Genomic DNA, 55623 nt, shown 5'->3' with positions numbered 1-55623 from the left:
GTTCATCGCTCACAGTGACGTGAGCTTCCCAGTTTTTTTCCTGCATGAATTGAGCCAAAGCGCCCAAGTAGCTAGTGACTGGCTTACCACTGGGTTCATTTAAAGTCTGAAGCGAGCGCCAAGTCATCGGCATTCTCATTCCCAAACCAATCGCTTTTGAGAATGCCTCCTTAGCAGCAAAACGCGTAGCTAAGAACGCAATACCGCGCTTATGATTTCTGGCAAGACGATGCTTAAATACCAACATCTCATCTGGCCCCAGAATTTTTTCAGCTAAGCGGCCATTGGTACGATCGTACGCCGCTTGTAAGCGCTCAATCTGCAGAATGTCAGTACCGATGCCGATGATCATGGGATGTAAATGTTGTTGTCTATCAACTCTAAGAGCTTGCTCTACCCTGAACCATCAAGGCTTTCATGTCGATAATAGCCTTTTGCCAACCTTTGAATAATGCTTCAGCAACAATGGCATGGCCAATATTGAGCTCAGATAATTCGGCTATTGCAGCAACAGGTTTCACATTGCCTTCGTGCAAACCATGGCCAGCATTGACTCTCAGGCCGATACTTTTTCCAAATATCGCTGCCTTACGAATGCGCTCCAGCTCTGTCGCCTGCGCAGCACCAGATAAATCCGCATAACGACCAGTATGTAACTCCACTACAGCTGCGCCCACGTCTTTAGCTGCCTGAATTTGCTTTTCTTCAGGATCAATAAAGAGAGATACGCGGATGCCAGCATCAATTAATTTCTTGGTTGCCGCCTTTACCGCATCAAAGTGACCCAATACATCTAATCCACCCTCAGTCGTAACTTCTTCACGCTTTTCAGGAACCAGACACACATCGTGTGGCTTGACCTTGCATGCGATACCAATCATCTCCGGTGTTACTGCGCACTCTAAGTTCATGCGGGTTTTAATCAGTGGGCGAAGTGCCAGCAAGTCAGCATCTTTAATATGACGACGGTCTTCACGCAAATGCAAAGTAATAAGATCAGCACCAGCTTCCTCAGCCAAAGCTGCCGCTCTGAGCGGATCGGGATAGATCGTGCCACGCGCATTACGCAAAGTGGCGACGTGGTCAATATTGATACCTAGTTCAAGGGCTTGGGGATTACTCATCTCTGTAGATTACTAGATTTTCTTCAAATCAATCAAAATCTGGCGAGTCGTCAATACCTGATCCTGCAAATGCAGACCAAGCAGAAAGCGCATTAATTGCTTGCTCTCAGAAAGCGTCTCGGGATCCGAAAAATCGCCTGCTGCAATCGCCAAAAGAGATTTGCCAGCAAGAACAGGCCAATGTCCAGGGTCATCTACTTGAACAGGACGAACCCCTCGCTCCGGTTGATAGACGTACTGCTCTTGAGCTAGCGGTGCCTCATTGGTTTCAACACAATGATCCAAGGCGGCCGCATAGCCCGTCTCCTGCAAGAGCGATAACTCAAATGGTCGCAGAATTTCTTCTAAGCCTTTAGATTCAAACTCAAGGTTAGATAGCGCATTAACCGTCTCTGCATAGCGATCGTAGAGTTTTTCGTAATCATCTTCACGAGCCAAAAACTTCACAAGCAGTTCATTGAGATAGAAGCCGCAGAGCAATGCATCACCTACCAAAGAGGGCATGCCACCCACCCACTCTGACTTAGTTAGGGTGCGTAATTCTGATTTACCACTCCAAGAAACAAGCAGCGGCTGAAAGCGTTGTAATACAGGCCTAAGAGTTGAGTGCGGACGTTTAGCCCCCTTAGCAATTAAGGCCATACGACCATATTGCCGAGTAAACACATCCAGAATTAAGCTGGTCTCTTTATAGGGAATGCTGTGCAATACAAAAGCAGGCTCGTCAGCAACACGAATCGAGGCCATGAAATTTATTCCAGCCCTTGCGCCCGGAGTTCGGCACGATCATCTGCCCAGCCACGCTTGACCTTTACCCAGGTCTCTAAAAAGACTTTGCCATCAAAGAGCTTTTCCATATCAATGCGGGCATCAGTAGAAATCTTTTTCAGGCGCTCACCTTTTTGACCAATGATCATCGCTTTATGACTATCGCGATCTACTAAGATGGTCGCTGCAATACGACGCATCTTGCCATCCATCTTGAACTGATCAATCACAACGGTGCTGGTGTAAGGCAATTCTTCGCCAGTGAAGCGAAATACTTTTTCACGCAGAATTTCAGCTGCCAGGAAGCGCTCACTACGGTCGGTAATGGTATCGCCGTCGTAGACAGCTGGCGCCTCAGGTAGATAGCCCTCGAGGACATCCAATAATCTTTCAATATCGCCAGGACTTTTGGCGCTCATCGGCACGATTTCAGCAAACTCACACTTCTGATCTTCGTGACCGCCTAATTCGCACCAAGGGCGAGCCATTTCTTTGATGAAGCTCAGCAGGGCTTGATCGCGCTCCGATGGGGTCTGAAAGCGACTGTTAAATAAGTCTAATTTATTGAGCACCAAAACAACCGGCAAATCATCTGGCAATAACTTCAATACTTTCTTATCATCTTCACCAAAGTAACCAGCCTCAACCACAAAACAAGCAACATTGACATCTTGCAAGGCGGTAGTGACAGTGCGATTTAATGCTTTGTTTAATGTATTCATTAAACGCGTTTGAAAACCGGGTGTATCGATAAAAATGAACTGCGCCTCTTCGCGATTCTGGATACCCAAAATGCGATGGCGTGTAGTTTGCGCCTTGCGAGAAGTAATGCTGATCTTCTGGCCGACTAATGCATTAAGGAGTGTTGATTTACCCATATTAGGACGCCCAACAATGGCGATGGTGCCGCATCTAAACACGATTAGCCCTTCAGCTTGAGATTGAACTGCTCTTCGGTCACTTCTTTTTTAGCTGCCTTCTTTTTAGCCGATCGAGTCTTCTTAGGTTTGCGAGATTCTTGGGGCAACGCTTTGAGCATGGCAATCAAGGCCAACTTGGCGGCTGCTTGTTCAGCGGCGCGACGTGAGGCGCCCCCACCTTTGACTGCCACTTTGTGGCTAGGTATGAGGCACTCTACTTCAAACTGCTGATTATGTGCCGCGCCAGTAGTGCCAGTAACGTTATAGGTTGGCAATGGCAATTGATAGCCTTGTAGGCACTCTTGCAATAAAGTCTTATCGTCTTTACCCAAGGTTTTCGGATCTACGTTTGCCAAGATAATGGAATATAGCTTACGTAAGCTTGCCTTAGCGGCTTCAAAACCGCCATCCATAAAGATGGCGCCAGTCACTGCCTCTAAGGTATCAGCCAGAATTGAGGGACGACGAAATCCGCCACTCTTCAACTCACCCTCACCTAAACGCAGGTAATCAGATAAAGATAAAGTTTGGGCGATTTCGTATAAAGCCTGTTGCTTTACTAAGTTTGCCCTCACACGAGAGAGGTCACCCTCATCTAAATCAGAATAGCGCTCATAGAGCATCTCTGCCACTACGCAATTGAGAATAGAGTCGCCCAAGAACTCAAGTCGCTCATTATTTTTCTTGCTATGACTACGATGAGTCAAGGCTTGATTCAGTAGTTCAATCTTCTTGAAGGTATAGCCAAGGCGCTCTTGCAGCGGCCCAGTTTCGATAACGGCGCGCGCATTCATGATTTTTACTCGAATCCGCCTATACGGCCAAGATTACCTAGGTTTAACCACACAAAGAAGGCTTTGCCGACGATATTTTTATCCGGCACAAAACCCCAGTAACGTGAGTCTGCACTGTTGTCACGGTTATCACCCATGGCGAAGTAATGCCCTGGAGGTACCTTACAGGTCACGCCAGATTGTTGATACTGGCAAAACTCAGAACCCGGAAAACGCTCGGTCGGAAATACAGTTGCAGGGCGATCCGGATCATTGAGGATGTCATGACGATTACCGCCCAAGTCTGCTGGGAAGGTTTCTGTGAAACGCTTGGCATAGCGCATGTTCTCAGGATCGAGGTACGGCTCGCCACCACTGTATTGCAATGCTTGGCCATTAATAGTCAGACGCTTATTCTCATACGTGATTTCATCACCTGGCAATGCCACTACACGCTTAATGTAATCCACTGACTCATCTCGTGGGTAACGGAACACCACCACATCGCCACGCTTGGGCGAACCTAAGTCAACTACCTTTTGATTCAACACTGGAAGGCGAATACCGTAGGTAAATTTATTGACCAAAATGAAATCGCCAATTTGCAATGTCGGAATCATTGAGCCCGAAGGAATCTTGAAAGGCTCAGCAATAAAAGAGCGTAAGACAAAGACTGCGCAAATGACAGGGAAGAAGCCAGCAGTGTATTCAAGCCATAAAGGCATGCGGTCATTACCGGCCAAACGTCTTTGCGGTGCAAAATGCAATTTATCTGCAACCCAAGCGATGCCGGAAACAATCACCAAGATGAAAAGGACTAAAGCAAAGTTCATTAATCCTCCACCTGCAGAATAGCCAAGAAGGCTTCTTGCGGAATTTCCACGTTACCTACTTGCTTCATACGTTTCTTGCCTTCTTTTTGCTTCTCTAATAACTTACGCTTACGAGAGATGTCGCCGCCGTAGCATTTAGCTAAAACGTTTTTACGCAGAGCTTTGACGTTTTCACGCGCAACGATATTGCTACCAATTGCCGCCTGAATAGCTACATCAAACATTTGACGAGGAATAATGCCGCGCATCTTCGCAACTACTTCGCGCCCACGATGCTGACTATTACTGCGGTGAACAATCACAGAAAGGGCATCAACCCGCTCGCTATTAATCAGAATGTCGACTTTGACCACATCTGCCGGCCGATATTCTTTGAACTCGTAATCCATAGATGCGTAACCACGTGAGATGGATTTCATTTTGTCAAAGAAGTCCAAGACAATCTCAGCCATCGGCAGCTCATATGTGAGCTTGACCTGACGACCTAGGTAATTCATATCCATCTGAATACCGCGCTTACCAACGCACAAGGTAATCATCGCCCCTACATACTCTTGTGGCATGTATAAATTGACCGTCACGATCGGCTCAAGAATGGTATTGATCTTGCTAGCCTCTGGCATCTTCGATGGGTTATCCACCATCATGAGCGTGCCGTCAGATTGTTCTACTTGATACACCACCGTTGGAGCGGTCGTGATGAGATTCATACCGTACTGGCGCTCTAAGCGCTCTTGCACAATCTCCATGTGCAACAAACCCAAGAAGCCACAACGGAATCCAAACCCAAGAGCCTGCGATACCTCTGGCTCATACAAGAGTGAAGCATCATTTAGCTTGAGCTTTTCAAGGGACTCACGCAACTGGTCATATTCACTAGCTTCTACTGGATATAAACCAGCAAAGACTTGCGGCTTCACCTCTTTGAAACCAGGCAGTGGCTCTGAAGCAGGCACTCTGCCTTGCTGTCCAGGAGTATGTGTAACGGTGTCGCCCACTTTGGCAGCTTTTAATTCTTTAATACCAGCAATCACAAAGCCCACTTGACCTGCAGATAACTCTGGGCGATCTACTGACTTCGGACTAAACACACCTACGTGCTCAACTAAATGGCTTGAGCCATTAGCCATTAAAGTAATTTTTTCTTTTGGTTTTAAGGTGCCGTTCACAACACGCACCAACATGACAACACCTACGTAGTTGTCAAACCAAGAGTCAATGATCAAAGCTTGCAATGGATCTGTTGCATTGCCCTTTGGCGGCGGTACCCTGGCAATCATTTCTTCGATCACATCCGTAACACCCATGCCAGTTTTGGCTGAGCAGGTCACTGCTTCAGACGCATCGATACCAATCACGTCTTCAATTTCTTTTTTAGCGCGATCAGGATCCGCTTGTGGCAAGTCAATCTTATTGAGAACGGGCACAACCTCAACACCCAGCTCTAGAGCCATATAACAGTTTGCAACCGTTTGCGCCTCAACGCCTTGGCTAGCATCCACCACTAACAAGGCGCCCTCACAAGCAGACAATGAGCGACTCACCTCGTAAGAGAAGTCAACGTGCCCCGGGGTATCGATGAGGTTGATGTTGTAGATCTTGCCGTCTTTAGCTTTGTAATTTAAAGCGGCTGTTTGCGCCTTAATGGTGATGCCGCGCTCACGCTCAATATCCATTGAGTCGAGAACTTGAGCTTCCATTTCGCGATCGGAGAGGCCACCACAGAGTTGAATAATGCGATCGGCAAGCGTCGATTTGCCGTGATCGATATGGGCGATGATAGAAAAATTGCGGATTAAATCCATAGCGTCTTAATAGGTCATTCAAAAAACGCCTTGTCAGAACGCACCACGATGATGCGCTGCAAAAAGTCGTCTTAAAGTGATTGTAATGGGGTGGCGCCCAAAAGGCGCCAAACCCCATTTTTAGGCCCAAAATAGGGTTATTTAGGCCTTACAGGGACTACCAAAGTGCTGTCAGCACGGCGAATAAAGACCGGAACAGCCTTATTGGCGTCCAAACCCTTCACCAGCGCCTCAAACTGCTTAACACTCGTAATATCAGCATCTGCAACCCGAATAATGACGTCTCCAGGTCGAATTCCGACTTTAGCCAGGGGGCCATCACCTAAACCGGTAACCTCAACCCCACCCTTGATATTTAAATCCTTCTTTTTGGCATCTGAAAGTTCGCTGACGCTAACACCGAGGGTGTTCGCACTACTGCTATTTGCTGCGGGTGTATCCGGCTTCTTGATGGCCGCCTGAGTAGATTCAGTATCCGTGACAGTAACATTTAAATCGCGAGCTCCACCCTTACGCCAAACTTGCACAGGCACAGAAGTACCTGGCTTGGTTTCACCAACGACTCTAGGCAAATCGGTGGACTTAGAAATATCTTTGCCATTGAAGCTCAGAATCACATCGCCTGCTTCAATTCCACCAGCAGCCGCGGGACCACCCGGTTCAACGTTACGAACATAAGCTCCACGTGGTTTACCCAAACCCAAACTCTCAGCCACTTCCTTGGTCATCTCACCCAAGGCAACGCCAATGCGGCCACGAGTCATCTTGCCATTGGTACGCAACTGATCTGCAACACGCATTGCCTCATCAATCGGAATTGCAAATGAAATTCCCATGTAGCCGCCAGAGCGACTAAAGATTTGAGAGTTGATGCCGATCACTTGACCAGCGGTATTTAAGAGTGGGCCACCAGAGTTACCTGGATTCACCGCAACGTCTGTCTGGATAAAGGGTAAATAGTCGCCAGTGTCGCGACTCTTGGCTGAGACGATACCTGCTGTGACCGTGTTCTCAAGGCCAAATGGAGAACCAATTGCCAGAACCCATTCACCAACTCGCACCCTAGATGAATCGCCTAAGGGCAACTTTGGTAAATCACGCGCTTCAATTTTGACAACCGCTACGTCAGTACGTTTATCCATACCCAGCAACTTTGCTTTGAACTCACGCTTATCAGTTAAGGTCACATAAATAGTAGTGGCACCTTCAACGACGTGCGCGTTAGTCAAAATTAATCCATTAGATTCAATAATGAATCCAGAGCCCACGCCTCGATCTGCCTCTTGTGGCTTACCAGGATTTGGTTGCGCCTGCTTAGGTCCATTCGGCATACCAGGAATAGGCACGCCAAAGAAGCGACGAAAAAATTCAGCTTGATCTTCAGGCATTCCAGGTATCCCACCTTGAGCCTGCTGCACTACTACTTTTTCAGTAGTGCGAATATTCACAACGGCTGGACTAGCGCGTTCAACCAAATCTGCAAAGTCAGGAATGGTCACCCGCGGATTTTGAGCAGAAGCTGTTGAGATGAACGTCAGTTGCCCAAGACTAAAAATAGCCATGAGCGCAATTAAGTACTTTTTCATAATGCTATAGACCTACTTGGTAAAGACCAACAATGAAGATAATTAGAATATTAGGTCAGTTTGCCAAAAATCAAGGTACCGTTAGTACCCCCAAAGCCAAAATTGTTTTTGACTGCATGGTCAATCTTCACATCCCTAGCGGTGTTGGCGCAGTAGTCCAAGTCACACTCAGGGTCTTGATTGAAGATATTGATCGTAGGTGGCGATTTTTGGTTATGAAGAGCCAAAATCGTGAAAACGGACTCCAAACCACCAGCACCACCCAAAAGGTGACCTGTCATAGACTTGGTGGAATTGATCAAGGTCTTCTTAGCGTGGTCGCCAAGAGCGGCCTTAATAGCGCCAGTTTCATTCTTGTCACCCAACGGCGTAGAAGTACCGTGAGCATTGATATATTGAATTTGATCAGCATTCAAGCCTGCATCACGCATTGCATTGACCATGCAACGGCGTGGACCATCCATATTTGGAGCGGTCATGTGATACGCATCACCACTCATGCCAAAGCCAAGGAGTTCGCAATAGATTTTTGCGCCGCGAGCTTTAGCATGTTCGTATTCTTCAAGCACTACTACGCCAGCACCCTCACCGAGAACAAAACCATCGCGGTCTTTATCCCAAGGACGTGATGCAGTTGCGGGATCATCATTGCGAGTAGATAACGCTCTTGCAGAAGCAAAGCCGCCAACACCCAAAGCAGAGATCGTGGATTCAGCACCACCGGCAACCATTACATCCGCATCACCATACTGAATTAAACGTGCAGCCAAACCGATGCTATGTAAACCAGTTGTACAAGCAGTGACCGCAGCAACGTTTGGGCCTTTAAGGCCAAACAAGATGCTGAGGTGCCCAGAAATCATATTGATGATTGAGCCCGGAACAAAGAATGGTGAGATGCGACGTGGGCCGCGAGCCAATAACTCAGCACCTGTTTCTTCAATCATCGGCAGGCCGCCAATACCGGAGCCAACCATGACGCCAACGCGCTCAGCGTTTTGCTCTGTAATCTCTAAACCACTATCTCGAATAGCTTGCGTGCCAGCAGCGATGCCGTAATGGATAAAAGTATCCATGTGACGCGCTTCTTTGGCAGAAACATATTCTTCAACATTGAAATCTTTCACCTCTCCAGCGAAATGAACGCTAAGCGGAGTGTGGTCAAACTTAGTGATGGTAGCAATGCCAGATTTGCCCGCGAGCAAATTAGACCAAGCTACATCAACTGAATTACCAACAGGTGAGATGAGGCCAAGGCCGGTAACAACTACCCGGCGTCGGCCATTTGATACTGACACAGTAGTACCTAAGCTAGGGAATTAACCCTGAGCTTTAGATTGAGCGAAGTCGATCGCGAGCTGAACTGTAGTGATCTTTTCAGCTTCCTCATCAGGAATTTCGATGCCGAATTCATCTTCTAAAGCCATAACCAGTTCAACAGTGTCAAGAGAGTCAGCGCCCAAGTCGTTCACGAAAGAAGATTCATTCTTAATATCTCCTTCTGCGACGCCTAATTGCTCAGCGACGATTTTCTTAACGCGTTGTTCGATGTTGTCCATTAATTTCCCCAGGGGTTGTAAAAACGATGAAAGGATTTTATCAGTTTGGCGGACCGAATTAGCAAATTCGCCTAAAAATGACCAAATCCTTGCTTTGCCGTTAGGCTAAATAGAGTCCGCCATTGACGTGTAGGGTGTTACCCGTAATGTAACCAGCAGCCGGAGAGGCTAAAAATGCCACTGCCTGGGCCACATCCTCTGGGCTACCCAATCTAGCCAAAGGAATGTTCACTTTTAGGGCATTTTGCTGCTCTTCACTCAAAGCACGGGTCATATCGGTATCGATAAATCCAGGGGCCACGCAATTGACAGTGATATTTCGACTGCCAATTTCACGAGCTAAGGCACGAGTCATTCCAGAAACGCCCGCTTTTGCAGCAGCGTAATTTGCCTGTCCAGGATTGCCCATATGACCAACAATAGAAGTGATATTAATAATGCGGCCACTACGTGCTTTCATCATTGGACGCATCACCGCTTGAGACAGGCGAAAAACTGAACTGAGGTTGGTATCAATCACGTCAGTCCATTCATCAGACTTCATGCGCATTGACAAGTTATCACGCGTGATACCCGCGTTATTTACCAAAATATTAATGCCGCCATACTCTTTTACGATCAAATCAATAATTTCTTCACAAGCATTTGGCGCGGTTACGTTCAATACCTTACCGGCGCCGCCCGAAGCCTTCAAACGCTCATCAATCGCTCTAGCACCACTCTCTGAGGTAGCAGTGCCAATCACCTTAGCGCCGCACTTCACTAACTCGTCTGCAATTGCTTGACCGATTCCACGTGAGGCACCAGTTACTAAGGCAATTTGTCCGCTTAAGTCGAGATTCATATTTGTCTTCCGCTGTTTTAAATACTTCTTGTATTTTATTTATCGATTTTATTTGAAGCTTGCCAGAACTTCATTCAAGCTAGCTTCGTCAAATACTGGCACACCAGTAACTTGATCATTAATGCGCTTAGTAAGGCCCGCCAATACTTTGCCAGGACCGCACTCCACCACTTGAGTGATACCTTGAGAGGCCATGGCCTGAATAGTTTCTTGCCAGCGTACCGGCTTAGCAGCTTGACGCACCAATGCATCTTTAATTGCTGCAGGGTCATTCAAGATTTCAACATCCACGTTATTAATCACGGAAATACTGGGGACCTTAAATTCAATATTAGCCAAGTAGCCTTTGAGTTTTTCAGAGGCGGGTTGCAACAAAGAAGAATGAAATGGTGCAGATACTGGCAATGGCAATGCACGTTTAGCGCCAGCTGCTTTTAATAACTCGCATGCTTTGGTAACAGCATCACTTGCGCCCGCAATGACCACTTGACCGGGGGCATTGAAATTCACAGCTTCAACTACACCACCAGATGCTGCACTAGCTTCAGCACAAACCTGAATCACGGCTGCATCATCTAAACCTAGAATAGCCGCCATACCGCCAGTACCCACTGGCACAGCACTTTGCATCGCTTCAGCACGGAAACGCACTAAAGGCACTGCATCCTTAAAAGCAATCACGCCAGAAGCCACCAATGCAGAGTACTCGCCAAGACTATGACCAGCCATCACCTTAGGGGCGGGACCACCCGCAGCTAACCAGGCGCGATAAAAAGCCACAGCAGCAGTCAACATCACAGGCTGCGTATTGGTAGTTAATGACAAAGCCTCTGCAGGGCCTTCAGCAATGAGCTTTGCAACATTTTCACCCAGGGCTTCGGAAGCCTCTTGTAATGTTGCACGTACTTCTGGACGCTCAGAAATAGAGTTGAGCATACCGACAGATTGAGAGCCTTGACCTGGGAATACAAATGCAAATGTCATGTGATTAATTCGCTAGTGAAAGAAATTAAAGAGATGGATAAATAAGAGGTGAACTGTTCTTAATATTTAATGGCAACCGCGCCCCAAGCGAAACCACCACCAACACCCTCTAACAAAAGATGTTGACCACGCTTGATTTGTCCAGAGCGCACTCCAGAATCCAGTGCCAATGGAATAGAGGCAGCTGAGGTATTGCCATGCTCATGAACGGTAACAATTACCTTATCCATGGACATGCCCATCTTTTTGGCTGTGCCTTCCATAATGCGAATGTTGGCTTGATGCGGCACTAACCAATCGATTTGCTCAGGCTTGAGATTCGCTTTTTCAAGCACCTCATGTGCGACTTGCTCTAAGACTTTGACAGCAAGCTTAAAGACAGCGGGACCGTCCATGGTCATGAATGGTGAGCCATGCACTTCACCATTCCCAGCACGCCCAGGAACGCACAAAATATCGCGCTGACTACCATCAGCATGAAGTGCAGTAGATAAAATGCCTGCTTCTTTAGAGGCCTCGAGCACGACAGCTCCAGCACCATCGCCAAATAAGACGCAAGTTCCGCGATCTTGAAAATTGAGGATGCGTGAGAAGGTCTCAGCACCAATCACTAATACTTTTTTGTATGAACCAGAACGAATAAACGCATCTGCAATAGCAAGTGCATAAGTAAAGCCAGCACATACTGCTTGCACATCGAAAGCTGCACAAGCAGTATGTGCGCCTAATTTGTCTTGCACTACACAAGCCGTACTTGGAAAGCCACCTAAATGGTCTGGCGTAGACGTAGCCAAAATAATCAGATCTAAATCTTCAGAGGTAATGCCTGCGCTATCTAATGCAGCTTGTGAAGCCTTCACTGCTAGATCACTCGTCAACTCATTCTGAGCCGCGAAGTGACGCGCAGAAATACCACTACGTGTTTTAATCCACTCATCGCTGGTCTCTAAGCCAGTTTTGGCGAGACGCTCAACTAAATCCTGGTTGGTTAGGCGCAACTCGGGAAGATAACTACCAGTACCGGCCACTCTTGCAAAGATACTCATTCTTTTGTCTCCACCACAAACGCTGCAGCAATACGCTCTACCATGCGGTTCTTAGCTGCTTCATAGGCGCGGTCTAAAGCAAAGCCAAAGGCAAAGCGATCAGCAGAACCATGACTCTTGATTACGCAACCACGCAAACCCAACAATACCGCGCCGTTATAACGACGATGATCAACGCGCTTACGAACTCTCAGCAATGGCACCATAGCGCAAATCGCCATTAACTTGGTAAGCCATGAGCGATTAAATTCTTGGCGAATCAATCCGCTCATCATTTTTGCCAAACCTTCGCTACCTTTTAGAACAGCGTTACCAACGAAACCATCGCACACCACGATATCTGTAGTGCCTTTGAAAATATCATTGCCTTCTACATTGCCATAAAAATTTAAAGCAGTTTGACGAAGTAGTTCACCGGTTTGCTTCACTACCTGATTACCCTTGATCACTTCTTCACCAATATTAAGAAGGCCAATTGAAGGGTTTTGTTTGCCATCCACCACTTGCACCATCACATTAGCCATTTCGGCAAACTGGACTAAATGCATAGGCTCACAGTCGGCATTCGCTCCGAGATCCAACATAGTCGTGCCGAGCCCAAGTTCATTGGGGATAGCAGCAGCAATCGCAGGACGATCAACGCCATCCAGTGTTTTCAGAATATAGCGAGAAATCGCCATGAGCGCGCCAGTATTGCCAGAAGAGATCACAGCATCAGCAGCGCCCTCTTTCACTTGTTCGATGGCAACACGCATGGAAGAATCTTTTTTGCGACGTAAGGCAACCTCGATAGGATCATCCATCAAGACAACTTCACTAGCAGGAATAATTTGAATGCGCTCCATAGGAGCTTTGGGGGATTTACTCAAGGCTTGCTTGATTAAATCGGGATCGCCAACAAGGGCAATCTTCACATCAGAGTGTTTTTCTAAAAAATCACAGGCAGCTGGAACCGTCACGACGAGTCCATGATCTCCGCCCATGGCATCAATAGCGAGAGTAACGCTCATAAGCTCATTGATTGCTGCAATTGATTTATCCAAGAAAAAAGCGGCTTTTACTGGAGCCGCTTCAATCTGTTTAGACTAAAAAATTAGTCGTTTTTAGTTTTAACAACTTTACGACCACGATAGTAGCCGTTAGGTGAAATGTGGTGGCGCAAATGAGCCTCACCAGTTGTGGCTTCAACAGCCGTAGCAGGTGCGGTCAAGAAGTCGTGCGCACGGTGCATGCCACGTTTGGAAGGTGATTTTTTGTTTTGTTGAACGGCCATATTGAACTCCTAAGCAAGGCGATATTCTAGCATGGAAATACGCCTAAATGCTTGATTTATTGACAAAAGATACTTAAAACAACAGCTGAAATCAGACCTCAGATTTCAGTTTTTCTTCATATTTTTCAATATGTTAAAGGGATTTTCCCGCTCATTTGAGGCCCCCTCCTCATCCCCATCCCCAAAGGTGGATGCATGGGGCTCACAAAAACCATCGGGATGTTTTGGAATCAGCGGCAAAGACAGCAAAACCTCATCCTCAATGGTTTCCAGGAGGTTGAAGTGTTGATTTACGACCAGGGGCTCTTGCTCCTCGTCCTCAAGAGGGTATTCATCGGCCTCAGAATCTGTCAAAACCAGAATAAATCGACGTTTTTCGTCCAAATCAACCGCACAATCCTGCAAACAACGCTGGCAGATGAGGTTTAGACGCCCTTTTAGGCCTAATTCGAGAATTTGATGAGGCTCGCTTCCAGGAGAATCTTCAAAATAAGTCTCCACAGACCAATGAAAGCCATCGCCTGGACTGACGGCCGAAGCCTCTTCTGCCACTCTTGGCATGTCTAGGATGCCAAGAAATCCTGCGCCTTTGTAAGATTGAGGGGCACAAAAATCTATCCTCTTTAAAGCGCTAGGCTCAGCAGATAGTTCGACTTGAGGTAAAACTTGATTACGATTCATAGCATCAGTCTAAATGAAGCTGCACTTGAAAGCACAGAACACCATGAGTAGTTTCCAAAACCCACCCCTAATCCTGGGATCTACATCCCAATACCGCCGCGAACTATTAGAGCGTCTGCGTATTCCATTTGAAGTCATTTCACCGAAGGTCGATGAAACACCACTTACTGGCGAGAGCACCCTTGATTTAGCGCTACGCCTAGCACATGCCAAAGCAGCAGCGGTTGCTAAACAACATCCAGATACTTGGGTGATTGGCTCTGATCAAGTTGCGGATCTCTGTGGCGCAGCGATTGGCAAACCCGGAAATTTTGAAAGAGCACTAGCGCAGCTACAACTCATGCGTGGTCAAACTGTAACCTTTCAAACAGCACTGTGTTTGATGAAGGGTGAAGCGCAAACTACGTTATGCATTCCTACTGAAGTCACCTTTCGCAAACTTCCAGACAGCGCTCTCGAGGCTTACCTGATGGCTGAAGAACCTTATGATTGCGCTGGTAGTGCCAAGTCAGAAGGGCTTGGCATCAGCCTACTAGAGTCAATCAAGAGTGCTGACCCAACCGCTTTAATTGGCTTACCCCTGATTGCCTTAACAGGCTTATTACGTGATGCTGGTTTCGTAATTCCACCCAAGAAATAAGAAAAAGTTATTCATGAGCACACTCGGCACTCTGTATTTGGTTCCCAACACATTGGGCGATGATGGTCGTGTAGAACAATTACCCTGGGTGCTGCCATCTGAAACGATTTCACAATCCGCTAAGTTAAAACATTGGATTGTTGAGGATGCCAAGACAGCGCGGGCGCTATTAAAAGCAATTGACTCTGTTTCTCCATTGGTATGCACTATTCAAGAAATGCAAATGAGTGAATGGCGTGGTGCTGCACGTAACGCCAAGTATGGTGACTCCGTAAAGCCCGCAGATTTACTCAAACCATTACTTGCTGGACATGACATGGGATTGATGTCTGAAGCAGGCGTACCTGGTGTTGCAGACCCTGGGGCAGAGCTAGTATTGGCAGCACATAAGCTGGGCGCCAAAGTAAAACCACTGATTGGCCCTAGCTCTATTTTGTTAGGCCTAATGGCAAGTGGACTCAACGGTCAACGCTTTGCATTTCAGGGCTACTTGCCTCATGACACACATGAGCGCACAGCTAAGCTAAAGCAATTAGAAGTGGAGTCTCGCAAATTACAACAAACGCAAATTTGGATTGAGACGCCCTATCGCAATACTGCGATGCTGATGGCTTGCATCAACTCGCTAGCGCCACAAAGCTTGCTCTGTCTTGGAGTGGATCTTAGCCTGCCATCGGAAATGATCACAACACTATCGATTGCAGATTGGCGCAAACGCTACCCGAATGAAGCTGCCTGTGCCTCACTACAAAATAGGCCAACAGTATTTCTACTATTGGCCTAGTCGGACCTCTTATTTAGTTTGTTGCTTTATTTAAGATCCGGAGTCTTTACCAAAGCTTTACCAGCAGCAGCGCCAGCCTCAGCGCCAAAGCGCTTAGCAACCCGCTCGGCAAAGTTTTCCTTCATGGTGTAGTCCAGAATATCAGGCGCTTTAAAGATATCGCGTGCAACGGTATCCACCGTTCCATACCCATCAGCTAAACCAATCTTGACGGCCTGTTCACCATTCCAGATACGACCAGAAAATAAATCTGGAATATCTTTTAAGCGATCGCCACGACCTTCTTTCACCACCGCAATAAATTGTTGATGAATTTCATCAATCATGGTCTTCACCATCTCAGTTTGCTTTGGATTCTCTTTGCTAAAAGGATCCAACATGCCCTTATTAGAGCCTGATGTAATCATGCGACGAGTAACACCTAACTTGTCCATCAAGCCGGTGAAACCAAAACCTTCCATGATCACGCCAATAGAACCTACCAAGCTAGCTTTATCAACCAAGATTTGATCGGCAGCCACTGCAACGTAGTAGCCACCAGATGCACAAATATCTTCGACTACAACATAAAACGGCTTCTTGGGGTAAAGCTTACGCAAGCGATGAATCTCATCATTGATCATGCCCGCCTGAACTGGAGAGCCTCCAGGACTATTAATGCGTAATACAACACCGGCACTATTTTCATTCTCAAATGCAGATAACAAAGAAGAATTGATATCCATCGCATTAGCCATTGAACTCGATGAGATCTCGCCCTCTAATGTCACTAAGGCTGTGTGCTTTTCTACTCCCATACCTTTGCCTGGGAGATGAAAATCAAATATGGAAAGCAAGGCGCCCACGATGACCAATAAAGTCAGAATCCGCAAGACTACCCTCCAGCGACGTGCCTTACGAGTCTCTTTTAAGTTCTCCAAGAGGAGGTGCTCAAGCGCTTGACGCTCCCAGTTAGGGTTAGGATTATTTTCCATCTATCAATTCCTTCGTGTTACTCATTGGATTGCAAATTATTTTTAAGCCATTGTGAAAGTTGCGCGACATCATCCACATGCGCCAATGAAGGTGATTCCTTCAGAGTGCTCGGAGGATGAGCACCATAAGTCACCGCTACCGCATCGACACCAGCATTCGCTGCCATATCCAAGTCATGCGTTGTATCACCGATCATCAGCATGCGACGAGTCGGCACCTGGGTCACATCTGAGAGCTCAAGCAACATTCCTGGATGTGGCTTAGAAAAAGATTCGTCTGCAGTACGAGTCTCATGAAAGAGATGTCCAATTTGATGATGTTTGAGCGAGCGATCTAAACCCACGCGGGACTTTCCTGTAGCAACACTTAGCAGAAACTGTTGATCATGCAACTCTTGCAAAAGCTCTCGGATACCAACAAATAAATCAAGCTCATGATCTTTTGCCAGGTAGTGATATCGGAATCGCTCGGTAAGTTTTGGAAAATGAATTGGCTCTATCCAGGGGACTGCTCTACGTAGCGAATCCTGAATTCCCAAACCAATCACTGAACTCGCCAAAGTGTCGTCTGGCGCCTTAAAGCCCAAGTCACGACAAGCCTGCTGAATGCAATGCACGATTGTCGGCGTGGAATCCATGATGGTGCCATCCCAATCCCACACAATCAGGTCATAAGGGCGGTTCAATTTATTTGCTTGAGACATTTTCTTGATTCTTATTTTGGCTGCTCAAAGTTTTTCATCATGGCCGTAAATTCGGGAGGTAATGGTGATTCAATCCGCATTTTTTCACCAGTACGTGGATGAGTAAAGCCAGCTAGATGAGCGTGTAGATATAAGCGTTTAGATTTAATCTGCTTATCCAGATCCTCAAAGCCATACTTATCATCACCCAAAATCGCGTGTCCCAATTTTTGCAAGTGAACCCGAATCTGATGGGTACGCCCGGTCTTGAGCTGGGCTTCAGCCAAAGTAATGGCTGCATCTTCATGCTTGAGTATTTTGGTGACCCTTAAGGCTGTATGGCTTGGCAAGCCATCTGGATCAACCCGAACGCGCCGCTCGCCATTCGGTAAAAGATATTTATGGAGCGGATATTTAAGCTGCATTGTTTGCGCGCCCTGAATAATTTCACCATGTGCAAGCAAGTAATAGCGCTTATCGGTTTGACCCTCACGAATTTGTCGATGCAGCTCTACTAAGGCACTGCGCTTTTTGGCTAAGAGCAAAACTCCTGAAGTATCTCGATCTAGGCGATGTACCAACTCTAAAAACTTGAGTTCAGGTCTAGTAATGCGCAGCGTTTCAATTACCCCAAGTGCAATACCGGAGCCGCCATGGACGGCCAAACCGGTTGGCTTATTCACTATTAAGAGTGCTTCATCCTCAAAAAGGATGGGCATCTTGTCCGAATAGCCATGAGCCCGGGATTTAGTTTGGGCGGAATTGACTGCAGCCATTTGCGCGGGTTCAGCAATCCGGACTGGGGGAACGCGCACCACGTCGCCCTCAATCAGACGAGTGGTTGGCTCGGCCCGCTTTTTATTCACCCGGACTTCCCCGGAGCGAATAATTCGGTAAACGTGGCTTTTAGGAACCCCTTTAGCCCAGCGTAATAAGTAGTTATCCAAGCGTTGGCCAGCCTCTTCCGGACCGATGGTCTGAAGTTGAACTGCAGCGGGTGCTGAAGAAGTAGGCATTTTTACCTTTAAAGGCATGGAAATAGGTTCGGATTTCATGATTTATCTCTCTTGTGACCCCGGCGGGGGACGACAAGGGACTCAACAATACCCCATTGTCACGCAACTTGTGCCGTATAATCAACGCTCTAGCCAATTTATTGGCCCGAGACCAACCTGAAGTCAGGTTTGAATCGTGGAGCTTGGAGTCGCCCTTTAAAAGACTCCCGGGGTTGCCCCTCCCCCGTTGTAATGAGGCGCAGGGTTGGTGTGCCGTATGCCGCGACCCGCGATTAGAAGACAGTTTTCAGGCGCGCGCCTGCATTGATGACCTAAAGGAGGTCTCTGCGGCGATCGTCAAGTGTGGCACCAAATTAACCAACAGTTAAGCTGGTGAACTAGGCAAAAAATGTCTAGATTTGCATGATCCACACTCATTAACCGCCTTGGGCTTAGTCCCAAGTGGTATTTAACTTGTCCCCTAACGCAGCGCGCAACGACGCCCTCCCCCATAGGAGAGTGTTATATGAAACGCATGTTGTTTAATGCAACTCAACAAGAAGAGTTGCGAGTTGCCATCGTCGATGGTCAAAAACTCATTGATATTGATATCGAAGCTGCCGGTCGTGAACAACGCAAAGGCAACATTTACAAAGGTGTCATCACCCGCATTGAACCTTCCCTTGAGGCCTGCTTTGTCAATTACGGCGAAGAGCGTCATGGCTTCTTGCCATTCAAGGAAGTAGCCCGTAGTTACTTTAAAGAAGGTATCGATGTCCGCAATGCTTCCATCAAGGATGCTTTGCGCGAAGGTCAAGAAATCATTGTTCAAGTAGAAAAAGAAGAGCGCGGCCAAAAAGGCGCAGCCCTCACGTCCTTTATCTCCTTGGCGGGCCGTTATTTGGTCTTGATGCCAAACAACCCACGTGGAGGTGGCGTTTCCCGCCGCATTGAAGGTGAAGACCGTCAAGAACTCCGTGAAGCAATGGCTCAATTAGAAGTAGCAGATGGCATGAGCATCATTGCTCGTACCGCTGGTATTGGTCGAGACGCCACTGAATTGCAGTGGGACTTAAGTTACCTCATGCAATTGTGGAAAGCGATTGATGAAGCCGCTAAGGGCAACTCTGCTCCACTATTGATTTACCTTGAATCCAGCTTGGTGATTCGCGCTATTCGCGATTACTTCCAGCCTGATATTGGCGAGATCCTCATCGATACCGATGATATCTACGAACAAGCTGCAGCATTTATGTCTGTAGTGATGCCTGACAACTTGCCGCGCGTGAAGCGTTACCAAGATGACGTGCCTTTGTTCTCTCGTTTCCAAATTGAGCATCAAATTGAAACTGCGTACTCACGCACTGTGCCATTGCCATCTGGCGGCGCAATCGTGATCGACCACACTGAAGCCTTGGTTTCTGTGGACGTTAACTCGGCACGCGCAACTCGTGGCTCCGATATTGAAGAGACAGCGACTCGCACTAACTTAGAAGCTGCCGATGAAATCGCCCGTCAAGCACGTTTACGTGACTTGGGTGGCTTGATTGTGATCGACTTTATCGACATGGAGTCCAGCAAAGCGCAGAAGGATGTTGAGAATCGCTTGCGTGATGCCCTGCGCCATGACCGCGCCCGCGTTCAAATGGGCAAGATCTCCAAGTTTGGCTTGATGGAAATGTCTCGTCAGCGCTTGCGTCCTGCGTTGTCTGAAGGTAGCCATGTAACCTGCCCACGCTGTAACGGCACTGGCCACATTCGCGACACTGAATCTTCTGCATTGCAAGTTCTGCGCATCATCCAAGAAGAGGCAATGAAGGAAAACACAGCAGCAATTCATACTCAGGTGCCAGTCGAAGTGGCTGCCTTCCTCTTGAATGAAAAGCGTGCTGAAGTCATCAAGATTGAAACGCGCTTCAAAGTAAATGTGTTGATGGTTCCAAATAAGCACTTAGAAACTCCGCATTACAAACTAGAGCGTTTGCGTCATGACGATCCACGTCTTGATGATCAAAAAGCCAGCTATGTGATGGCGGAAGAAGCCGCTCGTGAACTCGAGACAGACACAACAGTAAGCAAAAAAGATGCTGATGTAAAAGTGCGCCCAGAAGCTGCTGTTAAAGGCATCACACCAACACAACCTGCGCCAATGAGCCAGCCACGCCCTGCTCGCACTGAAACAGTAGCGAAAGCAGAAAGCACTGGTGGTTTCTTTGGATTTATTAAGAGTCTCTTTGGTTCATCGCCAGCAGTTGAAGAGAAGCCAGCACCAAGTAACCCACGTGGTCGCAATCAAGGCCGCAATGGTAACGATCGCAATCGTGGTCGCAATCGCCGTGGCGAACGTACTGAACGCCCAGCAGCGAATGCAGCCGAAGGTACTCCAGCAGAGGGTGGCAACAATAATCGTGGTCGCAACAACCGTAACGGTAACCGCAACCAGGGCAATCAAAATGGTCCTAAGCCAGAGCGTCAAGCTAATCCAGCAGCAGTAACACCTGCAACTGAAGCAGCTCCTGGTAGCGAAACTACTCCAGCTGCGGATGGTGAAGAGCGTCGTGGTCGTGGTCGCAACCGTCGTGGTCGTGGTCGCGGTCAACGTGGCGAGCGTACTGAAGGCGGTAATGACACAACTAGTGCATCAGCAACTGCAGTGACTGCTAGTCCATTTGCAGGTCCTCCAGTTGGAATGGGCGGCGCATCTGCAAGCATGCCGATTCAGAACATCGTCAATAGTTTTGGCAATGCTAAACCTGTTGCAGAGAAACAAGAAAGACAAGAGCGCGCACCGCGTCCTCCACGTCAATCAAATCGCCCTGCGCAAAATTCTGCTCCTGCATCAACTTCTACATCTACAACGACTCCAGCACCTGTTGCTGTAGCGGCCCCGAAGTTGGAAGTGATTGCTAAACCTGCTCCAGAACTTCCTAAGGTTGCTTTCCAAGCACTTGAAGAAACTCCGTTGCATAGCGTGGTTCAATCAGCCGGCATGATTTGGGTCGCTACCGACTCTTCAAAGCATGCTGAAGCACAAAGCCAGATCCAGGCAGAGCCTGTTGCCCATAACTTGGGCAGGGCACCTAAACCTGCTGTTAGCCTTCATGATGGTCCAATGGTTCTAGTTGAAACCGGCGGCCAAGAAAAAACGGTTTAAGGCATCTAAAGCTTTTTCTCCAGACCGTCATTTATCCCACAAGGATATTTGGCGGTTTGGCAGAAACCCCGTTTCACAGCCATAATTGCGTACATGGTTGAAAAAGTAAACCCAAAGGTAATCCCGATACGAATTGATGAAGGCAAAGGCCTGACGCCATCTATTGGCGAGCAGCTTGTTGCGCCTCACAGCCATACAAAAGATATTCGGGGACGTACATTGAGAGATCTGCGCATCTCCGTAACCGATCGCTGTAACTTCCGCTGCACCTATTGCATGCCTAAGGAAGTATTCGACCAAAACTATCCTTACCTAGCCCATAAAGAATTACTGAGCTTTGAAGAAATCACTCGTCTCACTACTATCTTCTCTACCTTGGGTGTTGAAAAAATTAGATTAACTGGTGGCGAGCCCCTGCTTCGCAAAAATCTGGAAGTGCTGATTGAGATGTTGGCAAAAATTCAGACTTCTGAAGGTAAGCCACTAGATCTCACGCTCACTACCAATGGCAGTATCTTGCGCAAGAAAGCTGCTGCATTAAAAGCGGCTGGCTTACAAAGATTAACCGTCAGTCTTGATGGCTTGGATGATGCGATCTTCAAAAAAATGAATGACGTTGATTTTCCGGTAGCTGATGTGCTCGATGGCATTAAAGCGGCACAAGAGGTTGGCTTTGAAAACATCAAAGTCAATATGGTGGTGAAAAAAGGGACCAACGATCATGAGATTGTTGCAATGGCCAAACACTTCAAAGGTAGCGGTGTCATTCTGCGTTTTATTGAATTCATGGATGTAGGCAGTTCGAATGGATGGAATATGGAGCAAGTCCTCCCCTCCAAAGAAGTCATTGCCCGCATTAATGCAGCATTCCCACTGGAGCCAGTTGAGGCCAACTACGCTGGTGAAGTTGCCCAGCGCTGGCGTTATGTTGATGGTTCGGGTGAAATTGGTGTGATCTCTAGCGTTACCCAAACTTTTTGTCATGAATGCACTAGGGCACGTATTTCTACTGATGGGCAAATGTATCTCTGCCTCTTTGCCAATGAAGGATTTGATTTCAAAACCTTGCTGCGTTCAGGCAAAAGCGATTTAGAAATTGCCAATGCAGTAATGAACACCTGGTCGACCCGCGATGATCACTATTCCGAAATTCGTGGCTCCCATACCGCCAATCTATCTTCCATCAATCGCAAGGTTGAGATGTCTTATATTGGTGGTTAATGATTTCAACTAAAGACATTACCGGACTCATACTTGCTGGCGGTCGTGCACAACGTATGGGTGGCATTGATAAGGGGTTAATTCCATTCCATGGAAAGCCGCTGATTGAGTCAGCAATTGCAAAGTTAAAGCCTCAGGTACAAACCATAGTGGTCAATGCCAATCGCAATATTACAAAGTATGCGGGCTATGGCTACCCCGTCATCATGGACGAGACACCCGATTTTTCAGGGCCCTTGGCTGGGTTCTCCGTTGGCTTGAAGGCGTGCAAGACGTCTTACTTACTGACCTCACCGTGCGACTCACCCTTACTCCCAAATAATCTCGCAGAATTATTGCTTGCCGAGCTGGAGCAAGGTGATTTTCAACTGGTCTACGCCTCTAGTAGAGAATCTGATGGCAAGGTATGGGCACAACCTGTGTTTTGTTTAATGCACGCAAACCTACAAGACTCTCTTGCTAACTTTTTACTAAAGGGTGATCTCAAAATTGATCGCTGGTTTAAAGAGTTAAGAAGTGGCACTGTGGTTTTTGAAGATCCGCAAGTGTTTGCCAATGTTAATACCCCCGAAGAACTCAAGTCACTAGAAGAAGTATCGGCATGAGCCATTCCCCTAACCAGCCTATTCTCTTGACTTCATCACTGCACGTTGATGATGCACGTAAAGCAATTTCAGCATTAGTCAGTGACCTCATTGCTGAGGCGACTGCTCTTCATGATCCTACTGATATTGAAACCATTCCACTAGATCAAGCCATCAATCGCATATTGGCAGTTGACTTACTCTCACCAATCGATGTTCCAGCCGCAGATAATTCTGCAATGGACGGCTTCGCATTTAATGGTAGTTGTTTAGATACCAATAACGCAGTCATTGCTTTAACCATAGTTGGCACAGCCTATGCAGGCAAGCCTTATGAAGGCAGCATTGGCCACGGTGAATGCCTCAAAATTATGACGGGTGCAGTCATGCCAGCAGGTTGCGATACCGTTATTCCGCAAGAGTTCACAACCGCAAAAAATGAATCGACGATTGAATTCAAGCAGGATCAATTAAAGCTTGGCGAAAACCGTCGTCTTCGTGGCGAAGATCTTCAACAAGGTAAGCCTGCTATTGCAGCCGGTCGCTTATTGCGTCCGTCTGATTTAGGTCTAGCAGCTTCCTTAGGCATTGCCTCACTTTCAGTAAAGCGAAAATTGAAGGTGGCCATTTTGTCATCTGGTGATGAGCTGCGCTCCTTAGGCCAAACATTGGATGCCGGCAGTATTTATGACAGTAATCGCTATAGCCTGACTGGTTTACTCAATCGTCTAAATCTAGAGATCATTGACTGTGGAATTGTGCGCGATGATCCCGCCTCTTTGAAGCAAGCATTTATTGAAGCAGCGAGCAAAGCGGATGTATTGATTTCCTCTGGAGGCGTATCTGTTGGTGAGGCAGATTTCACTAAACAGATTATGCAAGAGTTGGGCGATGTCGGTTTTTGGAAGATCGCGATGCGTCCAGGTCGCCCCATGGCCTTTGGAGTCCTAAAGCCAGTTGCTGGGAAATCGCCTGCCCGTAAAACCCTTTTCTTCGGCTTGCCAGGAAACCCAGTAGCAGTCATGGTGACCTTTTACCAATTTGTCCGTGCAGCCCTTCTACAGCTCAATGGCGCCAATGAAACTGCACCGCCACTGATGCAGGCTATTGCCGAAGCGCCCATCCGGAAAAAGCCAGGTCGCACTGAATTTCAGCGTGCCATTCTGGGGCGCAGCTCCGATGGCAAACCAACCGTTCGACTAACGGGCAGCCAAGGCGCCGGGATTTTGCGCTCGATGAGTGAAGCTAATTGCTTTGTCATCCTAGGTCACGAGCAGAGCAATGTTGCCGCTGGAGACTGGGTAGATATAGCGCTTTTTGATGGACTGCTTTAAGATTGCGTCATCATGAAACTTAGCAAAAAAGAACTCGTCTTTCTCGACCCAATGCATACCGCCAAAACCTTGGTTTTGGTTTACCTCTGCTTCTCCGTTCCAATCGTATTGTTGGCACTATTTGTAGCCTTCATTCGCGACGGCGCTATCCCTGGATTTACTGTGCTTTCCGCACTCATTCTCAATGCCCTGCTTGGTTTTGGATTGCTGTGGATTGCATGCAAAGTGTATAACTGGGTTGCAGGTAAGTTCGGTGGTATTGAATTAGCCTTACGCGAACTTCCAGAAGAAATTGATGCTGAATAAATAAATTCATTTTCGGAGTAATCTCCAAGTAATAAAGCCGAGTAATACTCGGCTTTATTTTTTACTGACTAAGCCTTATAGGCTTCTGCATTAATCAGACTAGGCGGCTTCTTTCCATTTAGTGCGGCGCGTAAATTTTCTACCGCTAGATCAACCATAGCTCTACGTGTTTTTTCAGTCGCACTTGCAATGTGTGGAGCAAGTACCACATTACTCAACTTTAATAAGTCAGGATGGACTTTAGGCTCACCTTCAAATACATCGAGGCCAGCAGCAAAGATCTTCTTATCCTTCAGAGCTTGCGCTAGTGCAGCATCGTCCACAATGCCACCACGGGCAATGTTTATCAGGGTCGCCGTCGGTTTCATCAGGGCAATTTCTTTTGCGCCTATGGTGTGATGACTCTCGGCGCTATAAGGCAATACCAAGACCACATGATCAGCAGTGCGTAGCAATTCTTCTTTAGAGACATACTTTGCACCGCACGCTTTTTCATCAGCATCCGATAGATGGCTACGGTTGTGATAAATCACATTCATACCAAAACCTAAGGCACGTTTAGCAATGCCCTGGCCAATACGTCCCATACCAATAATGCCTACAGTACTGTGATGCAAATCCATACCTAGTGGATTGTTCACAATTGACCACTTATCCCATTGGCCTGCACGCACCCAATGCTCGGATTCAGTAATCCGTCTTGCAGTTGCCATGAGCAAGGCAAAACCAAAGTCAGCCGTTGTATCGGTCAAAACATCTGGGGTATTCGTTGCCATCACTCCAGCAGCGGTGATTGCTAGAACATCAAAATTGTTGTATCCCACAGAAATATTGGCAACTACTTTTAAGTCTTTAGCATTCGCTAAAGCATTCGCATCAATTCTTTCGCTCCCTGCAACCAAAGCCCCTACAACTCCAGAGAGTTCTTTTTGCAACTCTTCAGGACTAAAAATTCGATCCTCTTGATTGGATCGAACCTCAAAGGATTCCTCCAGTTTGGCTAAAGCCTCTGGAAAAATGGCTCTTGCCACCAAAATTCTGGGTTTTTGCATCCCTGCCTGGGTATTGGACTGTGTATTCATAGTGGGAACTTTACCTTAAGTAAATAGAGGGCTTTGCCTGAAAAATAGGCTATTTCGGCTAAAATTGAGCTTTTATAACTTAGCACCCGTCTTTTTGGGGCTCTTGAAACAAAACCACCATGACTTACGTTGTTACCGAAGCTTGTATCCGCTGTAAATACACTGACTGCGTTGATGTTTGCCCAGTCGACTGTTTCCGCGAAGGCCCTAATTTTCTGGTGATCGATCCAGACGAGTGCATTGACTGTGCGGTTTGTGTTCCAGAGTGCCCAGTGAATGCCATTTACGCTGAAGACGACGTACCAGGTGATCAACAAGCATTCATCAAATTGAATGCCGATCTTTCCCCCTCATGGACTTCCATTACAAAGTCTAAAGAAGCGCTTCCAGATGCTGAAGAGTGGAAAGATGTTAAAAATAAACTGGATCAGCTAGTAAAGTAATTTTCTAGCCCAAGCAATTCGTGTCACACTCACCCATAGAAACCGATGCCGTCATCATTGGCGCCGGTCCAGTGGGTCTCTTTCAGGTTTTTGAACTAGGCCTGCTAGAAATTAAAGCCCATGTCATTGATTCACTTCCCGAGGTTGGCGGTCAATGCATTGAGCTTTATCCAGATAAACCTATCTACGATATTCCTGCGATTCCAGTGTGTACCGGTCGCGAGCTTACCAATAATTTACTGAAACAAATTGAACCCTTCGGCGCCCAGTTCCACTTGGGTCAAGAGGTTACTGAGCTTGAAGGTCGAGCTGATGGGCGATTTCTCATTAGCACCTCACTAGGCAATCACTTCCTAAGTAAAACCGTCTTTATTGCTGGTGGTGTAGGGGCATTCCAGCCGCGCACCATTAATCTTGAAGGTATTGATACCTTTGTAGGCAAGCAACTTTTTTATCACGTTAAAAATCCTGAGCAGTTTGCTGGCAAAAGAATTGTGATTTGTGGTGGCGGTGATGCAGCTCTAGATTGGGCGATTCATTTTGCAGAGATTGCAGCGAGTGTTACTTTGATTCATCGCCGTGATGACTTCAAGGCTGCACCAAAATCGATTGCGAGAATGCGCGAGCTTTGCGCTAACAATCAGATGCAATTATTAATCGGTCAAGTGACTGCTTATGAAGCGAAAGATAGCCTACTTTCTGAGATTACCTTCACCAATATTGATGGTGATGCAAAACAGATTCCACTAGATGATCTTTTGGTGTTCTACGGACTCTCCCCTAAGTTGGGTCCGATTGCGGAGTGGGGTCTAAATATCGATCGCAAACAAATCTGCGTGGATACCGAGAAATTCCAAACCAGCATCCCCGGAATTTATGCAGTTGGCGACATCAATGTTTACCCAGGCAAGAAGAAGCTGATTCTGTCTGGATTTCATGAAGCCGCCTTAGCTGCCTTTGCGGCCGCAGCGTACTTGAACCCCGAAAAGCAGATTCAGCTTCAATATACGACCACCTCGCCCAAGCTTCACAAGGCTCTCGGAGTAAAGTCCCCCACATTCGAGTAAGCTATCCTTAATTCGTTAATACACCACTATTTTTAGCCCACATATGCATCAATATCACGATCTCATGAAAGAAGTCCTCGCTAAGGGGGTTCAAAAGTCTGACAGAACTGGAACTGGTACGGTCTCCGTATTTGGACACCAGATGCGCTTTAACCTAGCCGACGGCTTTCCGATGGTGACTACTAAAAAGCTTCACCTCAAGTCCATCATTTATGAATTACTCTGGTTCCTCCAGGGCAGCACTAACAATAATTGGCTGAAAGAGCGCGGCGTATCGATTTGGAATGAATGGGCAGCACCCGATGGTGATTTAGGCCCTATCTATGGTTATCAGTGGCGCTCATGGCCTGCACCCAATGGTCAGCACATCGATCAAATCTCAGAAGTGGTTGAGACCATCAAGAAAAATCCAGACTCACGTCGCATTATTGTTTCCGCTTGGAACGTAGCTGACATTCCTCGCATGGCTTTAGCGCCTTGTCATGCTTTCTTTCAGTTTTATGTAGCGGATGGTAAGTTGTCATGCCAACTCTACCAACGTAGTGCCGATATTTTCTTAGGCGTGCCATTTAATATTGCCAGCTATGCTTTGCTGACACATATGATGGCGCAGCAATGCAATCTAGAGGTGGGTGACTTTATTTGGACTGGCGGTGATTGCCATTTATATAGCAACCATCTAGAGCAAGTAGAGCTGCAGCTATCAAGGGACTTTTTCCCGCTGCCCAAGCTCAATATTTTGCGCAAACCTGAATCCATCTTTGATTACGAGTTTGAAGACTTCGAAATCGTTGGCTATGAATCACATCCCCACATTAAAGCTCCTGTAGCCATCTAAGAAGCGTACTTATGACTCAACCTGCTATTTCCATGATTGTTGCGCGCTCGCGTAATCACGTTATTGGCCGCGATAATCAAATGCCCTGGAAGATCTCAGCTGACTTGCAGTTTTTTAAGCGCGTCACAATGGGTCATCCGGTCATCATGGGCCGCAAGACTTGGGAATCCATTGGACGCCCTCTGCCTGGACGCCGCAATATCGTAGTCAGCCGCAATGCAGACTACAAAGCTACTGGCGGTGAGCTAGTTGGCTCTCTCGATGAAGCATTGAATAGCTTAAGTGAGTTCCCACGTGTTTTCGTTATTGGTGGTGAACAGCTCTTTATGCAAGCATTTGCCAAGGCAGATCGTCTCTACATTACAGAAATTGATCTAGATGTTGAGGGGGGCGATACTTTCTTTGAAGTGCCTAATGAGTCAGACTGGAAAGAGGTAGAACGAACACCGGGATCTGAAGGCGACATAAGCTTTAGCTTTATTACGCTAGAGCGAAAATAAAAAGGACCCCACAGGGTCCTTTTTTCATCGGAGTTAACTCCTGATTACTGCACTACGATCTTTGCATCTTTTGCAATCTGACCCAAGAACTCATATTGCTTTCTTTGCGTCATGCCCGCACGAATAGCTTGCTTCGCTTGTTCGAATGAAGGTGGCTTACTGGATTTTTTATCTTCCAATTTAATTAAATACCAACCTTGCTGCATCTGAATTGGCGCAGGTGAAACCTGACCTTTTGAAAGGGTAGTCAACACAGCCGCTAACTGAGGTGCTACTTGCCCTGGTTGAATCCAACCGACTGCCCCACCCTGCACCTTATTCGGAGCCAAAGAAACGCTCTTAGCAACCTTATCAAATGGCTCACCTTTTTTGATGCGCGCTAATGCAGCTTGAGCATCAGCTTCACTAGCTACAGCGATATCACTCACCTTATATTCACTAATCATCCCTTGAGGACCCAGGGATGCAACCTCCTTGTTGTATTCAGCCTGTACATCTGCATCAGTGATTGGATTTTTAGCCATATAGGTCGACAACTCGAGATCTGCCAAATAGTTTTGGCGAATCATTGCTAACTGAGTATTGGCTTTTTCAGAATTGGCTAAGCCATCTTTCTCAGCCTGTTGTGAAAGCAGCATGACTTCAATGAATTTCTCGATCACTACTTTACGCAATTCTGGAGAATCTTTTTGACCTTGAGAAATTGCAACCTTGATTCCTTGCTCCACCATATCATTAGTAATGATGACTCCGTTAACGGAAGCGGCTGCATTAATAGGCAAACCACTTTGCTGAGCATACGCACCGCCAATAAGCGCACTAGTTAACAAGCCTGTAGCGATAAAGCGAATTACCATGGGATTCAATACGAAATGAAAAGGTTTCATAAGGAGGATATCTTTCTAAAATTTAGCCTCAATACTACCAGTAGGCATAGGGTCAAGCACAATAAGCCACAGTAAAATAAGGTCATGTGCGTTCAATACCTTACTACCGTCAATATTGATTGGGTTAAAACCCACTTTGATCTTGATTTACCTGCGTCCAATGCCCACGATGTATTTCCAACTTATCCAGGCCCCATTATTCTTAAAAGTCACAATACCGACCGGACTGCAATTGGCATGGCTCGCTTTGGCCTACTGCCCTCCTGGGCCAAAGAGGAAACTTTTGGCAGAAAGACATATAACGCCAGGGCAGAAACGGTTGCTGAGAAACCTTCTTATAAGCACGCTTGGACCAAACGACATTACGCACTAGCCCTAGCAGATGCGTTTTATGAACCTTGCTATGAATCCGGCAAGGCAGTACGTACTGCTATTTTGCAAGCCAACCAAGAGCCGATGGCAATTGCTTCAATTTGGGATACATGGACCGAACCAGAAACTGGTGAACTTATTGTTTCTTTTTCTATGCTCACCATTGAGGCTAGCGATCATCCGGTGATGAACCGCATGCACAAACCTGGAGATGAAAAACGTACCGTAGTTCCATTACGTCCTGAGCTCTTTGACGCTTGGCTCAACGCCACACCAGAGGAAGCGCAAGCATTACTGCAGTTGAGTTCTATTCCTGGGCTAGCGATCGACTCAATACCAGTCTAGAAAGTAAGAATAGGCTTTGTAGATTGATAGGGGTCGGCAGATTGGGTTTCGATTGCCTCTGCCTCTTGCTCACCCTTTGGTTGACTATACAATTTTGCATCTGCTGCGCGCTCTTTAGCTATACGCAGATCTTCCGCTCTTGGATCCACTGGGCCAAACGGACCCTCTACCGGGGAAAGATTCTGGCCATTAAACTCTTTGATCTGCTGCGGGGAGTATGGGGAATAGGTAGTCGACCCGGGCGGCAGAATAGGGGTCTGAGAACAAGCTGAAACGCCTATTAATAACAGGAATGGGCTTAACCTCGAGAAGAATGTATTCATGAGACCCATTGTATGGCAGTACACGGTGCTTATCTTTTTTAGATTAATTATAATGCTTCAATGAATTTTTACCGCATCACTGTATTTACCCTCTCGCTGCTGCCAAGCATTGCATCGGCCATTGATTTACAGCCGAATGATATTGTTGCACCACTACCAGGCAAGAATCATGCAATGATCAGCTACGTCAATACAGAGAGTGGCACTTTTTACAAAAATGGCTCAGCTGTTTCAACTAGGCCATTTGGCAGTCCGGATGTCGGCACTCAAAGCGCCATTGCTCGCGTCAGCACAAGTTATGCAATACAAGATCTACCAACTATCTCATACATTCAAATCCCATACGGCACGATTAAGCCTGAAGGCTCTTTAGCTTCGTACGCTGCAAGCACAGGTATTGGGGATCTTACTTTTGCGACGGCCATCTGGCCGTATGCCGATAGAGAGAAAAGGAAGTACTTTGGTGTGGCAGCCTACTTAACAGCCCCTACTGGAAGTTATAACAGTCAACAAGCATTCAATACTGGCGAGAATCGATACAAGTCAGATATTCAGATGGGCTACCAACAACCCATTATTGAAAACCTTGATGGCATGATCGCGGTTGATACGATGTGGTTTGGAGGCAATGGTCAATGTGCTGCAGCGTGCTTCTCAGCAAGCAATACTTCTCTAAACCAGAAGCCGCTAACGACCACGCAGCTGGGGCCAATCTATAAGATCAATCAAAACTACACCCTCGGCGCCTCTTACTTTTACGTAGCTGGTGGTGCCACCACTATTGGCAATACTTATCAGAATAATGTCGTGAATACTCAGCGTTACCTATTGAGCGCTTTGGCTTATTACCCTTTTGGCAGAATCAGCCTCCAGTATGGTCGCGATATGGAAATCAAGAATGGTTTTGCAGAAACACGCCGCCTTATCGTGCGCTACACGACTGAGTTTTAATCCTTCAAGCTCTCATCTGCTGAACAAACCTCTTTACTACCGATAGCCTGAAAACAAACAAGAGCAGAATAACTGCCGCATAGATCGAGACCGTTCCCAAGTCATTCTTGCCTGCTTTATGCCACCAGTAGTGAACTATTGCTGTGCAGGCAATCAAGTAGACAAGCTTGTGCAATAAAGTCCAGCGCTTTCCTAGTAGGCGAACAGACCACTGATTTGAGGTTACTGCCAATGGAGTCAGCAATACCAATGTTAGAAAGCCCATTGTTATAATCGGTCGCTTAATGACATCACTCCACATCGATTGGAGGCTTAAATTCTGGTCCAACCAGAACCAGATCGAAAAATGAATGCAGGCATAAAAGAAACAAAACAAGCCCAGCATGCGACGCAGCTTGATCCAGACTGTCGATCCCGTTAATAAGCGCAATGGAGTCATTGCCAGTGTGACGCAGAGAAACACGAGTGCCCAAGTACCCGTTGAGCGGGTAATAAATTCAATCGGGTTAGCGCCTAAGCCTTCGGAACTGCCGAGCCAAACCAGGCGGGCTAGAGGCAATAGTGAAAGTAAGAAGATGGCCGTCTTAAGAAATTGCATAAGACATATTAAACGACCCCATTAATTCAGAATCAATGGGGTCGTATTTATGAACGTCAATCAGATAAATACTTAGGCCAAACTCAAACCTTCCTTACTTAATGGGAAGTTTCGAACTGGCCTACCCAAAGCAGCGGATACTGCATTTGCAACTGCAGGACCTACTACGCAAATCGTTGGCTCTCCCACCCCACCCCAAAAATCGTAAGTTGGCACCAGTACCGTTTCAATGCGCGGTGTAGAAGACAGCTTTAGCAGTGGATAAGTATCTAGATTCTGCTGTTTAATGCGGCCTTTTTCTACAGAGATTTCTGGCAAGAATATTGCCCCAAGCGCCATTGCTACCGAACCCTCAATCTGTTCACGGGTTAAATAGGGATTCACAACATGTCCGGAATCTAAGGCAAATACCAAGCGAGTCACCTTCACAACGTTGTTTTGCACAGTCACTTCAGCTACACAAGCAGAGTAACTGGCATAGCCCATGAACTGAGCAACGCCACGGAATGTTCCTGCCGGTAATGGCTTATCCCAATCCGCTTTTTTAGCTGCCGCATTCAGAACACCTAGATGCTTTGGATGGCTTTGCATGAGCGCCTGCCTAAACTTCACAGGATCTTTGCCTGCTGCCTTGGCGCACTCGTCCATAAAACACTCCATGAAGATGCCGTTTTGATTGGTGTTTACACCACGCCATGGACCCACAGGCACATGCGTATTCTTCATCACATATTCCGTTAGGAGCGTTGGGAAGGTGTAGCCAAGCTGTGCATCAGGGCCCTTCTCATAGAAGCCTTGAAGCTGACGTTCATCTTTGCCATTTTTAATTGCCTGTGGTGCTAATGTGGCATTAATCGATTGCCCGGCAACCTTAATGTGCATACCAGTGACATTGCCCGATCCATCTATACCAGCGGTCATTTTTGCCATCGCTATTGGATGATAAAAATCATGAGTCATATCTTCTTCACGACTCCAAATCACCTTAACGGGTTGGCCAGGAAATTTTTGCGCCACTTTAGCGGCAAAGGTAGTGAAGTCTTGGGTGGCTCCACGACGGCCCAAGCCGCAACCAGAATCTAATTTATAGACTTCACAATTTGCCAGCGGAATTCCTGTCGCCTCAGATAAGGCAGCATGTGAGCCTTCACCATTTTGAGTTGGCACCCAAGCCTCAGCACGATCACCTGTGATTTTCACTGTGGCATTCATGGGCTCCATTGTGACGTGCGCACGGTAAGGTGTGTAGTAGATGGCTTCGACCTTTTTGGCAGCGCTATTGATGGCAGCAGGGGCATCACCTTCTTTACGCTGCCAAAAATCACCTTCTTCATCCAAGCCATCGCGCAGCATTTTATTAATGCCATCTTGGGAGACGCTAGCAGCCTTACCCTCATCCCAGACGATCGGCAAAGCGTTCAGTGCTGTATTGGCATGCCACCAAGTATCAGCAACTACAGCAAGAGTACTGTCATTAATTTTGACAACACCCTTTACACCACGCATATCTTTAATCTTGGCTTCGTCGTAACTCACCAATTTGCCACCGAATACTGGACAGCCTTTTACCGAAGCGCAAAGCATGCCAGGAAGCTGCAAATCAAGACCATATACCTTTGAACCATTCACCTTATTTGCCGTATCTAAGCGTGCATAAGGCTGTCCGGCAACCTTCCACTCTCTTGGATTTCTTAAGGTAATCGACTTCGGATCAGGCGGAGTTAAGGTAGATGCCAGTTCAGCCACCTTACCGTAAGTCGTTTTGCGGCCTGTTGCTTTGTGTGTAATCACACCCTTATCAACAGTCAACTCGGCAACGGGAACATTCCATTGGTTGGCCGCCGCTTGCATCAACATAATGCGCGCTGCTGCTGCGCCACGACGGACATAATCTTCAGATGTCCGAATACCGCGACTACCACCAGTGCCGTGCTCACCCCAAACGCGCTTGCGCGCCAAACTTTGTCCCGGGGTAGCGGATTGTGTTTTTACTTTCTTCCAGTTGCACTCAAGCTCTTCGGTAACTAATTGAGCAAGACCTGTACGTGTTCCCTGACCCATCTCTGAGCGAGCGATTCTGATATAGACAGTGTCATCTGGCTTGATGCTTACCCAGGCATTGACTTCAGCCTCACCAGCTTGTGTTGGCGTATTGGGATCATATTTAGCGCCAGCCTGTGCATAGGCATCAGGTAAGGCGCCGATACCCAACATGAGTCCACCACCCAGCATCGTGCCCTTGATGATGAATTCACGACGGGAAGAATTTTCTAAATGAGGAGTTTGGTTTTTTGTTGTCATGTTGTTCTCCTTAACCACGTGTCGCCGGAGTGGCGTCGTACTGCGCAAGGACATCTGCTAACTTCTTCTGGCCAGATGCAACATGAATTCCATCACGAATCTTTTGGTAGGTTCCGCAACGGCATACATTACTCATTGCGCTATCGATGTCAGCATCAGTTGGCTTTGGATTCCTCTTCAAGAGAGCTGCCGCCGCCATTACTTGACCAGACTGGCAATAGCCACACTGAGGTACGTCGAGTGCAATCCAAGCTTGTTGTACTGGATGGGTGTTATTTTTCGAGAGCGCTTCAATAGTCGTAATTTTTGCCTTGCCTACAGCAGATACCGGGATTGAACATGAGCGCACAGGCTCACCATTCAAATAGACGGTACAGGCTCCGCATTGGGCTACGCCACAGCCATACTTTGTACCCGTTAGTCCAACCACTTCCCGAATAGCCCAAAGCAGCGGCATATTAGGTTCTACGTCAATATTTTGTATCTTGCCATTTATGTCTAGTTGCATACCGTCTCCTGTGGTTTTATTTTCAAATGACTATAAATCATTCTGGACCTTTTGCACTCGCACATAAATTACCTTGTATTAGGAAAAACCCTATCGAATTGGACTGTAATTTGCTATCCTAAAGCCTCAATTAAGGATAAATATGACCGAAGAAAACCAAACCCAGAACGATGAAGATTTTGACTTTGGGTGTGAGTGTGCAATGACTTTGCTCAACGAGCCTACCGAAGACCGTTTAAATGACTTAATTGATGAACTGGATGAAGATGGGATGATCTCCACCGAAGTAGTCTATGGCTTATTAGCCACCATCCTCATGAGCATGAATGAGGAAGAACACGAAGGCGACGAGCACTGATTAGCTTCGCTTGACTTGGGAAGCAAAGGCATCCATTGCCTTTGCTAACTGAATATCCAATTTAGTCAAAGTGCGGGCTGAATGGGTTGTTAAATGTACCTTCACCTTATTCCAAGAGTTCGACCAATCAGGATGATGGTCAATTTCTTCAGCATACTGAGCACAAAGCGTCATAAATTCAAATGCCTGCTTAAAGTTTACAAAGACAAACTCTTGTGCAATGGATTTCTCATCAACACCCAGAGACCATGCAGGAATTTCTTTATCTAGGTCAAAACCTTCGACTATCAAAATAGATATCCTTTTCCCTTAAGTGGCTACACTTTGTGCGAGCTGCTTTAAATCATCTGGATATAGCCAACGCCATTCACCCTCAGCCAAATCGGTTGGCATTTTGTATGCTCCGATTTCAGTGCGATGCAGTTTGGCAACATGATTACCTACGGCAGCCATCATGCGCTTTACCTGGTGATAACGCCCTTCAACAATCGTCATTGCCAGCACATGATCAGAAATTTGTTTGCATGCTGAAGCAAAGCAAGGCTTTGGATCATCATCAAGTACAACGCCATTTAGCAGATGATCAACTTGTTTTTGAGTAATAGGCTCCGGCGTAGTGATTTCATAAACCTTGCCGATGTTCTTCTTGGGGGTAGTCATCTTATGAATGAACTGACCATCATCTGATATCAATAGTAAGCCGGTAGTGTCATAGTCCAATCGCCCCACACACTGCAATCCTCTTTCAACAAAAGGACTTGGTAGCAAGCTATAGACACTGGGGTGATGGGTCGTTTTATGCGAGCACTCATAATTAGCCGGCTTATTAAAAACAAGATAAGCCTTCTCGTGATACTCCCAATCCTTGCCTTCAACATTCAGAATCAAATTTTCGGTTGCAATTCGTTCTTCGGGATCTTCGGCCAATTCTCCATTCACCTTAACCAGCTCGGCATACACTAAATCGCTGCAATAGCGACGGGTTCCAAAGCCTTGGCTAAAGAGAATTTTTTCTAGGGAAATCGGTTTTGCCATATGCTGCAGAGGATACTACAGACAAGACCAATATCAGATCGGTTGCTCAGCCTGCAATTCATTATCATTGGGTATTCCCGCCATTCCTAGATGCCAACAAAATGCTCTCCACCCCAAAACCACGCTCCCTCCTCCACACGCGAGAAATTACTTTCCAGGGTTTTGCGAGAGAGGACGGATTATGGGATATCGAGGGGCACTTAAAAGACTTTAAGACAAATCCATTTCAGACCAGCGCAAAAATCTGGCAGCCTGGCGAAGCCTTTCATGACATGTGGGTAAGAGTCACGCTGGATAAAGAATTTGTCATCAAGGATATCGAAGTGGCAATGGATGGCCATCCTCATACAGAATGCATAGCCGCAATTCCACCGATGAATGGCTTGATTGGGGAACGCTTAGGCAAGGGGTGGCGCAAAACGATTGACCTCCACCTTGGTGGAATTAAAGGATGCACTCACCTAAGAGAACTGCTCAATAACCTAGCAACCGCAGCTTACCAATCCGTACCGGGGGCCTTTTTTGATCCGAGCGGAGAAAAGCCACCACTCTACTTGGGAACCTGCAAATCTTGGGACTTTGATGGTCCCGTTGTAATGCGCGTGTTTCCAAAATTTTATCAATGGAAGCCCAAGTAACCCTTGCCTAGAAACCACTGCAAGAGTTGGCGTATTTATTGAACTGGGCGCAATCCGTTGTAACTAAACACCTGTGCTCCAAAGCGAGATTTCAGCAAAGCAATATACGAAGAGATCTCCGGTGAGGATGGATCTTTGCACCATAAAGAATAGCGTGTCGCCAACTCAAACTCAGGAGGGAATGGCCCAACCAGCGTGCTGCGATCAGCCTGAATCACCTCACTCATTTGGGTTACACCTAACTCTACTTTTTTAGCCATAACCAGCTTCATAGTTTCAACGCCATCGCTAGCAAGCATGGCTTTTGCCATCACTTCTTTTTCAATACCTAGCTTCTTAATCATTTCTTCGAAATGCTTACCTACCGTAGCCCCTCTGGCAGGATCAGAAAACGCAATGGATTTTGCATTTAATAGCGCATTACGTAGTTCTTGAGTGTTTCCAATTTTGGGTTTCGCCGCACTTGATGAGGCTAAGCCCGCCAGCGTATCAGCCAAAGAAATTTGCTCTTGACTCTTCAGAGCACCAGATTTGATGGCGCCATTAATTCGCACTTGGGTTGTTACCAAGCAACTACTCTTCGGGTCTTCTAAGAATTGCTTCTCTGCAGCCCCAGCAGTATCAAAATAATTGACTATCTTGCTGTCGGACTGGGTCCGATTGAATAATTGTGATAACTCATTCAACGGGACTTTGGCGCCAGCCGCTGAATAAAACCGATATTCAGCAGCATGCGCACCATATGAGCAAACCAGAGATCCCAGGCATAAAAGTCCTACTAGAGCCCTCGCCAACATTTAGACGATTTTCACAACTAAATCAGGCAATCCAGCAATCGTGCAACGTACAACGTCGCCCTTAACAACTGGACCCACATTTTCAGGCGTGCCCGAATAAATAATGTCCCCAGGGAAGAGTTCATTCGCCTCAGAAAGTTTGGCAATTTGCTCTGCAACAGACCAAATCATCTGACTCAGATCAGCGCTTTGTTTGGTAACGCCATTCACCGACAATGCAATGGCGCCATTTTTAAAATGCCCTACCTTATCTACTGTGTAAATAGGGCCAATAGGCGCCGAGTAATCAAAGGACTTACCGATTTCCCAAGGCTTTTTTTGATCACCCATAAAACGCTGCAAATCTCTGCGCGTCATGTCCAATCCAAGGGCATAACCATAGACATACTCCAAGGCTTTTTCCACTGGAATATTTTTTCCGCCTTTATTCAACGCTGCTACCAACTCCACTTCATAGTGATAGTTTTTAGTTAAGGTTGGATAGGGGTGATCAACAATCTTGTTTGGGGCAACAAACTGAATTGCATCAGTTGGTTTTTGGAAGAAGAATGGTGGCTCACGAGTTGGGTCAGAACCCATCTCTCTTGCATGCGCCGCATAATTTCTGCCAATGCAGTAAATCCTTCTCACTGGAAATTCTTGTGAGCTACCTGCAATTGGAATATAAACCTGACTTACAGCAAATGGGGTCTTTACCTCAGCTGCTTGTGCCTGCCCTGAAACGCTAGCTGTTGCTAGAGTTGCGAGACCGACACCCATCTTCATGGCATTGCGTCGGCTTGCTTGGTTATTGTGGTCTGACATACCGTCTCCTTGATTGATTTTTATATACGTCCAAGATTTAGCTACCAATACTTTATCCTAATCCTCCTAGAACTCACCACGGTGCACATTAAAGGCATTAAATGCCTGCTGAACCGGCATTACTTCGAGTACATTGATATTCATATGGCTAGGCAGGGTGGCAGACCAATAGATGGTCTCTGCAACATCATCAGCACTCAAAGCCTGGACACCGGTATAGACCTTCTCCGCCTTGTCATCATCGCCTTTAAATCGAACATTGGAGAACTCTGTGCCAGCACACATCCCTGGCTCAATGCAGGTCACTCGCACAGGAGTACCAATGAGATCAGCGCGTAAATTTAAACTAAATTGCTTTACGAATGCCTTGGTTCCACCATAAACATTTCCACCTGGGTAAGGGTAGTTTGCAGCAACGGAACCCAAATTAATCACATGTCCACACTTGCGCTCGACCATGCCAGGCAAAAATGCGCGACTCATGTGTACAAGTCCTTTGATGTTGGTATCAATCATTTGGTCCCAATCACTCAAAAATGCTTTATGAGCTGGCTCCAAACCCAAGGCAAGGCCAGCATTATTCACGAGTACAGTCACTTTTGAAAATTCAGCTGGCAGCACGGTTGCCAAAGTATCTACCTGAGCACTGTCGCAAACATCTACCACCATGGTGAGCAGTTTTTTCTGTTGCTCAGCCGGCAAAGAGTTCTTGAGGGCCTCTAAACGCTCAGCTCTTCTACCCACAGCCACAACCTTATGACCATTAGCCAAAAAACGTCGGGCAGTTGCCTCTCCAAATCCAGCAGTTGCGCCAGTAACTAATACGGTATGTTCCATACTTCCTCTTCAAATCCTTAGTAAATAGTGCTTTGTAATTTAATATTAATGCCTATATGACATTTATGCGCGTACTAACCCTTCTATTGCTGTGCACCTCTACTGCTTTAGTTTATGCAGCAGAACAGAGCTCTGCTCCTATTTTAGGGCTCGTTAATGCATCTCAAGACAGATCAAAAGACCACATCCTGGAATTTTGGGGCTACCATGAGTACGATGGTTCACAAAACTATGCTGACACCCTCAAATTACGTTACTACAACCCTTTAAATATTGGTGATTGGCACGGAACGATGAGGCTGGATACAGCCTATACTGCGGTCTATGGACCACAACTAGCTGCTCAATCGACCGGAACCTTCTCCCCGAACAACGCAATGCTCACAATCTGGGGCGGGCAAGCGGGCTGGTTTGGTAATGTTGGTGCACGCTTGTTTGCCCCTCTTGGTAATACGGGCCAGTGGTTAGCCGGCCCTCAAGTAAGCAGCTCATTTAAACCTGTGGGTAGTGGGCAACAAGTACTTTCGGATATTTCACCGCTGGCCAGGTATATGTTTGGATTTAATCCAAAAGTACCTGCAGGCACAAACCCGCCCACCCTTACAAGCCGCCTCGAACTGTATCCAACGATAGGTTTGAATCTAAGCCCAAGTACCCAGCTGCGCTTCTGGGATGAAAATGGTGCTGTTTATAACGCAGTAAGCGGTGGCTGGTTTTTACCGATCGACGCAATGGTCACCCATCGCCTCAGCAAAAATTGGTTAGTCGCAATTGGCGGCGCCAAACAAGTTGTACAAACTTATCAACTGTACAACTGGACCGTGTATGGAAAAATTTCCCTCACTTTTTAATGTCAGGGACATGCAAAGGTTAGGCAAGATCAACCAAGACTTCACCCTCTAGTTTTGCCGCACCCGATTTAACTAAGGCCTTAGGCAACCACTGAGTAAATTCATCTATATCCATATTCAGGATTTTTGCGGCACTGATTAATGCGGGCGTGTTAGCAATCCAATGATTTACCTGATCTAGGTTACGACTGCGCCATTCCAGCAAACGATATTTCAGCAAGACTTTAGCGCCGTGACGGGCATTACGATCTGGATCAGATGCTAAGTAATCCAGTCTTGAACGCGCTGTAGCTAAAGATTTTTCAACATTCACAAAAGGTGCGCCATGCCCCGGAATCACAAGCCCTACAGGTAAGGTCTCGATGAGATCCAAAGTTTGCGCCACCTCCTCAAAGCCTGCCTCGCCCCACAACTCGGGGAAAATGACTCCGAAACCCTCTTCCCATAATGCATCTGCAGAAATCAAAATACAGTGATCAGCCTGATACAACATGACCGAATGCGGATCATGTCCTGGTGCAGCTAATATTTTCCAGAGATATCTTCCAAGTAATATCTCCTCACCCGGAACCAATACTCCATGATGCACAAACTGCGGACACTCCTGCCCCAGGTTGTCATAACTTAATAAATGGTTATCCCAGTTTTTAACTGCCAGCTCTTCAGCAACAGGAATAAATACCTCGCAGTCAAATGCGCTGGCTAATGCCGCATTACCACCACAATGATCTGAATGAAGATGGGTATTTACCAGTTTATTTAAAGCTGGTAATCCATGTTTTTTCAGAGCGTTGCGCACTAAATCTAGGGTGAGATTTTGGTGGGACCAATATCCTGAATCTACCAAGGAGACATCATCATCACCAAAGTGAACAATATTATTGGCAGAGAGCCAGCCTCTTTCAAAGACCTCAATGCCAGGTGGTAATAGGTGTGCGGTCATACTCGAATGTATTAATCGATTTACTTTGCAATGACTTGTGGGGTTGACTCTAACTTACGCACATCAAACTGTTGAGCCTGTATGCGCTGCAATGTATCTTCGTATACTTTTTTATCCAATTGAGGGGTTCTAGACAGAATCCAGAGGTATTCACGACGTGGATCGCTCACTACCGCTACCTGATACTGTGGGTCCAAATCAATCACCCAATAATCACCCCATACCATCGGTATGAAGGATAGCCATGAGGGTGCAAAGCGTACCTCTAGCTTTGGAGAGTCCTTAGGTCCGATCTGACGAGCCGTTCCTTCAGCCTCTGAAATTTCACCTTCAGTTGTTTTGCAGCTATTGAGGACTTTCAAAGTTCCGTCTGCCCTAGCCGAATACACTGCCTTGGTATTACTTGCGCACTTCTTTTGAAACCAGTTCGGGTATTTTGCAATCTCATACCAAGTTCCCAAATAACGCTGAACGTCTAATGAGGGAATAGTTTTTACCGGAACATCGTTTCCCTGACCATAAGCAGAAAAGCTAGCGATAAAGAGACAAGCACTAAAAAATATCGAATAAATTTTGCTCATTACTAATAGTACTTTTTCAGATCCATGCCCGTATACATACTAGCTACTTGTTCACTGTAACCATTGAACATCTGGGTTTTAATCTTTGGCGCAAACATTCCCTTAGGGTCACCAATGCGGCGCTCGACTGCCTGACTCCAGCGCGGGTGATCTACCTGAGGATTGACGTTTGAGTAGAAACCATATTCACGCGCATCGAACTGATTCCAGCTGGTCTTAGGCATTTCTTCTGTAAAACGGATTTTCACAATCGACTTAGCGCTCTTAAAGCCATACTTCCAAGGCACCACTATACGGACAGGGGCGCCATTTTGTTTAGGCAGTACCTCGCCATATAAGCCAAAGGTCAACAGTGTCAATGGGTTCATTGCTTCATCCATACGTAGGCCTTCGCGATAAGGCCAATCAATGATGTTGCTCTTCACTCCAGGCATTTGCTTGCGATCTGCTAGAGAAATAAACTCCACAAACTTTGCAGAAGCTAGTGGCTCCACTTTATTAATTAACTTGGAGAGTGAATAGCCATCCCAAGGAATCACCATCGACCAACCTTCAACACAGCGCATCCGATAGATACGCTCTTCCATTGGTGATAATTTGAGAAGTGCGTCAATATCCAGCGTCATTGGTTTTTTGACTAGACCTTCAATCGATATTGTCCAAGGGCGGGTTTGCAAGGTATCCGCATGCGCAGCTGGATCCGCCTTATCCGTACCAAACTCATAAAAATTGTTATAGCTAGTAACGTACTTATAAGCAGTAAGCCCATCCTTGTCAGCAAAAGCCGGGTTCAGCACAGCGGCTAGCTTTTCTGGGGTAGCAGCAAGCGCCTCTCTTGAGAACCAAGGAGCCAAAGCCATGCCAAAGCCCCCAGCGGCTGCCGTCTTGATCAGATTTCTGCGGTTTTCAAATACGGCTTGCGGAGTAATATCACTTGCAAGAATAGTCTTGTCGATAAAGCGCATTTCGTACCCCTTGGAAATGGAATAAATCTATTTTCCTACCGATGGCAATTTCTTGCTTAAGGCTGAATCTCGCGCATTTTGTTCATTAAAGCAAGACTTTGCTTATCCATACCCCCAACCATTTCAGCTAAGGCAGGGTACTCTCTAACCAAAGACTCGCCGCCATAAAAGCGAAGCAGCCAATCAGGGTAGCTTTTCTCGGATATTTCTTTAATCTCCAATAGTTCAACTCGATGATGACGCTTATCTTCCTGAATGCGTTTCCAGACCTTCATCACACTAGCGCGCTCACCTTCAATAATTTGAGCAAACTGCTGATTGTCATAAAAAAGAATGCCGGTGACGCCATGCTTTTGATTAAATGCACGCGCTGACTCTAGCAATCGCATTAAGCCAAGAAAAGACATATCCGAGACAGCTTCGCTCAGGTAACTCAATTCCACCAGGTCTTTTGGTTTTGGCATTAATTAAAAATAGCAAGCAGGAACTCATAAAGAAAAAAGGCAAACTCGAAAGTTTGCCTTTAAATGGTAAGCCCAATTCTAAGATTAGGCACCTATCGCTTCCACCTACTATGCTCTTGCCGCCTTCAGAGCTGCATTTAGGGTAGCGCTAGGACGCATGACCGCTTTGCACTTTTCTGAATCAGCAACAAAGTAGCCGCCGATATCCGCTGGCTTACCCTGAACTGCTTTGAGCTCATCCGCGATTTTCTTTTCATTCTCAATCAAGGATTTTGCTAAAGGCGCAAAGTAAGCTTGCAATTCTTTATCTTCGGTTTGAGCGGCCAATGCTTCAGCCCAGTACATTGCTAGGTAGAACTGGCTACCGCGGTTATCTAGCTCGCCTGTACGTGGTGAAGGTGATTTATTGTTGTCCAATAACTTACCAGTAGCTTCGTCTAAAGTACGAGCCAAGATTTTCACTTTGTTATTGCCCGTCTTATCGCCGATATCCTCAAGAGACACCGCTAAAGCCAAGAACTCACCCAGCGAATCCCAGCGCAAGTGGTTTTCTTCTACCAACTGTTGCACGTGCTTCGGAGCAGAACCACCCGCACCAGTTTCAAACAAGCCGCCACCAGCCATCAAAGGCACGATAGACAACATCTTCGCGCTGGTACCCAATTCCATGATTGGGAACAAATCGGTTAAGTAGTCACGCAAAATATTGCCGGTTACAGAAATAGTGTCCTTGCCACGAATCACGCGCTCTAAGGTGTAACGCATTGCACGAGTCTGAGACATGATCTGAACATCGACACCCTTGAGGTCGTAGTCTTTAAGATAAGTATTTACCTTCTTGATCAACTCAGCTTCATGTGGGCGGTACTCATCGAGCCAGAATACGGCAGGAGTATTGGAAAGTCGTGCGCGATTCACAGCTAACTTCACCCAGTCACGAATTGGCGCATCTTTACATTGGCACATACGCCAGATATCACCCTCTTCGACATTCTGCTCAAGTAATACAGTGCCGTCATCAGCAACAATCCGCGCTACGCCAGCTTCAGGAATTTCAAAAGTCTTGTCGTGTGAACCGTACTCTTCAGCCTGTTGGGCCATCAAGCCTACGTTAGGTACTGTACCCATCGTTGTTGGATCAAAGTTACCGTGCGTCTTACAGAAATTGATCATTTCTTGGTAGATACGAGCAAAGGTACTTTCTGGAATAACGGCCTTGGTGTCATGTAAACGACCATCCGCGCCCCACATCTTGCCACCAACACGAATCATCGCTGGCATAGAAGCATCCACGATCACGTCGCTTGGGGAGTGCAGGTTAGTAATGCCCTTAGCAGAATCTACCATCGCTAATGCTGGGCGATGCTCATGACAAGCGTGTAAATCTTGAATGATTTCTTCGCGCTTTGATTCTGGCAAAGTTTTGATTTTTTCGTACAGGCTGCTCATACCGTTATTGGCATTTACACCCAACTCTTCAAATAGCTTAGCGTGCTTTTGAAAAGCATCTTTGTAGAAGATCTTCACTGCATGACCAAACACGATTGGGTGAGAAACTTTCATCATGGTTGCCTTCACGTGCAAGGACAACATCATGCCAGTCTTGTAAGCATCTTCGATCTCTTTTTCGTAGAACTCGCAAAGTGCTTTCTTGCTCATGTTCATGCTGTCGATAATTTCGCCAGCCAGCAAAGAGACTTTTGGTTTTAGAACAATAGTCTTACCACTCTTGGTTACCAAGTCCATCTTCACATCGCAAGCCTTAGTCATGGTCATTGACTTCTCGCTAGAGTAAAAGTCGCCGCCATGCATATGGGATACGTGTGTACGGGAAGCTTGACTCCACTCTCCCATGGAGTGTGGATTTTTACGGGCGTAACGCTTCACAGCAGGAGGAGCACGACGGTCAGAGTTGCCCTCACGCAATACTGGGTTCACTGAGCTACCCAAACATTTGGAATAACGAGTGCGGATAGATTTTTCTTCGTCTGTTTTTGGATCTTCAGGGAAATTCGGAATCTTGTAACCCTTAGCCTGCAATTCTTTAATCGCCGCAAGCAACTGAGGAACGGAGGCGCTAATATTTGGCAGCTTAATGATGTTGGTATCAGGCAATAAAGTCATCTTACCGAGCGCGCCCAAATTATCTGGAACTTGCTGCTCGGGGGTTAGGCAATCAGAAAACTCAGCCAAGATACGAGCGGCAACAGAAATGTCACTCGTCACAATCTCTACGCCAGCAGGTGCCGTAAAAGTACGAATAATTGGCAGAAATGCACAAGTCGCCAAAAGCGGCGCCTCATCTGTCAGCGTATAAATAATCTTTGATTTCTCTGAAGCCATGAATGTTTCCTCAATATTGAAAAAATTACAGAGTCAGGTTTTTACCCTGTCGCCCTCAAATCCACACCGAGCAAGTCGCTTTTAGCGCACCTATTGCCAATGAGGCGAGAGATCCATTTTAAATCATCGCACTTGGTATAAATGGCGGTTTTGCACCTGAAAACCCCCGATATGGGGCAATTTAAGGGAATCCACCAAGACAGCAGAGGCTATAAATTCACCGTAAACTGCAAGCCATGACCAGCAACCACCCCTTACTCAATAAAAACCTGGTGCTGCTGATCATTTGTCAGGGGCTATTTCTCACCAATAACGTCACTTTTATCGCCATTAATGGTTTGGTAGGTCTTAGTCTAGCGCCAGTCAGCTGGATGGCCACCCTACCTGTCATGGGTTACGTTGTTGGGGGAGCCTTTTCCACTTCTATTGTGGCTAAGTCCCAAAACTATTTTGGGCGCAAGATCTCTTTTCAGCTAGGCCTATTAGTGGCCATGTTGTCCGCACTGCTCTGTGCGTACGCTGCCGTAAGCAAGAACTTCTGGCTTTTAATCTTAGGCACCTTTATTGCCGGTTATTACAGTGCCAATGGCCAGCTTTACCGCTTTGCCGCTGCAGAACTGACAGATATCAGTCAACGGGATAAAGCTGTCTCCTGGGTCTTAGCCGGCGGTATCCTTGGGGCAGTCATTGGGCCCAATCTCGCATCCTGGACTAGAGATCTATTTGACACTGCATTTCTTGGTGCCTATCTGACTTTATCAATCGCTGGCTTCATTGGTATCTTTGTCATGCAGTTCATTCACTTCCCTCAAGAATTGAAGACCCAGCATGCACTGACTGATGGGCGCCCCCTAAAAGTCATCCTCCAGCAACCTGCTTTCATGGTCGCCATCATTGGCGCCGCATTGGGCTATGGCGTTATGAACCTGCTGATGGCTGCTACGCCTTTAGCGATGCAAATCTGTGGGTTGCCATTTTCTGATACCGCCTTAGTTTTGGAATGGCATGTCATTGGTATGTTTGCCCCTGGATTTTTTACAGGATCGCTCATCCAGAGATTTGGAGTATTAAAGATTATGGGCACTGGTGTTGCTCTTAACTGTATCTGCATTGCCATTGCCCTGACTGGAACCGATCTTCATCAATTCTTCATCGCTTTATTTTTACTGGGCGTCGGCTGGAATTTTTTATTTACCGGCGCCACCTCTTTGGCAATGACCGCTTATCAACCCAATGAACGCGATAAGGCGCAGGCAGCCATTAACTTCTTTGTCTTTGGCACTATGGCCTTCACCTCTTTTGGATCGGGCGCACTCATTACCTCTCATGGCTGGAGCATTTTAAATTGGGGATCTCTTACCCCAGTGATCATTACCGGCCTAGCAATCTTCTGGCTTGCGAAGCAGCGTAAAAAGTCACTAACGCCAGCTTAAGAGGTTTTTGCAAGCGGCAAGTTGAACAATAGATTCTGGGGTTTTAGCTTTAACTGCTGTTGATCGTTCATAGCAATAGCCATATATACCGGCTTCCCTGCCTGAGTCTTGGCTACAGCGGACTCATCAATAAAGTCCAAGCGGAATAAGCAAATCACTTTCTGCAACTCGTCGGCTTCAACCAACTCTTTGTTGTAAAGCTTATTGAGTATCTCTGTAGCAGCCGCATCCAAACCAACATGCCACGACCATTTGGGATCAGTAATTTGCTGCATCGGTGTAATGCGTACGGCAACACCCAAAAAATGCTTGATCCATTTCTCTAAGACACGACAAAAGTGATTGATGGGCTCATGTCCGAAGTTGAGTTGAACCGCCAAATCAAAATCTTCATTGCGTAGCCAATACTCATCAGCATTGTCTTCATGAATCACATCTAGATCCGCCGAGCGCATACTCATCGACTTCCCTTTGAGTAAATCCATAATGTTGCCGGTATCACCTGCTTGCGCATTCCGAGCTACCACTTCCTCGTCGGCTGCCATCACAATGCCATCTTCAATGACCGTAATTTTTTGGGTTCTGAAGAAGATCTCACCCATGCGAACCTCTAATGGTTGAGCCTCATCACCCAAAATATGTCTGATAAAAATTTGGGCCAGTAGAGAAATAAATAAAGGCGGAACATCGACGCCCTCGCCTTTAAATAGGCTCATATAAAAGCTCTCTAGGGAGCTGGCTGAAAGTAGACGCGCCCGATAGCGCAACCAAACACGATAGTTCTCCTGAATATCCAGGTCAGCCATTGCGGCGATTTCAGCCTCAGACACTTCATCACGAGGGTTATCAGTCAGGCGCTGGTGCAAGGCTCGCTCATTTGAACAAGATTCGGGTACTAGCGCGAGCTCTGGCCTAGCCATATAGGTCCGCAAAAAGTCATCCGTCACCAATAACTGACGGTCTGGACTGATTGCTAGGGTGCTGTAGGCGGAATTTGCCCAATAATTTTTCATACGTATTCGTTAAAGTTGGCTTGCTGTCAATTTATAGAGCTCAGAATATACTAGCCCATCAATTTGCGTGAAATAGGAAAACATCATGAGTGAACTCAAAAAAATCGATACCGTTGTTGGCGAGGGAAAAGAAGCCACAAAAGGAAATCATGTAGACGTACATTACACCGGCTGGCTCTTTGATGAGAAGGCTGCTGATCATAAGGGTCAAAAGTTTGATAGCTCATTAGATCGCGGTCAACTCTTTAGCTTCCCTTTGGGCGCTGGACATGTGATTAAGGGCTGGGATGAAGGCGTTGCTGGCATGAAAATTGGTGGCAAACGTACTCTCATTATCCCTTCTGAGATGGGTTATGGTCCTCGCGGTGCGGGTGGCGTGATTCCTCCGAACGCTACTCTGGTGTTTGATGTGGAGTTACATGGTGTTAACTAATAACACCAAATAAGGTAGTAAAGCAAAAGCCACCCTAGGGTGGCTTTTTCAATTCCTTAATCAAGCGCCGATCACTACGCTTAAGAACGCAAGTCCTTACCGTTCAGAGTCAGTCGATTAGGCGAACGGTTTTGACACAAACCAATCAAACGATTTCTTTCTGCCATCACCTTATCAGCGTAACCACCATCATCTTCAGCATTCGCAGCGCCAACGTAATACTTAAGACCATTGCGCAATGAGCCTGCGGTAGCTATCAGGTATTTGAGGATATAAGCGCCAACACGGATATTCACCTCGGGCTTTGCAGCCTCAGAAGTGCCACCAAAAATTGCGTACTTATCTTTATGCACAGAAGTCATTACTTGCATCAAACCTTCGGCGCCAGCATGACTCTTAGTGTTTGGATTGAAGTTGGACTCTACTGAAATCACCGCCAATAAAAGTACTGGATCAATATTGACTTCTTTCGCAATCAAGATGGTATTGGAAACGTATTCTTCAATCTTGGCGCGATCGAGGCTGTATTTCTTTTCAAAGAAGTCTGCTACAGCGCGTTGATTCTGTAGCGAGCCCATCAAATTACTATCCAAAGCCAGAGGATCAATCTTCGAGCTTGGAATGCGGTCAGACAAATGGGAAATCGACTTCACCTGCATTTGCGCTACCGAAGGCATTAGCAAGGCAACCGTTTGTTGTTTAGCACTTGCCAAACCAGTAGTCGCTGGAGCCTTAGATTTGCTGTAGATCACTGCAGCAATTTCTGTATCAGCAACTTGAGCCGCTGACACTTCATTGGAATCCTTGTATTGATTGAGCATCCCAAAACCATTGCTCCAAACCATATGGCGCGCTTCATCCGGAACCAGGACACGGGCTAGATCAAAAGCACCAGCGTTTGTACCGTTGCCCGAGAGCCAAAGACCAACCACCATAAATACAGTAACAACAAGTAAGCCATTAATGACTCGATAGACTGGAGCCATGGCGTGCGCTAGCAGCTCTTTGGCAGTCAACAGTGTTGGCTGCGTAATCTGCATGTCGCTCAAATTGTTAGATAAACATTTACTCATTCATTGTTTGCAAGACCTCAAAAAACTAGACTGCCGTTTTATGTTGCATTGCAATATCTTAAAAACATGGGTCATCCTAAGAAGATTCTTATATCAAGTCAAGAATAAGGAATATCAAAACCATAACTTATTGATCTAGAAATCCGGGAGATCCCGTAGATCTACCTTCAAAATGATATATAAATCAATTAAATCAGTGACTTATATAAGTTAGGAGGCACTAATTTCACTCTATAAAAAATTGACCAAAAATGGACTTTTTTACGTTTTCGCCCAAAAATTAAGCACCAAAAATCATACATCTAGTGCTTTAGCGTCTCTTATTTTCTAGGGGTAGTAGCACGCAGAAAGTTAATGCGATGCACTATTTGACAAGGGGTCTAAGCTGAAAAATAGATTTCTGCACCCAGAAAAACATCAAGAAACCTCTGATTCTTGTTAGCTCTGGAGCTAGCTCAAGATAAAAAGATGGAAATATTCGAAAGAGAACTCTTACACTTAGATTCCATGAAATTCCTGCGTAACCTTATTGCCTTCGTAGCAATTTCCACCTCATTCAATGCGCTTGCCGCTTTTGAGGACTGCAAGGACCTTTTCCCAGCTCAGCAAATACCAACAACCCCTCAAGCCGGACGTGATCTCTGCTTTGATAGCTTTGCCATCTACTACTCCCCTCAAGATAAGAAGCCCATCTATACAGTCGAGAGACTCAACAAAGAGCAGTTTTCTTCCCCGCATCCACGCAGAAGCAATCAGTTTTATGAAGAAGCCAGACTGCCGTTTGCAGAGCGCTCCCTTCTGGCAGACTACCGTGGCAGCGGCTACGACCGTGGGCACAATGCTCCAGCCGGGGATATGAGTAATGAACGCGCCATGGCTCAATCATTCTCGCTGGCAAATATGATGCCCCAGGCTAGGCAGAATAATCAGGGTATCTGGGCTAAAAATGTTGAGGAGCCTACCAGAGCCTACGTCAAAAGAGCTTTTGGCGACGTTTATGTTTTTACGGGCTCAACTGGAAATATTGGCAGCATTGGTCGAAGTCGTGTGACGATTCCAGGTTACATCTATAAGTTAGTCTACGACCCCAGCAAAAATACTGCCTGGGCTTACTGGGTTGAAAATACTAACGATGCGATGATGAGTCCGCCAATTTCTTATCAAGAATTGGTGCAAAAAACGGGGATTGATTTTCATTTGCCGCTTGATGGTAATAGCAATCAGCCGCCTCTTGCAGCGACAGAGCCCATGAAATCAAAGGCCCAGAAGCCATTACTTGGTGGTTGGTACCCCGTATTTTTTGATGAATACTCATCTAGCAAACTGAATGGCGTCATTGAGAACATCAAGACAGGCAAGATTGCGAGCATTCAGATTCAATATGACCGCAATGGGAATTTAGCAAAACAGATTGCCGCTCAAATTGAATCGCAAACTAATCTACAAGCCAGTCTGCTGCAAAGCAGCCCACCTGACTCTGCAACCGTGACTTATGAACGGAATCGCGTCACTCTGATTGTTCGTTCAAAGTAATTTGGATTTAGCCTGCAGCCCATGCGCGCGCTGTATGGGCGCCAACAGTCCACGCAAACCATTGTGATCTAGCGTGTGCATCAACTCTAGCAACTGACCAAGCTCACTCTTCGGAAAACCTTCTCGAGCAAACCACGCCAAATAATTCCCCGGCAAATCAGCCAATGCACGCCCCGCATATTTACCAAAGGGCATCTTCATCAAAACCAGTTTTTCCAAGGACTCTGCGTTCATTTGGAGAAATCTTACAAGCAAAAAAGGAAAGGCTTATAGATTTCGCCATTTTTAGGGTGATGGTTATTTTCTTAGTTGAGAATCATTCTCATTTGATGGTATATTGAGAACCATTCTCATTTAGATTCATAACCACCAACCTTAAGGGACCATGAAATTGACCGTTAATAGACTTCTAGCCTTTAGCCTTTTATTAGTAGCTACCCTTCATTGCTCGTTTGCTCACGCTGGTGAAGGGGCATTTGGGTGGATATATACCCTAGATTTACAACCTAAGGGCAAGCTGGAATTTGAGCAGCGCCTACAGCTCAATAAACAGCAGGCTAGTGGCTCATACAATGCCTGGCTTTCTAGAACGGAACTTGAATACGGTCTTAGCAACGATTTACAAATTGCCGGTTACCTGAACTCGTATTACGTAAACGCTAACCAAAATTACACCAATCCGGAAGCCTGTGGTGATGCACCTACCTGCACAGGCGGCCAGCCAGTTCCCGAAAGCCACAATCCAGCGACACCATATCGAAAAAGCGGCATTGAAGGTGGATCTCTAGAGGCAATTTATCGCATCACCAATCCGGTCACTTCACCCGTAGGAGTTGGTCTTTATCTCGAACCTACACTTGGTCGCAATAAAAATGAAATTGAAGCAAGACTGTTATTGCAATCAAACTTTATTGATGATCGTTTAATTGTCGCTGGCAACGTAGTAGTTGCAAACGAGCAATTGAAATTCGTTGGCAACGGAAATGTGCCTGAATCAATGTTGGATTTCTTGGTGGGCGCTAGCTATCGATTTGCGCCTAAATGGTCTGCCGGTGTAGAAGCGCGTTTCCATAATGATTACTCAAGTTACAACCTACAAAACCAAGTACAAAAAGCCACCTTTGTTGGCCCCAATATGCACTACGCAGCCAAAGACTGGTGGATCACTGGGGCTTGGCGTTATCAATTAAAAGGTAACACCTGCATGGGCGACGGCACAGCTGAATGCTCCAACGCCCGTGTTTGGGATAGTCATTCAGTAAATGAATTCATCGTCAAAGTTGGCTTCCCCCTCAATTAAAAGAAAGCACTTATGGAAACTCAGAATTTATTAGTTGCGGCCCTAACTCACTTATTAAAGTTTCAAGCCACGCAATGCCAAACAGCCAAGGAGAGAGCGCTGATGATGTTTGAAGCACTCTCCAACCTTAAAGGCATCAACCCCGATATCGAAACCCTTTGTAATGAAGCTAATGAATTGCTGACTGCATAAATTAAAACCATGATCTGGAAACCTAACCCCTTAGCCCTTATTGGCCTAGCAATGATTAGTGCGCCAATCATTGCTCATGCAAAAATATATGTTTCTGCAGAGCAAGCCCAGAAAATACTCTTTCCTAATAAGACGCTAACAAAAAATCCCATCATCATTACCGATGATCTGCAAGATAAGATGCGTACTGCGTCTAGCATTCGCCACCCCTTTCAGGGCGATCGAATATGGAAGTCGACTGATGGAAGCTGGTTGGTGATCGATGAGGTTGTTGGCAAGCATGAAATGATTACCTATGCTGTTGCCATTAACCCCAATGGCAGTATCGCAGGCATTGAAATTTTGGAATACGTTGAGTCTTATGGCTATGAAGTAGCAGAAGCGCAATGGCGTAAACAATTTGTAGGCAAGACCGTAAATGACCCTATAAAACTGAATCAAGATATTCAAAACATTGGGGGTGCCACACTATCTTGTAAGCATCTCACCGATGGAGTGAAGCGGGTTGCTGTTCTCCATGAGTTGGCTCTAAAAAATACTGCGCCAGCATTCGTGCCAACACAAGCAGCCAAAACAAAATGATTCGCTGCAAACCCCTTCTTGGAACCTTTGTTGAGATCTCTATGGATCAAGACGAGGGGCATGCAGCTATTGAAAACGCTTTTGCAGCCATTCAAAATGTTCATGACCTTATGGGATTTCATAACCCCGAAAGTGAGCTGAGCCAGATTAATCAACGGGCTCACTCAGAGGCAGTAGAAATTCATCCATGGACTGCACGAGTCATTCAAATCGCAAAGGAGATTCATTTTGAATCCAATGGTCTATTTGATTGCGGCATTGGACATCGTCTAGTTGCCGCAGGTCTACTGCCTCGTCACATCACTTTTTCCAATCATGAGCTTGGCGGTATTGAAGATATCCATTTCTTGGCGCCTGATCTCATTAAGTCCTCCCGGCCAGTCTGCTTGGATTTTGGTGGCATTGCTAAAGGGTTTGCGGTAGATATGGCGGTCAGAGTCCTGGCATCAGAAGGCGTTATCTCAGGCTCCGTCAATGCAGGTGGCGACCTGCGTGTATTTGGTAACACCACTTTCCCAATTCAAATTCGCAATCCCGAGATACCTGAAGAGTTGATTGAAATTGGCTCCTTGGAAAATGGTGCCATTGCGACAAGCAGCCTTTACTTTGCAAAAAGAGATCAGCAGAAAAGTTATCTCATCAATCCCTTGGCCCATCATCCGCTTGATGTGCATGTAGAGGTTTCAGGCTCGTTTTCCATCCTTGCTAAAGAGTGTGTTTATGCAGATGCACTTACAAAAGTCTTAGCTTTATCCAATAATGAGAATCACCCATGCTTTGAGCGCTTCTCCGCTCAGGCGCTGAGGATTGCAGCATGAGTCGCCTTGGGAAAATGCCCGGATGGCAAAGAACATTTGTCATCTGCGGCATGATGACTTGCTCTATTACCGGCCTTGTATATCTACTGGGCCATCAATTTCATATTCAGCGCTCCACTCTTGGTGCCCATAGCATCCTGGCGGCTCATGGAATAGCAGCAATGCTAGCGACCTTAGCTATTGGCTCAGTACTACCCTTTCACCTAAAGGCTGGGTTTAAATCAAAGAAGCAATGGTGGAGCGGTTTTAGTCAGCTTGGTTTTCTTGCTGTACTGCTTACATCTGGCTCTTTACTGTATTACGGACCCGAGGAGATACGAGACGGAGTAATAGATACCCACTGGATAGTGGGTCTACTCTTTTTTATTGTTTTTATATTGCATGCTTTTTCAAAACTTCGCAGCACCAGAACGCCTCATCAATGTGAGTGAGGGGAAGGCATTGGTGCATCCACTGAGTGGGCTGCACCCTGATAGCCAAGCAAGCCAGGATCAAGCATTCCACTAATCATAGCAACGTGGCCAAAGACTAAGAAGAGCGCAACGCAGATTGCATGGATCTTTAACTTACCCTCTTGGTTTAATTTCTTGTTTACAAAGCCCATTTCCTGCAAGGCAATCCAAATCAACGGTAATCCACCAGTCAAATAAGATCCAACTGCCACTATATCGATTACCGTTCTCCACTCTCCCGCTTGAGTAATTGGAATTACTGCAGTCATTAAGAGATAGCCAATAACGCCAATAAAGTAAATCCCAACAGCTGCGCCAGCAAAGCGGTTCAAACTCCAGACGAAACCATGAAACCTTCTGGTAAATAAAATATAGAGTTCAGTAATAGCTAAAGTTTCAGCAAGCACAATGGGAATCGCCATGAAAATCATCAAATTCCACGGCTGATTCTCAGCTAACAACTGCATGTAATGGGTCATATTCATACGTGGATTCCAATAATGTTCAAAAAATTACTTACAGCATGAGTCTTTACTAGACGAATTCCCGCATGAACTAATGCCTAGCAATGGATAAGCGGGGCAAAAACGGAATAAGCCTGTTGCAAGTGGAATGACACCAAGCCAGCCCCACCAACCTACTACCCCATTTGCAGCTAGGCCAACTAATAGTGTGCCTATTGCAATCCTGAGAATCCGATCAATACCGCCGACATTGCATTTCATATTGAACTCCTTTTAATTAATAATTTCTTAAATACCGCTATTTGAACCGCTACCTTTTGCAATAGTATTTGTAAAGCAGACTCATTACAGCCACAGCAACCTCACTAGCCAGGGAATAGTAAATTTGCTTACCTGCTCTACGTGTCTTTACTAACTTTTCTTTGCGCAGGACTGTTAATTGCTGAGATAAAGTGGGCTGATGTAAATCTAACGCATCCTCCAGCTCACTAACACATTTTTCACCTTGGCCAATTTCACATAACAACATCATTCGGTCGCTATTTGATAAGACCTTCATTAACTTGCAGGCATCGGCTGCTGATGCCTGCATTTTTTTCAGTTCAGATTTTGTAATAGTCATATCAAA

The 55623-nt window shown here is 46.3% G+C and carries 66 protein-coding genes (2 of these 66 running past the window's edge); 24 read left to right on the top strand and 42 right to left on the bottom strand.

The annotated features are described in order from the left end of the window. From acpS to AOC21_RS02125, 16 genes are all read right to left on the bottom strand, one after another. A protein-coding gene (gene acpS / locus AOC21_RS02200) for a holo-ACP synthase (protein WP_215392181.1) crosses the window boundary here: on the bottom strand, positions 1-352 show its 5' portion. The gene continues 41 nt to the left of window position 1, outside the view; the window shows 352 of its 393 coding nt (coding positions 1-352); its start codon is at positions 350-352; its stop codon lies beyond the left edge, outside the window. Between the two features lie 28 nt (positions 353-380). After that, positions 381-1124 (bottom strand): pyridoxine 5'-phosphate synthase, encoded by a 744-nt coding sequence (gene pdxJ, locus AOC21_RS02195; RefSeq protein ID WP_215392180.1) that lies wholly within the window; start codon positions 1122-1124, stop codon positions 381-383. 12 nt (positions 1125-1136) lie between these two features. Further along, complete coding sequence (recO, locus tag AOC21_RS02190; RefSeq protein ID WP_215392179.1) at positions 1137-1871, bottom strand: DNA repair protein RecO; 735 nt, start codon at positions 1869-1871, stop codon at positions 1137-1139. A gap of 5 nt (positions 1872-1876) precedes the next feature. Continuing rightward, a complete protein-coding gene (gene era, locus AOC21_RS02185) occupies positions 1877-2770 on the bottom strand; it encodes a GTPase Era (RefSeq protein ID WP_251371595.1) in 894 nt (297 codons plus the stop codon). 44 nt (positions 2771-2814) lie between these two features. Further along, positions 2815-3606 (bottom strand): ribonuclease III, encoded by a 792-nt coding sequence (rnc, locus tag AOC21_RS02180; RefSeq protein ID WP_215392177.1) that lies wholly within the window; start codon positions 3604-3606, stop codon positions 2815-2817. A gap of 5 nt (positions 3607-3611) precedes the next feature. Continuing rightward, complete coding sequence (gene lepB, locus AOC21_RS02175; protein ID WP_215392176.1) at positions 3612-4418, bottom strand: signal peptidase I; 807 nt, start codon at positions 4416-4418, stop codon at positions 3612-3614. Further along, complete coding sequence (gene lepA, locus AOC21_RS02170) at positions 4418-6223, bottom strand: translation elongation factor 4 (protein ID WP_215392175.1); 1806 nt, start codon at positions 6221-6223, stop codon at positions 4418-4420. Before lepA ends, lepB begins: the two co-directional genes overlap by 1 nt. Before the next feature lie 137 nt (positions 6224-6360). Next, positions 6361-7809 (bottom strand): DegQ family serine endoprotease, encoded by a 1449-nt coding sequence (locus tag AOC21_RS02165; RefSeq protein WP_251371549.1) that lies wholly within the window; start codon positions 7807-7809, stop codon positions 6361-6363. Positions 7810-7859: 50 nt separating this feature from the next. Next, a complete protein-coding gene (fabF, locus tag AOC21_RS02160) occupies positions 7860-9107 on the bottom strand; it encodes a beta-ketoacyl-ACP synthase II (RefSeq protein WP_215392174.1) in 1248 nt (415 codons plus the stop codon). 21 nt (positions 9108-9128) lie between these two features. Beyond that, entirely contained in the window at positions 9129-9368 is a 240-nt protein-coding gene (gene acpP / locus AOC21_RS02155) for an acyl carrier protein (protein WP_071464736.1), read from the bottom strand. Between the two features lie 100 nt (positions 9369-9468). Further along, complete coding sequence (gene fabG, locus AOC21_RS02150) at positions 9469-10212, bottom strand: 3-oxoacyl-ACP reductase FabG (RefSeq protein WP_215392173.1); 744 nt, start codon at positions 10210-10212, stop codon at positions 9469-9471. Between the two features lie 48 nt (positions 10213-10260). Then, positions 10261-11196: an ACP S-malonyltransferase gene (gene fabD / locus AOC21_RS02145; protein WP_215392172.1), complete on the bottom strand. Its 936-nt coding sequence runs from the start codon at positions 11194-11196 to the stop codon at positions 10261-10263. Positions 11197-11255: 59 nt separating this feature from the next. After that, on the bottom strand, positions 11256-12242 hold the full coding sequence (locus tag AOC21_RS02140) for a beta-ketoacyl-ACP synthase III (RefSeq protein ID WP_215392171.1): 987 nt from the start codon (positions 12240-12242) through the stop codon (positions 11256-11258). Beyond that, positions 12239-13252, bottom strand: a complete 1014-nt coding sequence (plsX, locus tag AOC21_RS02135; RefSeq protein WP_215392170.1) for a phosphate acyltransferase PlsX — start codon at positions 13250-13252, stop codon at positions 12239-12241. The genes AOC21_RS02140 and plsX overlap by 4 nt, the downstream gene beginning before the upstream one ends. Positions 13253-13335: 83 nt before the next feature. Continuing rightward, complete coding sequence (gene rpmF / locus AOC21_RS02130; RefSeq protein ID WP_011902241.1) at positions 13336-13515, bottom strand: 50S ribosomal protein L32; 180 nt, start codon at positions 13513-13515, stop codon at positions 13336-13338. Positions 13516-13620: 105 nt separating this feature from the next. Next, the gene (locus tag AOC21_RS02125) at positions 13621-14196 is read right to left on the bottom strand and encodes a YceD family protein (RefSeq protein ID WP_215392169.1); all 576 of its coding nucleotides are present in this window, start codon (positions 14194-14196) and stop codon (positions 13621-13623) included. Positions 14197-14239: 43 nt separating this feature from the next. Here AOC21_RS02125 and AOC21_RS02120 point away from each other — a divergent pair, with 43 nt between their 5' ends. Then, entirely contained in the window at positions 14240-14836 is a 597-nt protein-coding gene (locus AOC21_RS02120) for a Maf family nucleotide pyrophosphatase (protein WP_215392168.1), read from the top strand. 13 nt (positions 14837-14849) lie between these two features. Next, positions 14850-15620 (top strand): SAM-dependent methyltransferase, encoded by a 771-nt coding sequence (locus AOC21_RS02115; RefSeq protein ID WP_215392167.1) that lies wholly within the window; start codon positions 14850-14852, stop codon positions 15618-15620. Between the two features lie 26 nt (positions 15621-15646). Here the strand turns inward: AOC21_RS02115 and sppA are convergent, their stop codons facing one another. The 3 genes from sppA to AOC21_RS02100 are packed head-to-tail and all read right to left on the bottom strand — an operon-like array spanning position 15647 to position 18332. After that, positions 15647-16594 carry a signal peptide peptidase SppA gene (gene sppA / locus AOC21_RS02110; protein ID WP_215392166.1) on the bottom strand — a complete coding sequence of 316 codons (948 nt, stop codon included), beginning with the start codon at positions 16592-16594 and terminating at the stop codon, positions 15647-15649. Positions 16595-16611: 17 nt separating this feature from the next. Further along, positions 16612-17298: an HAD-IA family hydrolase gene (locus AOC21_RS02105; RefSeq protein ID WP_215392165.1), complete on the bottom strand. Its 687-nt coding sequence runs from the start codon at positions 17296-17298 to the stop codon at positions 16612-16614. Between the two features lie 11 nt (positions 17299-17309). Next, positions 17310-18332 carry an RluA family pseudouridine synthase gene (locus AOC21_RS02100; RefSeq protein WP_215392164.1) on the bottom strand — a complete coding sequence of 341 codons (1023 nt, stop codon included), beginning with the start codon at positions 18330-18332 and terminating at the stop codon, positions 17310-17312. Positions 18333-18798: 466 nt separating this feature from the next. On the opposite strand from AOC21_RS02100, the gene AOC21_RS02095 reads away from it, so the two are divergent. The 5 genes from AOC21_RS02095 (at position 18799) to AOC21_RS02075 (ending at position 24871) form a co-directional block, all read left to right on the top strand. After that, positions 18799-21426 (top strand): Rne/Rng family ribonuclease, encoded by a 2628-nt coding sequence (locus AOC21_RS02095; RefSeq protein WP_215392163.1) that lies wholly within the window; start codon positions 18799-18801, stop codon positions 21424-21426. Positions 21427-21519: 93 nt separating this feature from the next. After that, a complete protein-coding gene (moaA, locus tag AOC21_RS02090) occupies positions 21520-22647 on the top strand; it encodes a GTP 3',8-cyclase MoaA (protein WP_215392162.1) in 1128 nt (375 codons plus the stop codon). Then, positions 22647-23252, top strand: coding sequence for a molybdenum cofactor guanylyltransferase MobA (gene mobA / locus AOC21_RS02085; RefSeq protein WP_215392161.1), 606 nt, complete (start codon positions 22647-22649; stop codon positions 23250-23252). Before moaA ends, mobA begins: the two co-directional genes overlap by 1 nt. Next, the gene (gene glp, locus AOC21_RS02080; protein ID WP_215392160.1) at positions 23249-24565 is read left to right on the top strand and encodes a gephyrin-like molybdotransferase Glp; all 1317 of its coding nucleotides are present in this window, start codon (positions 23249-23251) and stop codon (positions 24563-24565) included. The genes mobA and glp overlap by 4 nt, the downstream gene beginning before the upstream one ends. A gap of 12 nt (positions 24566-24577) precedes the next feature. Next, the gene (locus tag AOC21_RS02075) at positions 24578-24871 is read left to right on the top strand and encodes a hypothetical protein (RefSeq protein WP_072583151.1); all 294 of its coding nucleotides are present in this window, start codon (positions 24578-24580) and stop codon (positions 24869-24871) included. 68 nt (positions 24872-24939) lie between these two features. Here AOC21_RS02075 and AOC21_RS02070 read toward each other — a convergent pair whose 3' ends face one another. Continuing rightward, complete coding sequence (locus AOC21_RS02070; RefSeq protein ID WP_215392724.1) at positions 24940-25923, bottom strand: D-glycerate dehydrogenase; 984 nt, start codon at positions 25921-25923, stop codon at positions 24940-24942. Between the two features lie 149 nt (positions 25924-26072). Between AOC21_RS02070 and fdxA the strand changes: the two genes are divergently transcribed. The 4 genes from fdxA to AOC21_RS02050 are packed head-to-tail and all read left to right on the top strand — an operon-like array spanning position 26073 to position 28801. Continuing rightward, the gene (gene fdxA, locus AOC21_RS02065) at positions 26073-26396 is read left to right on the top strand and encodes a ferredoxin FdxA (RefSeq protein WP_215392159.1); all 324 of its coding nucleotides are present in this window, start codon (positions 26073-26075) and stop codon (positions 26394-26396) included. A 20-nt stretch (positions 26397-26416) separates the two neighbouring features. Then, positions 26417-27463 (top strand): NAD(P)/FAD-dependent oxidoreductase, encoded by a 1047-nt coding sequence (locus tag AOC21_RS02060; RefSeq protein ID WP_215392158.1) that lies wholly within the window; start codon positions 26417-26419, stop codon positions 27461-27463. A 43-nt stretch (positions 27464-27506) separates the two neighbouring features. After that, positions 27507-28301 (top strand): thymidylate synthase, encoded by a 795-nt coding sequence (locus AOC21_RS02055; protein WP_215392157.1) that lies wholly within the window; start codon positions 27507-27509, stop codon positions 28299-28301. 11 nt (positions 28302-28312) lie between these two features. Then, on the top strand, positions 28313-28801 hold the full coding sequence (locus AOC21_RS02050; RefSeq protein WP_215392156.1) for a dihydrofolate reductase: 489 nt from the start codon (positions 28313-28315) through the stop codon (positions 28799-28801). Between the two features lie 44 nt (positions 28802-28845). Here the strand turns inward: AOC21_RS02050 and AOC21_RS02045 are convergent, their stop codons facing one another. Further along, positions 28846-29688: a peptidyl-prolyl cis-trans isomerase gene (locus AOC21_RS02045; protein WP_251371548.1), complete on the bottom strand. Its 843-nt coding sequence runs from the start codon at positions 29686-29688 to the stop codon at positions 28846-28848. Positions 29689-29772: 84 nt separating this feature from the next. Here AOC21_RS02045 and AOC21_RS02040 point away from each other — a divergent pair, with 84 nt between their 5' ends. Then, positions 29773-30405, top strand: coding sequence for an SOS response-associated peptidase (locus AOC21_RS02040; protein WP_215392155.1), 633 nt, complete (start codon positions 29773-29775; stop codon positions 30403-30405). Here the strand turns inward: AOC21_RS02040 and AOC21_RS02035 are convergent. Continuing rightward, entirely contained in the window at positions 30402-30728 is a 327-nt protein-coding gene (locus tag AOC21_RS02035; RefSeq protein WP_251371547.1) for a hypothetical protein, read from the bottom strand. The genes AOC21_RS02040 and AOC21_RS02035 overlap by 4 nt on opposite strands. A gap of 60 nt (positions 30729-30788) precedes the next feature. On the opposite strand from AOC21_RS02035, the gene AOC21_RS02030 reads away from it, so the two are divergent. Further along, on the top strand, positions 30789-31679 hold the full coding sequence (locus tag AOC21_RS02030; protein WP_215392154.1) for a transporter: 891 nt from the start codon (positions 30789-30791) through the stop codon (positions 31677-31679). A 4-nt stretch (positions 31680-31683) separates the two neighbouring features. Here the strand turns inward: AOC21_RS02030 and msrQ are convergent, their stop codons facing one another. The 3 genes from msrQ to AOC21_RS02015 all read right to left on the bottom strand — a co-directional run bounded on the left by msrQ (position 31684) and on the right by AOC21_RS02015 (position 35086). Continuing rightward, entirely contained in the window at positions 31684-32277 is a 594-nt protein-coding gene (gene msrQ / locus AOC21_RS02025; RefSeq protein WP_215392153.1) for a protein-methionine-sulfoxide reductase heme-binding subunit MsrQ, read from the bottom strand. Between the two features lie 72 nt (positions 32278-32349). Next, positions 32350-34578 (bottom strand): molybdopterin cofactor-binding domain-containing protein, encoded by a 2229-nt coding sequence (locus AOC21_RS02020; protein ID WP_215392152.1) that lies wholly within the window; start codon positions 34576-34578, stop codon positions 32350-32352. Positions 34579-34588: 10 nt separating this feature from the next. After that, a complete protein-coding gene (locus AOC21_RS02015; RefSeq protein ID WP_215392151.1) occupies positions 34589-35086 on the bottom strand; it encodes a (2Fe-2S)-binding protein in 498 nt (165 codons plus the stop codon). A gap of 142 nt (positions 35087-35228) precedes the next feature. Between AOC21_RS02015 and AOC21_RS02010 the strand changes: the two genes are divergently transcribed. Continuing rightward, the gene (locus AOC21_RS02010) at positions 35229-35444 is read left to right on the top strand and encodes a hypothetical protein (RefSeq protein WP_215392150.1); all 216 of its coding nucleotides are present in this window, start codon (positions 35229-35231) and stop codon (positions 35442-35444) included. On the opposite strand, the gene AOC21_RS02005 is transcribed toward AOC21_RS02010, so the two are convergent. Both AOC21_RS02005 and AOC21_RS02000 read right to left on the bottom strand, forming a co-directional pair. Further along, positions 35445-35735 carry a 4a-hydroxytetrahydrobiopterin dehydratase gene (locus tag AOC21_RS02005; RefSeq protein ID WP_215392149.1) on the bottom strand — a complete coding sequence of 97 codons (291 nt, stop codon included), beginning with the start codon at positions 35733-35735 and terminating at the stop codon, positions 35445-35447. 18 nt (positions 35736-35753) lie between these two features. Then, positions 35754-36479 (bottom strand): pseudouridine synthase, encoded by a 726-nt coding sequence (locus AOC21_RS02000; RefSeq protein ID WP_215392148.1) that lies wholly within the window; start codon positions 36477-36479, stop codon positions 35754-35756. Between AOC21_RS02000 and AOC21_RS01995 the strand changes: the two genes are divergently transcribed. Then, on the top strand, positions 36473-37117 hold the full coding sequence (locus tag AOC21_RS01995; RefSeq protein WP_251371546.1) for a DUF2889 domain-containing protein: 645 nt from the start codon (positions 36473-36475) through the stop codon (positions 37115-37117). The two genes, AOC21_RS02000 and AOC21_RS01995, sit on opposite strands and share 7 nt — an antisense overlap. A gap of 35 nt (positions 37118-37152) precedes the next feature. Here AOC21_RS01995 and AOC21_RS01990 read toward each other — a convergent pair whose 3' ends face one another. The 3 genes from AOC21_RS01990 to AOC21_RS01980 all read right to left on the bottom strand — a co-directional run bounded on the left by AOC21_RS01990 (position 37153) and on the right by AOC21_RS01980 (position 39555). Continuing rightward, the gene (locus AOC21_RS01990; RefSeq protein ID WP_215392147.1) at positions 37153-37914 is read right to left on the bottom strand and encodes a substrate-binding domain-containing protein; all 762 of its coding nucleotides are present in this window, start codon (positions 37912-37914) and stop codon (positions 37153-37155) included. Continuing rightward, the gene (locus AOC21_RS01985) at positions 37915-38718 is read right to left on the bottom strand and encodes a fumarylacetoacetate hydrolase family protein (RefSeq protein ID WP_215392146.1); all 804 of its coding nucleotides are present in this window, start codon (positions 38716-38718) and stop codon (positions 37915-37917) included. A gap of 66 nt (positions 38719-38784) precedes the next feature. After that, positions 38785-39555, bottom strand: a complete 771-nt coding sequence (locus AOC21_RS01980; protein WP_215392145.1) for an SDR family oxidoreductase — start codon at positions 39553-39555, stop codon at positions 38785-38787. Between the two features lie 65 nt (positions 39556-39620). On the opposite strand from AOC21_RS01980, the gene AOC21_RS01975 reads away from it, so the two are divergent. Then, positions 39621-40406, top strand: coding sequence for a hypothetical protein (locus AOC21_RS01975; RefSeq protein WP_251371545.1), 786 nt, complete (start codon positions 39621-39623; stop codon positions 40404-40406). A 19-nt stretch (positions 40407-40425) separates the two neighbouring features. On the opposite strand, the gene AOC21_RS01970 is transcribed toward AOC21_RS01975, so the two are convergent. From AOC21_RS01970 to AOC21_RS01950, 5 genes are all read right to left on the bottom strand, one after another. After that, on the bottom strand, positions 40426-41349 hold the full coding sequence (locus AOC21_RS01970; RefSeq protein WP_215392144.1) for an MBL fold metallo-hydrolase: 924 nt from the start codon (positions 41347-41349) through the stop codon (positions 40426-40428). Positions 41350-41369: 20 nt separating this feature from the next. After that, entirely contained in the window at positions 41370-41930 is a 561-nt protein-coding gene (locus AOC21_RS01965) for a lipocalin family protein (RefSeq protein ID WP_215392143.1), read from the bottom strand. Positions 41931-41932: 2 nt separating this feature from the next. Then, positions 41933-42895 carry a protein-methionine-sulfoxide reductase catalytic subunit MsrP gene (msrP, locus tag AOC21_RS01960; protein ID WP_215392142.1) on the bottom strand — a complete coding sequence of 321 codons (963 nt, stop codon included), beginning with the start codon at positions 42893-42895 and terminating at the stop codon, positions 41933-41935. A gap of 56 nt (positions 42896-42951) precedes the next feature. Next, positions 42952-43359, bottom strand: a complete 408-nt coding sequence (locus AOC21_RS01955) for a BLUF domain-containing protein (RefSeq protein ID WP_215392141.1) — start codon at positions 43357-43359, stop codon at positions 42952-42954. 108 nt (positions 43360-43467) lie between these two features. Further along, a complete protein-coding gene (locus tag AOC21_RS01950; protein WP_215392140.1) occupies positions 43468-45702 on the bottom strand; it encodes an NADP-dependent isocitrate dehydrogenase in 2235 nt (744 codons plus the stop codon). A 236-nt stretch (positions 45703-45938) separates the two neighbouring features. Between AOC21_RS01950 and AOC21_RS01945 the strand changes: the two genes are divergently transcribed. Further along, positions 45939-47135, top strand: a complete 1197-nt coding sequence (locus tag AOC21_RS01945) for an MFS transporter (protein ID WP_215392139.1) — start codon at positions 45939-45941, stop codon at positions 47133-47135. Here AOC21_RS01945 and AOC21_RS01940 read toward each other — a convergent pair. Continuing rightward, entirely contained in the window at positions 47132-48148 is a 1017-nt protein-coding gene (locus tag AOC21_RS01940; RefSeq protein ID WP_215392138.1) for a DUF6352 family protein, read from the bottom strand. The two genes, AOC21_RS01945 and AOC21_RS01940, sit on opposite strands and share 4 nt — an antisense overlap. Before the next feature lie 85 nt (positions 48149-48233). On the opposite strand from AOC21_RS01940, the gene AOC21_RS01935 reads away from it, so the two are divergent. Further along, complete coding sequence (locus AOC21_RS01935) at positions 48234-48581, top strand: FKBP-type peptidyl-prolyl cis-trans isomerase (RefSeq protein ID WP_215392137.1); 348 nt, start codon at positions 48234-48236, stop codon at positions 48579-48581. An 80-nt stretch (positions 48582-48661) separates the two neighbouring features. Here the strand turns inward: AOC21_RS01935 and AOC21_RS01930 are convergent, their stop codons facing one another. Beyond that, a complete protein-coding gene (locus AOC21_RS01930; RefSeq protein ID WP_251371594.1) occupies positions 48662-49621 on the bottom strand; it encodes a lytic transglycosylase domain-containing protein in 960 nt (319 codons plus the stop codon). Positions 49622-50122: 501 nt separating this feature from the next. Here AOC21_RS01930 and AOC21_RS01925 point away from each other — a divergent pair. Beyond that, positions 50123-51187, top strand: coding sequence for a DNA/RNA non-specific endonuclease (locus AOC21_RS01925; protein ID WP_251371544.1), 1065 nt, complete (start codon positions 50123-50125; stop codon positions 51185-51187). On the opposite strand, the gene AOC21_RS01920 is transcribed toward AOC21_RS01925, so the two are convergent. Beyond that, a complete protein-coding gene (locus AOC21_RS01920; protein ID WP_215392135.1) occupies positions 51179-51421 on the bottom strand; it encodes a DUF3820 family protein in 243 nt (80 codons plus the stop codon). The genes AOC21_RS01925 and AOC21_RS01920 overlap by 9 nt on opposite strands. A 151-nt stretch (positions 51422-51572) precedes the next feature. Between AOC21_RS01920 and AOC21_RS01915 the strand changes: the two genes are divergently transcribed. The 5 genes from AOC21_RS01915 to AOC21_RS01895 are packed head-to-tail and all read left to right on the top strand — an operon-like array spanning position 51573 to position 54510. Further along, a complete protein-coding gene (locus tag AOC21_RS01915) occupies positions 51573-52487 on the top strand; it encodes a DUF6662 family protein (RefSeq protein ID WP_215392134.1) in 915 nt (304 codons plus the stop codon). Between the two features lie 12 nt (positions 52488-52499). Further along, the gene (locus AOC21_RS01910; protein WP_215392133.1) at positions 52500-52679 is read left to right on the top strand and encodes a hypothetical protein; all 180 of its coding nucleotides are present in this window, start codon (positions 52500-52502) and stop codon (positions 52677-52679) included. Between the two features lie 9 nt (positions 52680-52688). Continuing rightward, on the top strand, positions 52689-53261 hold the full coding sequence (locus AOC21_RS01905; RefSeq protein ID WP_215392132.1) for an FMN-binding protein: 573 nt from the start codon (positions 52689-52691) through the stop codon (positions 53259-53261). Beyond that, complete coding sequence (locus AOC21_RS01900; protein WP_215392131.1) at positions 53258-54079, top strand: FAD:protein FMN transferase; 822 nt, start codon at positions 53258-53260, stop codon at positions 54077-54079. The genes AOC21_RS01905 and AOC21_RS01900 overlap by 4 nt, the downstream gene beginning before the upstream one ends. Beyond that, complete coding sequence (locus AOC21_RS01895; RefSeq protein ID WP_215392130.1) at positions 54076-54510, top strand: hypothetical protein; 435 nt, start codon at positions 54076-54078, stop codon at positions 54508-54510. The genes AOC21_RS01900 and AOC21_RS01895 overlap by 4 nt, the downstream gene beginning before the upstream one ends. On the opposite strand, the gene AOC21_RS01890 is transcribed toward AOC21_RS01895, so the two are convergent. The 4 genes in view from AOC21_RS01890 to AOC21_RS01875 are tightly spaced (at most 49 nt apart) and all read right to left on the bottom strand, a layout consistent with a single transcriptional unit that may run on beyond the window. After that, positions 54498-55016, bottom strand: a complete 519-nt coding sequence (locus AOC21_RS01890; protein ID WP_215392129.1) for a DUF6803 family protein — start codon at positions 55014-55016, stop codon at positions 54498-54500. The two genes, AOC21_RS01895 and AOC21_RS01890, sit on opposite strands and share 13 nt — an antisense overlap. Before the next feature lie 27 nt (positions 55017-55043). Next, entirely contained in the window at positions 55044-55256 is a 213-nt protein-coding gene (locus tag AOC21_RS01885; protein WP_215392128.1) for a DUF2892 domain-containing protein, read from the bottom strand. Between the two features lie 49 nt (positions 55257-55305). Continuing rightward, positions 55306-55617, bottom strand: a complete 312-nt coding sequence (locus tag AOC21_RS01880; RefSeq protein ID WP_215392127.1) for a metalloregulator ArsR/SmtB family transcription factor — start codon at positions 55615-55617, stop codon at positions 55306-55308. A gap of 1 nt (position 55618) precedes the next feature. Then, positions 55619-55623: the final stretch of an MBL fold metallo-hydrolase gene (locus tag AOC21_RS01875; protein WP_215392126.1), read on the bottom strand. 868 nt of this gene lie beyond the right edge of the window; the window shows 5 of its 873 coding nt (coding positions 869-873); the start codon falls outside the window, past its right edge; the stop codon is at positions 55619-55621.

It is taken from the genome of Polynucleobacter sp. VK25, assembly GCF_018687355.1.
Classification (GTDB): domain Bacteria; phylum Pseudomonadota; class Gammaproteobacteria; order Burkholderiales; family Burkholderiaceae; genus Polynucleobacter.
Note: the sequence above shows the minus strand (reverse complement) of the source record. Positions and strands in the feature narration are given on the sequence as shown.

Coding starts and splice junctions, on each gene's coding strand:
- pdxJ (WP_215392180.1), bottom strand. CDS start 1,124: ATGAGTAATCCCCAAGCCCTTGAACTAGGTATCAATATTGACCACGTC.
- recO (WP_215392179.1), bottom strand. CDS start 1,871: ATGGCCTCGATTCGTGTTGCTGACGAGCCTGCTTTTGTATTGCACAGC.
- era (WP_251371595.1), bottom strand. CDS start 2,770: ATGGGTAAATCAACACTCCTTAATGCATTAGTCGGCCAGAAGATCAGC.
- rnc (WP_215392177.1), bottom strand. CDS start 3,606: ATGAATGCGCGCGCCGTTATCGAAACTGGGCCGCTGCAAGAGCGCCTT.
- lepB (WP_215392176.1), bottom strand. CDS start 4,418: ATGAACTTTGCTTTAGTCCTTTTCATCTTGGTGATTGTTTCCGGCATC.
- lepA (WP_215392175.1), bottom strand. CDS start 6,223: ATGGATTTAATCCGCAATTTTTCTATCATCGCCCATATCGATCACGGC.
- AOC21_RS02165 (WP_251371549.1), bottom strand. CDS start 7,809: ATGAAAAAGTACTTAATTGCGCTCATGGCTATTTTTAGTCTTGGGCAA.
- acpP (WP_071464736.1), bottom strand. CDS start 9,368: ATGGACAACATCGAACAACGCGTTAAGAAAATCGTCGCTGAGCAATTA.
- fabG (WP_215392173.1), bottom strand. CDS start 10,212: ATGAATCTCGACTTAAGCGGACAAATTGCCTTAGTAACTGGTGCCTCA.
- fabD (WP_215392172.1), bottom strand. CDS start 11,196: ATGACATTTGCATTTGTATTCCCAGGTCAAGGCTCTCAATCTGTCGGT.
- AOC21_RS02140 (WP_215392171.1), bottom strand. CDS start 12,242: ATGAGTATCTTTGCAAGAGTGGCCGGTACTGGTAGTTATCTTCCCGAG.
- plsX (WP_215392170.1), bottom strand. CDS start 13,252: ATGAGCGTTACTCTCGCTATTGATGCCATGGGCGGAGATCATGGACTC.
- rpmF (WP_011902241.1), bottom strand. CDS start 13,515: ATGGCCGTTCAACAAAACAAAAAATCACCTTCCAAACGTGGCATGCAC.
- AOC21_RS02125 (WP_215392169.1), bottom strand. CDS start 14,196: ATGAATCGTAATCAAGTTTTACCTCAAGTCGAACTATCTGCTGAGCCT.
- AOC21_RS02120 (WP_215392168.1), top strand. CDS start 14,240: ATGAGTAGTTTCCAAAACCCACCCCTAATCCTGGGATCTACATCCCAA.
- AOC21_RS02115 (WP_215392167.1), top strand. CDS start 14,850: ATGAGCACACTCGGCACTCTGTATTTGGTTCCCAACACATTGGGCGAT.
- sppA (WP_215392166.1), bottom strand. CDS start 16,594: ATGGAAAATAATCCTAACCCTAACTGGGAGCGTCAAGCGCTTGAGCAC.
- AOC21_RS02105 (WP_215392165.1), bottom strand. CDS start 17,298: ATGTCTCAAGCAAATAAATTGAACCGCCCTTATGACCTGATTGTGTGG.
- AOC21_RS02100 (WP_215392164.1), bottom strand. CDS start 18,332: ATGAAATCCGAACCTATTTCCATGCCTTTAAAGGTAAAAATGCCTACT.
- AOC21_RS02095 (WP_215392163.1), top strand. CDS start 18,799: ATGAAACGCATGTTGTTTAATGCAACTCAACAAGAAGAGTTGCGAGTT.
- moaA (WP_215392162.1), top strand. CDS start 21,520: ATGGTTGAAAAAGTAAACCCAAAGGTAATCCCGATACGAATTGATGAA.
- mobA (WP_215392161.1), top strand. CDS start 22,647: ATGATTTCAACTAAAGACATTACCGGACTCATACTTGCTGGCGGTCGT.
- glp (WP_215392160.1), top strand. CDS start 23,249: ATGAGCCATTCCCCTAACCAGCCTATTCTCTTGACTTCATCACTGCAC.
- AOC21_RS02075 (WP_072583151.1), top strand. CDS start 24,578: ATGAAACTTAGCAAAAAAGAACTCGTCTTTCTCGACCCAATGCATACC.
- AOC21_RS02070 (WP_215392724.1), bottom strand. CDS start 25,923: ATGCAAAAACCCAGAATTTTGGTGGCAAGAGCCATTTTTCCAGAGGCT.
- fdxA (WP_215392159.1), top strand. CDS start 26,073: ATGACTTACGTTGTTACCGAAGCTTGTATCCGCTGTAAATACACTGAC.
- AOC21_RS02055 (WP_215392157.1), top strand. CDS start 27,507: ATGCATCAATATCACGATCTCATGAAAGAAGTCCTCGCTAAGGGGGTT.
- AOC21_RS02050 (WP_215392156.1), top strand. CDS start 28,313: ATGACTCAACCTGCTATTTCCATGATTGTTGCGCGCTCGCGTAATCAC.
- AOC21_RS02045 (WP_251371548.1), bottom strand. CDS start 29,688: ATGAAACCTTTTCATTTCGTATTGAATCCCATGGTAATTCGCTTTATC.
- AOC21_RS02040 (WP_215392155.1), top strand. CDS start 29,773: ATGTGCGTTCAATACCTTACTACCGTCAATATTGATTGGGTTAAAACC.
- AOC21_RS02035 (WP_251371547.1), bottom strand. CDS start 30,728: ATGAATACATTCTTCTCGAGGTTAAGCCCATTCCTGTTATTAATAGGC.
- AOC21_RS02030 (WP_215392154.1), top strand. CDS start 30,789: ATGAATTTTTACCGCATCACTGTATTTACCCTCTCGCTGCTGCCAAGC.
- msrQ (WP_215392153.1), bottom strand. CDS start 32,277: ATGCAATTTCTTAAGACGGCCATCTTCTTACTTTCACTATTGCCTCTA.
- AOC21_RS02020 (WP_215392152.1), bottom strand. CDS start 34,578: ATGACAACAAAAAACCAAACTCCTCATTTAGAAAATTCTTCCCGTCGT.
- AOC21_RS02015 (WP_215392151.1), bottom strand. CDS start 35,086: ATGCAACTAGACATAAATGGCAAGATACAAAATATTGACGTAGAACCT.
- AOC21_RS02010 (WP_215392150.1), top strand. CDS start 35,229: ATGACCGAAGAAAACCAAACCCAGAACGATGAAGATTTTGACTTTGGG.
- AOC21_RS02000 (WP_215392148.1), bottom strand. CDS start 36,479: ATGGCAAAACCGATTTCCCTAGAAAAAATTCTCTTTAGCCAAGGCTTT.
- AOC21_RS01990 (WP_215392147.1), bottom strand. CDS start 37,914: ATGTTGGCGAGGGCTCTAGTAGGACTTTTATGCCTGGGATCTCTGGTT.
- AOC21_RS01985 (WP_215392146.1), bottom strand. CDS start 38,718: ATGTCAGACCACAATAACCAAGCAAGCCGACGCAATGCCATGAAGATG.
- AOC21_RS01980 (WP_215392145.1), bottom strand. CDS start 39,555: ATGGAACATACCGTATTAGTTACTGGCGCAACTGCTGGATTTGGAGAG.
- AOC21_RS01975 (WP_251371545.1), top strand. CDS start 39,621: ATGCGCGTACTAACCCTTCTATTGCTGTGCACCTCTACTGCTTTAGTT.
- AOC21_RS01970 (WP_215392144.1), bottom strand. CDS start 41,349: ATGACCGCACACCTATTACCACCTGGCATTGAGGTCTTTGAAAGAGGC.
- AOC21_RS01965 (WP_215392143.1), bottom strand. CDS start 41,930: ATGAGCAAAATTTATTCGATATTTTTTAGTGCTTGTCTCTTTATCGCT.
- msrP (WP_215392142.1), bottom strand. CDS start 42,895: ATGCGCTTTATCGACAAGACTATTCTTGCAAGTGATATTACTCCGCAA.
- AOC21_RS01955 (WP_215392141.1), bottom strand. CDS start 43,359: ATGCCAAAACCAAAAGACCTGGTGGAATTGAGTTACCTGAGCGAAGCT.
- AOC21_RS01950 (WP_215392140.1), bottom strand. CDS start 45,702: ATGGCTTCAGAGAAATCAAAGATTATTTATACGCTGACAGATGAGGCG.
- AOC21_RS01945 (WP_215392139.1), top strand. CDS start 45,939: ATGACCAGCAACCACCCCTTACTCAATAAAAACCTGGTGCTGCTGATC.
- AOC21_RS01940 (WP_215392138.1), bottom strand. CDS start 48,148: ATGAAAAATTATTGGGCAAATTCCGCCTACAGCACCCTAGCAATCAGT.
- AOC21_RS01935 (WP_215392137.1), top strand. CDS start 48,234: ATGAGTGAACTCAAAAAAATCGATACCGTTGTTGGCGAGGGAAAAGAA.
- AOC21_RS01930 (WP_251371594.1), bottom strand. CDS start 49,621: ATGCAGATTACGCAGCCAACACTGTTGACTGCCAAAGAGCTGCTAGCG.
- AOC21_RS01925 (WP_251371544.1), top strand. CDS start 50,123: ATGGAAATATTCGAAAGAGAACTCTTACACTTAGATTCCATGAAATTC.
- AOC21_RS01920 (WP_215392135.1), bottom strand. CDS start 51,421: ATGAACGCAGAGTCCTTGGAAAAACTGGTTTTGATGAAGATGCCCTTT.
- AOC21_RS01915 (WP_215392134.1), top strand. CDS start 51,573: ATGAAATTGACCGTTAATAGACTTCTAGCCTTTAGCCTTTTATTAGTA.
- AOC21_RS01910 (WP_215392133.1), top strand. CDS start 52,500: ATGGAAACTCAGAATTTATTAGTTGCGGCCCTAACTCACTTATTAAAG.
- AOC21_RS01905 (WP_215392132.1), top strand. CDS start 52,689: ATGATCTGGAAACCTAACCCCTTAGCCCTTATTGGCCTAGCAATGATT.
- AOC21_RS01900 (WP_215392131.1), top strand. CDS start 53,258: ATGATTCGCTGCAAACCCCTTCTTGGAACCTTTGTTGAGATCTCTATG.
- AOC21_RS01895 (WP_215392130.1), top strand. CDS start 54,076: ATGAGTCGCCTTGGGAAAATGCCCGGATGGCAAAGAACATTTGTCATC.
- AOC21_RS01890 (WP_215392129.1), bottom strand. CDS start 55,016: ATGAATATGACCCATTACATGCAGTTGTTAGCTGAGAATCAGCCGTGG.
- AOC21_RS01885 (WP_215392128.1), bottom strand. CDS start 55,256: ATGAAATGCAATGTCGGCGGTATTGATCGGATTCTCAGGATTGCAATA.
- AOC21_RS01880 (WP_215392127.1), bottom strand. CDS start 55,617: ATGACTATTACAAAATCTGAACTGAAAAAAATGCAGGCATCAGCAGCC.